Annotated in this window: 55 protein-coding genes, 1 tRNA gene and 1 pseudogene (1 of these 57 cut by a window edge); 29 read left to right on the top strand and 28 right to left on the bottom strand. The window is 61.0% G+C overall.

What is annotated here, in order from left to right; translation table 11 throughout:
* On the top strand, positions 1-783 hold the final stretch of the coding sequence (locus UIB01_RS13645) for a metallophosphoesterase family protein (protein WP_051605084.1). Its footprint begins 1,164 nt before the window's first position; the window shows 783 of its 1,947 coding nt (coding positions 1,165-1,947); its start codon lies beyond the left edge, outside the window; the stop codon is at positions 781-783.
* Between the two features lie 18 nt (positions 784-801).
* On the opposite strand, the gene UIB01_RS13640 is transcribed toward UIB01_RS13645, so the two are convergent.
* Positions 802-1,449: a cation efflux transmembrane domain-containing protein gene (locus tag UIB01_RS13640; RefSeq protein ID WP_038661450.1), complete on the bottom strand. Its 648-nt coding sequence runs from the start codon at positions 1,447-1,449 to the stop codon at positions 802-804.
* 62 nt (positions 1,450-1,511) lie between these two features.
* Here UIB01_RS13640 and UIB01_RS13635 point away from each other — a divergent pair, with 62 nt between their 5' ends.
* The 4 genes from UIB01_RS13635 (at position 1,512) to UIB01_RS13630 (ending at position 2,847) form a co-directional block, all read left to right on the top strand.
* A complete protein-coding gene (locus UIB01_RS13635; protein ID WP_014819972.1) occupies positions 1,512-1,913 on the top strand; it encodes a MerR family transcriptional regulator in 402 nt (133 codons plus the stop codon).
* 131 nt (positions 1,914-2,044) lie between these two features.
* Complete coding sequence (locus UIB01_RS23250) at positions 2,045-2,194, top strand: hypothetical protein (RefSeq protein ID WP_180983585.1); 150 nt, start codon at positions 2,045-2,047, stop codon at positions 2,192-2,194.
* A gap of 134 nt (positions 2,195-2,328) precedes the next feature.
* On the top strand, positions 2,329-2,457 hold the full coding sequence (locus UIB01_RS23530) for a hypothetical protein (RefSeq protein ID WP_023445530.1): 129 nt from the start codon (positions 2,329-2,331) through the stop codon (positions 2,455-2,457).
* Between the two features lie 141 nt (positions 2,458-2,598).
* Positions 2,599-2,847 (top strand): FmdB family zinc ribbon protein, encoded by a 249-nt coding sequence (locus tag UIB01_RS13630; protein ID WP_023445531.1) that lies wholly within the window; start codon positions 2,599-2,601, stop codon positions 2,845-2,847.
* A gap of 79 nt (positions 2,848-2,926) precedes the next feature.
* Here the strand turns inward: UIB01_RS13630 and UIB01_RS13625 are convergent, their stop codons facing one another.
* From UIB01_RS13625 to UIB01_RS13615, 3 genes and pseudogenes are all read right to left on the bottom strand, one after another.
* Positions 2,927-3,349 (bottom strand): DUF2141 domain-containing protein, encoded by a 423-nt coding sequence (locus UIB01_RS13625; protein ID WP_038661445.1) that lies wholly within the window; start codon positions 3,347-3,349, stop codon positions 2,927-2,929.
* Between the two features lie 126 nt (positions 3,350-3,475).
* On the bottom strand, positions 3,476-3,943 hold the full coding sequence (locus UIB01_RS13620; protein ID WP_003281467.1) for an RNA methyltransferase: 468 nt from the start codon (positions 3,941-3,943) through the stop codon (positions 3,476-3,478).
* 72 nt (positions 3,944-4,015) lie between these two features.
* A pseudogene (locus UIB01_RS13615) lies at positions 4,016-5,074 on the bottom strand (SDR family oxidoreductase).
* Between the two features lie 88 nt (positions 5,075-5,162).
* Here UIB01_RS13615 and UIB01_RS13610 point away from each other — a divergent pair.
* The gene (locus tag UIB01_RS13610) at positions 5,163-5,546 is read left to right on the top strand and encodes a winged helix-turn-helix transcriptional regulator (RefSeq protein WP_038661442.1); all 384 of its coding nucleotides are present in this window, start codon (positions 5,163-5,165) and stop codon (positions 5,544-5,546) included.
* Here the strand turns inward: UIB01_RS13610 and UIB01_RS13605 are convergent.
* On the bottom strand, positions 5,543-6,433 hold the full coding sequence (locus tag UIB01_RS13605; RefSeq protein WP_038661440.1) for a LysR family transcriptional regulator: 891 nt from the start codon (positions 6,431-6,433) through the stop codon (positions 5,543-5,545). The genes UIB01_RS13610 and UIB01_RS13605 overlap by 4 nt on opposite strands.
* Positions 6,434-6,517: 84 nt before the next feature.
* On the opposite strand from UIB01_RS13605, the gene UIB01_RS13600 reads away from it, so the two are divergent.
* Positions 6,518-7,300 (top strand): NAD(P)H-dependent oxidoreductase, encoded by a 783-nt coding sequence (locus UIB01_RS13600; RefSeq protein ID WP_038661438.1) that lies wholly within the window; start codon positions 6,518-6,520, stop codon positions 7,298-7,300.
* A 38-nt stretch (positions 7,301-7,338) separates the two neighbouring features.
* On the opposite strand, the gene UIB01_RS13595 is transcribed toward UIB01_RS13600, so the two are convergent.
* Together UIB01_RS13595 and UIB01_RS13590 are read right to left on the bottom strand one after the other, a co-directional pair.
* Positions 7,339-8,649, bottom strand: coding sequence for a methyl-accepting chemotaxis protein (locus tag UIB01_RS13595; protein WP_038665769.1), 1,311 nt, complete (start codon positions 8,647-8,649; stop codon positions 7,339-7,341).
* Between the two features lie 371 nt (positions 8,650-9,020).
* The gene (locus UIB01_RS13590; RefSeq protein ID WP_038661435.1) at positions 9,021-10,124 is read right to left on the bottom strand and encodes a DUF2855 family protein; all 1,104 of its coding nucleotides are present in this window, start codon (positions 10,122-10,124) and stop codon (positions 9,021-9,023) included.
* Positions 10,125-10,396: 272 nt separating this feature from the next.
* On the opposite strand from UIB01_RS13590, the gene istA reads away from it, so the two are divergent.
* The 5 genes from istA to UIB01_RS13565 all read left to right on the top strand — a co-directional run bounded on the left by istA (position 10,397) and on the right by UIB01_RS13565 (position 14,960).
* Positions 10,397-12,082 (top strand): IS21 family transposase, encoded by a 1,686-nt coding sequence (gene istA / locus UIB01_RS13585; protein WP_038661432.1) that lies wholly within the window; start codon positions 10,397-10,399, stop codon positions 12,080-12,082.
* Complete coding sequence (istB, locus tag UIB01_RS13580; RefSeq protein WP_038661430.1) at positions 11,970-12,719, top strand: IS21-like element IS1474 family helper ATPase IstB; 750 nt, start codon at positions 11,970-11,972, stop codon at positions 12,717-12,719. The genes istA and istB overlap by 113 nt, the downstream gene beginning before the upstream one ends.
* Before the next feature lie 128 nt (positions 12,720-12,847).
* Positions 12,848-13,480 (top strand): TetR/AcrR family transcriptional regulator, encoded by a 633-nt coding sequence (locus UIB01_RS13575; protein ID WP_038661425.1) that lies wholly within the window; start codon positions 12,848-12,850, stop codon positions 13,478-13,480.
* A 129-nt stretch (positions 13,481-13,609) separates the two neighbouring features.
* A complete protein-coding gene (locus UIB01_RS13570; protein WP_038661422.1) occupies positions 13,610-14,056 on the top strand; it encodes an SRPBCC family protein in 447 nt (148 codons plus the stop codon).
* A gap of 160 nt (positions 14,057-14,216) precedes the next feature.
* Positions 14,217-14,960, top strand: a complete 744-nt coding sequence (locus tag UIB01_RS13565; RefSeq protein ID WP_038661419.1) for a class I SAM-dependent DNA methyltransferase — start codon at positions 14,217-14,219, stop codon at positions 14,958-14,960.
* Positions 14,961-14,994: 34 nt separating this feature from the next.
* On the opposite strand, the gene UIB01_RS13560 is transcribed toward UIB01_RS13565, so the two are convergent.
* From UIB01_RS13560 to UIB01_RS13550, 3 genes are all read right to left on the bottom strand, one after another.
* Entirely contained in the window at positions 14,995-15,690 is a 696-nt protein-coding gene (locus UIB01_RS13560) for a GNAT family N-acetyltransferase (RefSeq protein ID WP_038661416.1), read from the bottom strand.
* Between the two features lie 108 nt (positions 15,691-15,798).
* Positions 15,799-16,149, bottom strand: a complete 351-nt coding sequence (locus UIB01_RS13555; protein ID WP_038661413.1) for a TfoX/Sxy family protein — start codon at positions 16,147-16,149, stop codon at positions 15,799-15,801.
* 81 nt (positions 16,150-16,230) lie between these two features.
* Complete coding sequence (locus UIB01_RS13550; protein ID WP_038661410.1) at positions 16,231-16,956, bottom strand: FMN-dependent NADH-azoreductase; 726 nt, start codon at positions 16,954-16,956, stop codon at positions 16,231-16,233.
* Positions 16,957-17,073: 117 nt separating this feature from the next.
* On the opposite strand from UIB01_RS13550, the gene gcvA reads away from it, so the two are divergent.
* Positions 17,074-17,973: a transcriptional regulator GcvA gene (gene gcvA, locus UIB01_RS13545; protein WP_038661407.1), complete on the top strand. Its 900-nt coding sequence runs from the start codon at positions 17,074-17,076 to the stop codon at positions 17,971-17,973.
* A 666-nt stretch (positions 17,974-18,639) separates the two neighbouring features.
* Here the strand turns inward: gcvA and UIB01_RS13540 are convergent.
* On the bottom strand, positions 18,640-19,329 hold the full coding sequence (locus UIB01_RS13540) for an SEL1-like repeat protein (RefSeq protein WP_051605083.1): 690 nt from the start codon (positions 19,327-19,329) through the stop codon (positions 18,640-18,642).
* 108 nt (positions 19,330-19,437) lie between these two features.
* Positions 19,438-19,962, bottom strand: coding sequence for a hypothetical protein (locus UIB01_RS13535; RefSeq protein WP_038661405.1), 525 nt, complete (start codon positions 19,960-19,962; stop codon positions 19,438-19,440).
* 65 nt (positions 19,963-20,027) lie between these two features.
* Between UIB01_RS13535 and UIB01_RS13530 the strand changes: the two genes are divergently transcribed.
* Entirely contained in the window at positions 20,028-21,056 is a 1,029-nt protein-coding gene (locus UIB01_RS13530; protein ID WP_038661402.1) for an IS30 family transposase, read from the top strand.
* 175 nt (positions 21,057-21,231) lie between these two features.
* Here UIB01_RS13530 and UIB01_RS22825 read toward each other — a convergent pair whose 3' ends face one another.
* The 7 genes from UIB01_RS22825 to UIB01_RS13495 form a co-directional block, all read right to left on the bottom strand.
* Positions 21,232-22,014 (bottom strand): DUF2971 domain-containing protein, encoded by a 783-nt coding sequence (locus UIB01_RS22825; protein WP_146031058.1) that lies wholly within the window; start codon positions 22,012-22,014, stop codon positions 21,232-21,234.
* 113 nt (positions 22,015-22,127) lie between these two features.
* Entirely contained in the window at positions 22,128-23,375 is a 1,248-nt protein-coding gene (locus UIB01_RS13525) for a ribonucleotide-diphosphate reductase subunit beta (protein ID WP_038661397.1), read from the bottom strand.
* A gap of 932 nt (positions 23,376-24,307) precedes the next feature.
* Positions 24,308-24,721 carry a hypothetical protein gene (locus UIB01_RS13515; RefSeq protein ID WP_038661391.1) on the bottom strand — a complete coding sequence of 138 codons (414 nt, stop codon included), beginning with the start codon at positions 24,719-24,721 and terminating at the stop codon, positions 24,308-24,310.
* Positions 24,721-26,853: a hypothetical protein gene (locus UIB01_RS13510; protein WP_038661387.1), complete on the bottom strand. Its 2,133-nt coding sequence runs from the start codon at positions 26,851-26,853 to the stop codon at positions 24,721-24,723. The genes UIB01_RS13515 and UIB01_RS13510 overlap by 1 nt, the downstream gene beginning before the upstream one ends.
* Positions 26,854-28,311, bottom strand: coding sequence for a site-specific integrase (locus UIB01_RS13505; RefSeq protein ID WP_051605082.1), 1,458 nt, complete (start codon positions 28,309-28,311; stop codon positions 26,854-26,856).
* Positions 28,308-29,501, bottom strand: coding sequence for a tyrosine-type recombinase/integrase (locus UIB01_RS13500; RefSeq protein WP_051605081.1), 1,194 nt, complete (start codon positions 29,499-29,501; stop codon positions 28,308-28,310). The genes UIB01_RS13505 and UIB01_RS13500 overlap by 4 nt, the downstream gene beginning before the upstream one ends.
* 192 nt (positions 29,502-29,693) lie before the next feature.
* A complete protein-coding gene (locus tag UIB01_RS13495; protein WP_038661382.1) occupies positions 29,694-32,576 on the bottom strand; it encodes a ribonucleoside-diphosphate reductase subunit alpha in 2,883 nt (960 codons plus the stop codon).
* Between the two features lie 709 nt (positions 32,577-33,285).
* On the opposite strand from UIB01_RS13495, the gene UIB01_RS13490 reads away from it, so the two are divergent.
* Complete coding sequence (locus UIB01_RS13490; RefSeq protein WP_038661379.1) at positions 33,286-34,002, top strand: winged helix-turn-helix domain-containing protein; 717 nt, start codon at positions 33,286-33,288, stop codon at positions 34,000-34,002.
* Positions 34,003-34,013: 11 nt separating this feature from the next.
* Complete coding sequence (locus UIB01_RS13485) at positions 34,014-35,615, top strand: ATP-binding protein (protein ID WP_038661377.1); 1,602 nt, start codon at positions 34,014-34,016, stop codon at positions 35,613-35,615.
* Between the two features lie 60 nt (positions 35,616-35,675).
* On the opposite strand, the gene UIB01_RS13480 is transcribed toward UIB01_RS13485, so the two are convergent.
* The 3 genes from UIB01_RS13480 to UIB01_RS13470 form a co-directional block, all read right to left on the bottom strand.
* Entirely contained in the window at positions 35,676-38,120 is a 2,445-nt protein-coding gene (locus tag UIB01_RS13480) for an acyl-CoA dehydrogenase (RefSeq protein WP_038661374.1), read from the bottom strand.
* Positions 38,121-38,229: 109 nt separating this feature from the next.
* Entirely contained in the window at positions 38,230-39,372 is a 1,143-nt protein-coding gene (locus UIB01_RS13475; RefSeq protein ID WP_038661371.1) for a mechanosensitive ion channel family protein, read from the bottom strand.
* A gap of 127 nt (positions 39,373-39,499) precedes the next feature.
* The gene (locus UIB01_RS13470) at positions 39,500-39,856 is read right to left on the bottom strand and encodes a rhodanese-like domain-containing protein (RefSeq protein ID WP_038661368.1); all 357 of its coding nucleotides are present in this window, start codon (positions 39,854-39,856) and stop codon (positions 39,500-39,502) included.
* A 354-nt stretch (positions 39,857-40,210) separates the two neighbouring features.
* On the opposite strand from UIB01_RS13470, the gene UIB01_RS13465 reads away from it, so the two are divergent.
* Positions 40,211-40,720, top strand: coding sequence for a hypothetical protein (locus UIB01_RS13465; RefSeq protein ID WP_038661365.1), 510 nt, complete (start codon positions 40,211-40,213; stop codon positions 40,718-40,720).
* Here UIB01_RS13465 and UIB01_RS13460 read toward each other — a convergent pair.
* Positions 40,717-41,163 (bottom strand): DUF1810 domain-containing protein, encoded by a 447-nt coding sequence (locus UIB01_RS13460; RefSeq protein WP_038661362.1) that lies wholly within the window; start codon positions 41,161-41,163, stop codon positions 40,717-40,719. The two genes, UIB01_RS13465 and UIB01_RS13460, sit on opposite strands and share 4 nt — an antisense overlap.
* A gap of 164 nt (positions 41,164-41,327) precedes the next feature.
* A tRNA-Ser gene (locus UIB01_RS13455) sits at positions 41,328-41,417 on the bottom strand.
* A gap of 203 nt (positions 41,418-41,620) precedes the next feature.
* Between UIB01_RS13455 and UIB01_RS13450 the strand changes: the two genes are divergently transcribed.
* The 8 genes from UIB01_RS13450 (at position 41,621) to queF (ending at position 49,152) form a co-directional block, all read left to right on the top strand.
* Complete coding sequence (locus tag UIB01_RS13450) at positions 41,621-42,910, top strand: HD-GYP domain-containing protein (RefSeq protein WP_038661359.1); 1,290 nt, start codon at positions 41,621-41,623, stop codon at positions 42,908-42,910.
* Between the two features lie 128 nt (positions 42,911-43,038).
* Positions 43,039-43,728, top strand: a complete 690-nt coding sequence (locus UIB01_RS13445; RefSeq protein ID WP_038661357.1) for a crotonase/enoyl-CoA hydratase family protein — start codon at positions 43,039-43,041, stop codon at positions 43,726-43,728.
* A 139-nt stretch (positions 43,729-43,867) separates the two neighbouring features.
* Entirely contained in the window at positions 43,868-45,088 is a 1,221-nt protein-coding gene (locus tag UIB01_RS13440) for an aspartate aminotransferase family protein (RefSeq protein ID WP_038661354.1), read from the top strand.
* A gap of 57 nt (positions 45,089-45,145) precedes the next feature.
* On the top strand, positions 45,146-45,427 hold the full coding sequence (locus UIB01_RS13435) for a hypothetical protein (protein ID WP_003282913.1): 282 nt from the start codon (positions 45,146-45,148) through the stop codon (positions 45,425-45,427).
* Between the two features lie 12 nt (positions 45,428-45,439).
* Positions 45,440-46,438: a succinylglutamate desuccinylase gene (locus tag UIB01_RS13430; RefSeq protein ID WP_038661351.1), complete on the top strand. Its 999-nt coding sequence runs from the start codon at positions 45,440-45,442 to the stop codon at positions 46,436-46,438.
* An 86-nt stretch (positions 46,439-46,524) separates the two neighbouring features.
* Positions 46,525-47,454, top strand: a complete 930-nt coding sequence (locus tag UIB01_RS13425; RefSeq protein ID WP_038661348.1) for an ABC transporter ATP-binding protein — start codon at positions 46,525-46,527, stop codon at positions 47,452-47,454.
* Positions 47,451-48,230, top strand: a complete 780-nt coding sequence (locus UIB01_RS13420) for an ABC transporter permease (RefSeq protein WP_038661344.1) — start codon at positions 47,451-47,453, stop codon at positions 48,228-48,230. Before UIB01_RS13425 ends, UIB01_RS13420 begins: the two co-directional genes overlap by 4 nt.
* A 91-nt stretch (positions 48,231-48,321) precedes the next feature.
* Positions 48,322-49,152 (top strand): NADPH-dependent 7-cyano-7-deazaguanine reductase QueF, encoded by an 831-nt coding sequence (gene queF, locus UIB01_RS13415; protein ID WP_038661341.1) that lies wholly within the window; start codon positions 48,322-48,324, stop codon positions 49,150-49,152.
* A gap of 39 nt (positions 49,153-49,191) precedes the next feature.
* Here queF and UIB01_RS13410 read toward each other — a convergent pair whose 3' ends face one another.
* Positions 49,192-49,458, bottom strand: a complete 267-nt coding sequence (locus UIB01_RS13410) for a DUF4404 family protein (RefSeq protein ID WP_038661338.1) — start codon at positions 49,456-49,458, stop codon at positions 49,192-49,194.
* 225 nt (positions 49,459-49,683) lie between these two features.
* On the opposite strand from UIB01_RS13410, the gene UIB01_RS13405 reads away from it, so the two are divergent.
* The gene (locus UIB01_RS13405; RefSeq protein WP_038661335.1) at positions 49,684-50,385 is read left to right on the top strand and encodes an MlaA family lipoprotein; all 702 of its coding nucleotides are present in this window, start codon (positions 49,684-49,686) and stop codon (positions 50,383-50,385) included.
* Positions 50,386-50,424: 39 nt separating this feature from the next.
* Here the strand turns inward: UIB01_RS13405 and UIB01_RS13400 are convergent, their stop codons facing one another.
* Entirely contained in the window at positions 50,425-50,724 is a 300-nt protein-coding gene (locus tag UIB01_RS13400; protein WP_038661332.1) for a PilZ domain-containing protein, read from the bottom strand.
* A gap of 194 nt (positions 50,725-50,918) precedes the next feature.
* On the opposite strand from UIB01_RS13400, the gene rssB reads away from it, so the two are divergent.
* Positions 50,919-52,103 carry a two-component system response regulator RssB gene (gene rssB / locus UIB01_RS13395; protein ID WP_014820050.1) on the top strand — a complete coding sequence of 395 codons (1,185 nt, stop codon included), beginning with the start codon at positions 50,919-50,921 and terminating at the stop codon, positions 52,101-52,103.
* Positions 52,100-52,582: an anti-sigma factor antagonist RssC gene (gene rssC, locus UIB01_RS13390; RefSeq protein ID WP_038661325.1), complete on the top strand. Its 483-nt coding sequence runs from the start codon at positions 52,100-52,102 to the stop codon at positions 52,580-52,582. Before rssB ends, rssC begins: the two co-directional genes overlap by 4 nt.
* On the opposite strand, the gene tal is transcribed toward rssC, so the two are convergent.
* Both tal and dusA read right to left on the bottom strand, forming a co-directional pair.
* A complete protein-coding gene (tal, locus tag UIB01_RS13385; RefSeq protein WP_038661324.1) occupies positions 52,583-53,509 on the bottom strand; it encodes a transaldolase in 927 nt (308 codons plus the stop codon).
* Between the two features lie 132 nt (positions 53,510-53,641).
* Positions 53,642-54,637: a tRNA dihydrouridine(20/20a) synthase DusA gene (gene dusA, locus UIB01_RS13380; RefSeq protein ID WP_256380611.1), complete on the bottom strand. Its 996-nt coding sequence runs from the start codon at positions 54,635-54,637 to the stop codon at positions 53,642-53,644.
* A 344-nt stretch (positions 54,638-54,981) separates the two neighbouring features.
* Here dusA and UIB01_RS13375 point away from each other — a divergent pair, with 344 nt between their 5' ends.
* Positions 54,982-55,935 (top strand): AraC family transcriptional regulator, encoded by a 954-nt coding sequence (locus UIB01_RS13375; RefSeq protein ID WP_038661320.1) that lies wholly within the window; start codon positions 54,982-54,984, stop codon positions 55,933-55,935.
* Positions 55,936-56,042 lie beyond the last annotated feature (107 nt).

The raw sequence follows: 56,042 nt of genomic DNA, 5'->3' as shown, positions 1-56,042 counted from the left end.
GACGGCTGGCTGGATTGCGCGGCGCAGGATCAGCTGATCGATACGCTGTTCAGGCTCGGCGGTTGGGGCTACGAGCTGCCTACCGATCCGCCGCTGGTGGTGCTGGACACACGCACCCGGCGCTGGCGCACCGAGCGCAACCTCAGTCGACCGTCCGGCCTGATGGACTGGGAGGCGCTGAGCGAATTCCAGCAGAACATTCTCGACAAACCGTCGGTGCTGATCGTCTCGCCGGCACCGATGTTCGGCGTCAAGCTGATCGAGGCGGTACAACGGGTGTTCAGCTGGGCTGGCCAGCCGCTGCTGGTGGATGCGGAGAACTGGATGGCCCATCGCGGCGCCGCCCACGTGATGATGAATATCTTTCGCCATACGCGAACGCCGGGTAACTACGTGGTGCTGTCCGGCGACGTGCATTACTCCTTTGTCTACGAGGTGCACATTCGCGGGCGCGATACGGCGCCCCAGCTATGGCAGATCACCAGCAGCGGCGTGAAGAACGAGTTTCCGCGGCGCCTGCTGGACTGGTTCGACCGCCTCAATCGCTGGTTCTACGCGCCCTGGTCGCCACTGAACTGGCTGACCAAGCGCCGTCGGCTGGAAGTCGTGCCGCGCGTGCCGGACCGCAGTAACGCCGGCGAACGGCTATGGAACGGCTCGGGTATCGGCCTGCTGGTGCTCGACGAGCAGGGCAGGCCGCGTGAGATCTATCAGTTGAATGCCGATGGCACGGCGCCGGTGGCGTTTCTCACCGAGCGCGCTCGCAATCGCGGCCAAGCCTAGTCGCGCGTGGCCGCGGTATCACGCGCGTCGCTCCACATCGCTGACCGCCACCCGTTCGGATCGCAGCTCTTGCAAGGCATGGCGGGTGATCTGCACCGCCGCGCTGATGGAGAGCAACGCCATGATCGTCGCCACGATCAGGTCGGGCCATCCAGCGCCGGTGCCGAACACGCCGAGCGCTGCCAGCATGACGGCGACGTTGCCGAGCGCATCGTTGCGGCTGCATAGCCAGACGCTGCGCATGTTGCTGTCGCCTTCGCGGTAGGCATAGAGCATGGCGGCCACCGCGATATTGGCCAGCAGCGCGATCACACCGACGACTCCCATGGTCGAGGCATGTGGAACGCTGCCTTCGACGAAATTGCCGATGGCGACCACCAGAATGAATATGCCGAACAGGCCCATCGTCAGCGCCTTGGCCAGCGACGCCCGCGCCCGCATCACCACGCCCAGGCCCAGCACGAACAGGCTGACGCCGTAGTTGGCCGCATCGCCGAAGAAATCCAGCGAGTCGGCAAGCAGCGATACCGACCCCGAGCGCACACCCGCGCCGATCTCGACACCGAACATCGCCAGATTGATCAGCAGCGCAATCCAAAGAATGCGCCGATAGCGTCCGCGTGCCGCCGTGGTGGCGCAGCCGCCGCTGCAACAATTTCCCGCCATGACATCGCCTCCAGTTGTCGATGGCGCTACGCTAAACCCTGTAGCGACTACAGGGTCAAGCGATGCCACTCACCATCGGCAAACTCAGCAAGGCCACGGCAGTGAACGTGGAGACCATCCGCTATTACGAGCGTATCGGGCTGCTGGCGGCACCGTCGCGCACCGAATCCGGCTATCGCACGTTCAGCGAGCAGGACGCCGCGCGGCTGCGTTTCATCAAGCGTGGGCGGGAGCTGGGGTTTTCCCTCGACGAGATCCGCACCATGGTCGAGCTGGCCGACCAGCCGGAGCATGCCTGCACCGATGTCGATCGCCTGGTGCAGACGCATCTGGTCGAAGTGCGCCAGCGTATCGCCGACCTGCAGCGGCTCGAAGCGGAGCTGCAGCGCCTGGCGGGCTGCAGCGAATCGTCGGTCCGCGAGTGCCGCATCATCGAAACCCTGACCGGGGTGCGTCGGCCCTAGGTCCGCGGTGTTGCGCGACTCGGGGCGTACGGACCGCACATCGAGATGTACGGCGCTGACGAAACGCCCGGTCTACCCCGGGGTTCCAAGGCAGAGTCACCAACGCCCATTGTTGCCAGAGGACAGCTGCCATGATCGATCCAGACGACCCACGCAAGGATGGCCTGACCCCGCCGGATTACGACGAGTACGGCGATGTGCCGGATTCGGGCGAGAGCGATGCCGATTCAGGTACTGATTCGAAAGACCAACCGGAAGCCGATCAGAGCCCGCTCGGCTAGACGCCGGCCAGGCGTGACCTCGCGTGAATGTTCATCCACTGGACAATTCGACCCGCCCGGCCTAAAAAGGCGCGCTGCGCCGAGAGGCGTGAGCGCCAAGCGGCAGCAGCGTGTTTTCCAGAGCCAGGTGAATCGTGAGAAAGAAAAAGCCCGTAGACCCCGTCCGCCAAGCCCAGAAGAACCGCGCCCATCGCATCGGCTGGCTGATTGCCCTGGCTGGCATCGTGGTGGGTTTCGCGCTGGTGATGATGAAATCGGCATAGCCAATACGTGCCGGCGGTTTCCGTAGCCGCTCACGACGCTGCTGAAAAGCACAGTGCTCTTACAATACGCCCCGTGTGCAGCACACAGTCCGCGGCTGTCCGCACGGGCTGCCGGCACCGAATCATCACGAGAGGAATACCATGCCGACCTACGACTACCGTTGCGAAGCCAACGGTCAGGTTTATGAAGTTCGCCATGCCATGGCGCTACGGCCGAAAACCTGGGGCGAACTGCGCGCAGCCGGCGCGCTGGCCGAAGATTCGAACATTCCGGACGACGCGCCGGTGACCAAACTGATGACGGCTGCCGGGGTGGTCAACAGCCGCGTATTGAAGAATCCGGAAGCGCCGGCCTGTGCCCGCGGCGGCTGTGCCGGCAACTGCCGCTGAGTTCAGCCGCGGACGTGGATGGCGTCGATAGGGTGGAAGACGGCGAAGCCTTTTCCACGCGGTTTCCCGGGTTGTTTCGTTAGTAGCGCATCTCCAGCGTGACCCGGGTGGGTTCGCCTGCGCTGACCTCGAATGCGCTGTCCTCGAAGGACGGCGGGCCCATCACCTTGGGATTGTTCGACAGCCCATAGCCTTCCGTTGGGATCATGCCGAAGCGGCGGTCCATCTCGCCGTTGTCGTTCTCGTCATGGTAGGCCAGCACCGCGTAGCGCCCGGGCGGTACGTCCTTGAACACCAGGGTCACGGCGCCTTGCTCGGCGTCGGCCTTCTGCGCGGCGAACGCCTGGTTGTCCTTGCGGAAGGTCTTCGGGCTGGAATAAACCGCCACGGCTACCTTGCCGTTGTCGTGCTGAACGCCGTTGAGTGTGACATGCAGTTCCTCGGCGTAGGCCGAGGGGACCAAGAGGGCGAGGGCAACGCCCAGGATCGGAAGTGCTTTCATGCTGTGCTCTTGAAGTCGAGGATGCGGAAGTCGCCGGATTCAATGTCGCCAGCGACGCTTGAGTCGAGCGTCGCCATCTTCAGCGAACAAGCGAAGCGTTGTCCACGCGGCGCATCCATCGTTCGATCAGAACTGCGGCCCTGAGCGGGTGTTGTTGCCCTTGGCCAGGCGGTCGTAGAGCACCACGTTCACCGTCGCGGCGAGGTTCATGCAGCCATTGGTGGGGATGTACACCACATCCTCGCACCAGTCGCGGATTTCCTTGCTCAGCGAGCCGTCCTCTGCACCGAAGATGTACAGCGCACGGTCCGGGTGGGTGTACTCCGGCAGCGAGCGGGCACCTTCGACCAGCTCCACGGCAACCGGCACGCAGCCGAGCGGGAGGATCTTGCGCAGGTCGTCGATGTTGATCAGCGGAATGTCCTGGTGGACCTTCTTGGTATCGGTGACGAAGTCCTTGGCGCGGTCGTAGCGGGTGCCGGTGTAGAACACCGAAGCGGCGCCATAGCAGCCTGCGGCACGCATGATCGCCCCCACGTTGGACGGCGATTTCGGGTTGCTCAGGCCAATGCAGGCATAGCGTTTGTTGCTCACGGAAGTGGACTCGCGCGGAAAACGCGCGAGTATACGGGAGTGTCCAGTCCGATGACGGCTCGGATCGCCGGCTCAGGGAATCAGCTTGCTCGCCCGCAGCCTGGCGAACACCTCGAAGAACGCCTCGTCGCTGGCCTGATAATCCAGAAAACCGAGCTTGCGACTCTTCGACATGTCCGTCACCACCTCGATCGGGCGGCCGAGATCGGCATCGGTGTGCCACGGCGAGACGAGCTTGCCGATGTCCGCCTCGGCGAGACCGAACTGCTTGGTCATGTCGTTTCAGATGTCCGCGTCGCCCGCCATCTGCTGCTCCAGCGGGGCCGGGCCATCGAGCGGCGCAGCGTCGATGCCGAACCACTCGGCAATGCGCGACCACATCCATTTCCAGCGGAACACATCACCATTGACGACATTGAAGGCCTGGTTGGCGGCTGCCGGCGTGCTGGCGGCCCAGCGCAGGTGCCGGGCGAGCTGGCCGGCGTCGGTCATGTCGGTCAGGCTGTGCCATTGCACGTCCGAGCCCGGAAAGCGGAAGGGCCGCCCCGTGTGGCGGCAGATGGAGGCATACACGGCCAGCGTGGTGGCCATGTTCATGGCGTTGCCGACCGCGACGCCGGTGACGGTGTGCGGGCGATGCACGCTCCAGCTGAAGCCATCGCGCTCCGCCGCGGCGAACAGCTCATCTTCCTGGGCGTAGTAAAAGTTCTCGACATCGAGCCGCCCCTGCTCCTCGCGGAACGGCGTCTGCGGTAACGCACCCTTGCCGTAGGCTTCGAACGGACCGAGGTAGTGCTTGAGGCCGGTGACCAGCGCCACATGGCGAACCGCGCCAGCCGGCCGGACGGCTTCGAGCAGGTTGCGTACCATCTGCGCGTTGACGCGGATATTCTCCGCCTCGCTGGCCTGGCGCGCCCAGGTGGTGAGGAAGATATGCGTGGGTGAAACGCCAGTCAGCGCCGCGGCGAGGGCCTTCGGGTCCAGCAGAACCGCGCTGATCGGCGTGACGCCCGCGTCGGTATTCGGCCGGCGAGCCAACCCGGCGACCTTCCAGCCTTCATCGGCCAGCAGGCGCGACAGCGCGCTGCCGACAATGCCGCTCGCGCCGACCACCAGTGCTTGATTTGTCATGTGCAGACCCCCACAAAGCGAAACAGGCCTGCACCTTACCCACTCGAAAATGCCGATCCAAGTCGGCACCAAATGGTGACCATCCCCCATGCAACCGGGCTCTGACGAAGAACAATGGCGCGAAGACTGCGCGCCGAGACGCGTGCTCGAACTCTTCTCCACCAAGTGGACCAGCATGATTCTGCACACGCTGCATGCCCGGCATGGAGGCACAGCCCGTAGCGGCGCGTTGCATCGCAGCCTGCCTGGCATCTCCAAGAAAATGCTGATCCAGACGCTTCGCGAACTGGAGCAAAGCGGCCTGATCGAACGCCGCACTCTCGATTCGGTTCCGCCGGCGGTGAGCTATGCGCTTTCGCCGCTGGGGCAACTGATGGTCGAGCCCATCGAACTGATCTATGACTGGGCAAGGCAGCACTCCGCCGCGCTGGATCAGTTGCAGCCACGAAGCACGTCGCGCAGGCGGGGCTAGATCGCGTTGACGATCTGCTCGCGCAGCCATTGATGGGCAGGGTCGCGATGGGCGCGTTCATGCCAGAGCATGGCCATTTCGTAGCCGGGAATTTCCAGCGGCGCTTCGACGACCTGCAGTGCGACACCCTGAACCAGCCGTTCGGGCAGCATGGCCACCAGGTTGGTGCTTTCCAGCACCGAGCGCAGGAACAGGAAGTGCGGCACCGACAGCACCACGCGCCGCTGCAGGTCATGCGCGGCCAGCGCGTCATCGGTGGCACCGTGAAACCCGCCGCCGTCCGGCGAGACGATCACCTGATCCAGCATGCAGAACTGCTTGAGCGTCGGCCGCCGCCGCAGGCGCGGATGCCCGGCACGGCCGGCCAACACGTAACGTTCGGTGAACAGCACGCGGCGGCGCAGGTTGGATGGCGATCCGTCGACGGTGTGCAAGGCGAGGTCGATATCACCCTGTTCCGCCTGGCGGGCGATGCGCGAAGGCTGCATCTCGACCACTGCGATGCGTGTGCCCGGTGCGGCGGACCGCAGGCCGGCCAGAGCGGGTAGCACGATGGCGGACTCGCCATAGTCGCTGGCTGCGATGCGCCAGACGTTCTGTGCGGCGCCAGGGTCGAACGGGCTGGCTGGCGCGACGGCTTGCTCCAGCGCCTCCAGCGCCAGGCGCAAGGGCTCGCGCAGTTCTTCTGCGCGTGCAGTCGGGCGCATGCCTCGTGGGCCAGGTATCAGCAGAGGGTCGTCGAACATGTCCCGCAGCTTGGCCAGGTGCACGCTCACCGAGGGCTGGGAAAAATTCAGGCGCTCTGCGGCGCGGGTGACATTGTGCTCGGCGAGCAACACGTCCAGGGTCACCAGCAGATTCAGATCGAGGCGTCTGAGATTATTCATGGCAATACCTGGGATATGGCTTATTCATTTCAAACATACCTGGGCAAGCCACATCCTGCATCCGTCCCGCTACGGAGGTTTCCCATGAATGTTCTACTTGTTTATGCCCATCCTGAACCGCGCTCGTTGAATGGCGCGCTGAAGGAATTCGCCGTCCAACGTCTGCAGGCGGCTGGCCATCAGGTCCAGGTTTCCGACCTGTATGCCATGGGTTGGAAGGCCGCGATCGATGCCGGCGACAGCCTGGATCGCGATCCCGAAGCGCGTTTCGATGCGTCCGCGGATTCCCGACGCGCGTTCGCCAGTGGTCGGCAGAGTCCCGATATCGCGGCCGAGCAGGACAAGCTGCGCTGGGCAGATGCGCTGATCCTGCAATTCCCGCTCTGGTGGTTCTCGATGCCGGCGATCCTCAAGGGCTGGGTCGACCGGGTATATGCCTACGGTTTCGCTTATGGCGTCGGTGAGCACTCGGATGCGCGCTGGGGTGATCGCTACGGCGAGGGTTCGATGGTGGGCAAACGGGCGATGCTGATCGTGACGACCGGCGGCTGGGATTCACACTACAGCCCGCGGGGGATCAACGGGCCCATCGAAGACCTGCTGTTCCCCATTCATCACGGCATCCTGCATTATCCGGGCTTCGATGTGCTGCCACCGTTCCTGGTGCACCGCACCAGCCGTATCGATCCGGCCCGATTCGACACGCTCCGCAACGAGCTGGGCAAGCGTCTGGACGACTTCTGGCGCACGGAGCCCATCGCCTATCGCAAACAGAACGGCGGCGACTACGACATCCCGGCGTTAACGCTCAGGGCTGACGTAGCGCCGGGGCAGGTCGGCTTTGCCGCGCATGTCGAACAGCCGTAACAGCTTCAGGGCAGGGGACGTGTCCTGTCGTTACGTCGTCAGAGCTCCTTGGCGAACCGCTCGACGGCGCTGACCACCTGCTTGGCGGCGTCCTGAATCTCGACGATCACCGCACCGGCCTGGTTGGCCAGCCCCAGGCCCTGCTCCGCCTGTTCGCGGCTGGCGAACATGTTGCGCACGGCCTCGTCGGCCAGCGCCTGGTTCTGTTGCACCACATTGACGATCTCGTCGGTAGCGGTGCTCGTGCGCGCGGCCAGTTGCCGGACCTCGTCGGCAACTACCGCGAAACCGCGGCCCTGCTCGCCAGCCCTGGCGGCCTCGATGGCCGCGTTCAAGGCCAGCAGGTTGGTCTGCGCGGCGATGCCGCCAATGGTCTGGACGATGGAGCTGATCAGCAGCGACTGCTTGCCGAGCGCCTCGATGCCATCGGTGGCGGACTGCACCTGGTCGGTGATCTTCTGCATCGTCACCAGGGTGTCCTTCACCACGCTGGCGCCGCGCTCGGCACTGACGTCGGTCTGCAGCGAAATGTCGTAGGCAACGCCCGCGGCTTGCCGCACTTCAGCCTCCCGCATGACCTGATCGGTCACCACGTTGGCGAACTTGACCACCTTGTAGAGGTTGCCTTCGGTGTCGTGCACCGGGTTGTAAGTCGCTTCCAGCCAAACCTCGCGGCCATGGCGGTCGACACGCTTGAAGCGGTCGGCGACGTACTCGCCGCGGTTGAGCTTCTGCCAGAACGCCTTGTAATCCGCCGAAGCGGCATCTTCCGGCGCGCAGAACAGGCTGTGATGTTTGCCCTTCAGCTCCCCGAGCGAATAGCCCATGGTCTGGAGAAACTGCTCGTTGGCGGTGACCACCGTTCCGTCCAGATTGAACTGGATGACCGCGGTCGAGCGCAGCAGGGCGGTGATGAATGCCTCGTTCTCCTTCGCCCGGTACACGGCCTCGCTGATGTCGCTGCCGAACCCCTGAATATGCGAAAGCTTCCCGTCGGCCGTTGCGATCGGATACCAATGGATCTTCAACCAGGCGAGGCTGCCGTCGGCGCGCAGGTACCGATAGTCGTCGCTGACCGGCTCGAGCTTGGCCACCGCGGCGCGAAAGTTGTGAAAGCAGGGCAGGTTCTTCACATAAGGCGGAACGATCTCGGCCAAGGGGCGGCCTTGGAGATGCCCGTGTGAGTAACCCAAGGTACTGGCGAACCGATCATTGAACGCACAGATCTTGAAGTCGGCATCCAGCGTGACCGACAGCATGTCACCGTTCATCTTGCCCATGAGCTGGCGCAGGATTGCCAGCTCGGCATCCTTGGCTTCCAAATCCTTTTTCAAGCGGCTGTTAAACATGCAGGGCATCCAATTGATCTCGTTGTGCCTCCCGTATCGGCGAGCAGAGCGTGTGCTTGAGCGACACCTGCGTGCGACAGAAGGCCGAACGATGCATCCGGGATGCCATGGCCGCTAGCGGCTGGTCATTTCGCGATCAGCGCTGATCGCCAACGGCCTTCTTGTCGATCACCGACCATAGGTTGCAGATCTTTCCCGCGATGAACTCGTAGACCGATGTAGCCCTGGTAGCAATCAGCGATCTCGTCGCCAGTCTTGATCGTTCCCCGCAAAGAACGTCCGATGATCAGGCTAGCGACTACTCGAAATACACCAGCCGCATCCACCAGCCGCACTAGGCTGTGGTTATCTGTTCGGCACCGATTACCTGGTCAGTCGAGCACCACGGCGTGGCCCTCCAGCGGATTGATGTCGCCTTTGATCAGGGATTCGGCCAGCGCCTGCGCGGCCTCCAGGCCTGTGTGCTCGTGCACCTGCATCCAGGGCTGCTGCGCATCGCTCACCCGAGCGATGAAGGCCCGCTGCGCCTCGTTGAAACGGCGGGTCACCTCGGCGGGGCCCCAGTCGGCGTTGCGTTTCTTGATTTGATAAGGCGCGAAGTAGGGCTGAGGCTGCGGACCGGCCAGCGTCTGGTCCGTCTCTCGGTATTCGTGATTCTGGGCTGACCCGGCGAAGCAGTCGTACACCAGGGCGTCCTTGAAATGGCCATGGATCTGCCGGCGTAGATCGGCGCTGCCGGAGAAGTCGACATAGAGAGTGGGCACGCTCGGGTCCAGCGACGCGAGCTGGTCGTAGCCAACTGCCTGGCGGTAGCAACCCAGGCCTTGTACGAAGTCCGTATTGCCTGGGGAGGTCAGCCCGATCGTTTGCACGGCCGGGTTGTCCTGCAGGCAGAACGCGGTGCCATATGCGGTCTTGCTCGAGGCGCTCGACATCAGGATCTGGCGCGCGCTGAAGAATGCGTTGTCGTCGAGGAAATCCGCCAGCATGAACGAGGTGATGAACAGCGGCCGCAGCAGCATCTGGTAATTTTCGCTCTCCGCGCGATAGGCGGCGTCGCTGCTGATGCGCTGGTACTGGTTGTAGGCCGATGTGAGTTCGAGTCGATGTTCGGCGCCGTCGTAGAAGCCGCGCTCGGAGACGCGCACCGGCTGCATCACGACATGGCTGGCAATCGGCCAGAAGCCGTAGAAGCGTTCGCCCTTCGCCAGGCCATCGACGGTGCTCTCCACGACTTCGGCGAAGCCCCATGCCGGCATGTGGAACCACTCGCTATCGCCGGTGGGGTAGAAGTCCCAATAGCGCAGGTGAGGCGTCTCGCCGAATGCGGCGTAGGTGACATTGTTCGTGGTCAGTGCCAGCCGGCTGATACGCAGCAGGGCTTCGCCGGGTTTCAGCTCCGGCATCGGTCGGGTCTGAATGCGGGTCTGCTGCATGTCTTTCTTGTGGTTCTGCAACTGGCGGATGACGCTCATCGATGGCACCTTGGGTTCGTAAATGGACGGCTTCGACTCTATCCTGCGGATTTCGGAGCATCGTGACCGGCCGTTTCGGTTGATCGTGACCGGTCATTTCGCTAACGCGTGACCGCTGATTTCGCTAACAACGTGACCGATTTTCCACCTGTTCCGAAACAGGCGGTCACGGCTTACCGAAATCGTCGGTCACGGTTTAGCGAAAACCTTCCCCCTGCGTTGCGCATGACCTGACGCGACCGTCACCCTCGCCCGATTTCGGGAGACGAGGGATGGCGGCGCCGCGAGTAGCCATGCGAAACATCAAAGAATGTCTGCGCCTCAAGCTTGAGGCCGGTTTGTCCCACGAGAAGATTGCCCGCGCCTTGCAGCTGTCCAAGGGCGTGGTCAGCAAGTACGTCACGGCGGCGCGCGTGGCCGGGCTGGACTGGCCGGCGCTGGTGGCGATGGATGAGGCCGCGTTGGCAGCCGCCTTGTTTGCGCCGATGCCACCGGGCAAGCCGCGCGGTGAGCGGGTACTGCCCGATGTGCTGAGTATCCATCGCGAGCTGCGGCGCAAGGGCGTGACCTTGCAGCTGCTGTGGGAGGAGTATCTCGCCGCGCATGCGGGGCAGCCGACCTACCGCTACACCCAGTTCGTCGAGCACTACCGGCGTTACGCACAGACGCTCAAGCGTTCGATGCGCCAGCTGCACCGCGCGGGCGAGAAGCTGTTTATCGACTATGCCGGCCCGACGCTGCCGGTGGTCGATCCAGGCACCGGCGAAGTCCGCCGGGCGCACATCTTCGTCGCCGCCCTGGGCGCCTCGAATTACACCTATGCCTGCGCGACGCCGGGCGAAACCCAGGTGGACTGGCTGACTTCGCTGGGGCAGGCGCTTGCCTACTTCGGCGGCGTGCCGGAGATGGTGGTGCCGGACAATCCGCGCGCCCTGGTCGCCCAGCCGGATCGCTACGAGCCCGGCCTGAACCGGGCGACGCTGGAGTGCGCGCGGCATTACCAGACGGTGATGCTGCCAGCCCGGCCACGCAAACCTCAGGACAAGGCCAAGGCCGAGGTGGCGGTGCAGGTGGTCGAGCGCTGGATCATGGCGCGGCTGCGCCACCGGCAGTTCTTCAGCCTGCATGCGCTCAACCAGGCCATCGCCGAACTGCTGGAGGAGCTGAATCGACGCCCGTTCAAGCGCCTCGACGGCTGCCGGCGCGACTGGTTCGAGCGCCTGGATCGCCCAGCCCTACGCCCGCTGCCGGAGCATCCCTACGAGGTCGCCAGCTTCAAGCGCTGCAAGGTCAACATCGACTACCACATCGAGGTCAATGGCAGCTTCTACAGCGTGCCCTCGGCCCTGGCCCGGCAGAGCGTCGAGGTGCGGCTGACGGCGCACACCCTGGAAGTGCTGCATGGCAACCGGCGGGTGGCCAGCCACCTGCTGCTGGGCCGTCGCGGCGCCTACAGCACGCAGCGCGAGCACATGCCCGCCGCGCACCAGGCGCATCGCGAATGGACGCCGCAACGCCTGCTCGACTGGGGCGAGCGGATCGGCCCCTACACGCGCCAACTGATCGATCACCAACTGACCCACAAGCCGCACCCGGAGATGGGCTACCGCGCCTGCCTCGGCCTGCTCTCGCTGGCCCGCCGCTATGGCAATGCCCGCCTGGAAGCCGCCGCCGAACGGGCCGTCCAGCTACGCGCTTTCACCGGGCGCAGCGTGCGCAACCTACTTCAGCAAGGCCTGGATCGACAGCCGCTGCCCAAGCGTGCGGCCGAAGCGAGCCTCCCCGAGCACCACGAAAACGTCCGTGGCGCCGACTACTACCAACCCCCGCAACAGGAGCTGTTCGATGATGCCGCAACACACCCTGAATCAACTGCACCAGCTACGCCTGGACGGCATGGCCCGCGCACTGGAGGAGCAATGGACGCTGCCGGCCAGCTACAGCCTGAGCTTCGATGAACGCCTCGGCCTGTTGCTTGACCGTGAACTGGCCTGGCGTGACAACCAGCGCCTGGTGCGGCTGCGCAAGAAAGCCAAGCTCAAGTACAGCAATGCCTGCCTAGAGGATCTCGATCGGCGTCCCGGCCGCGCCCTGGACGAGCGCCTGATCGCCGCTCTGGCCAACGGTGACTGGATCCGCCAGCAGCACAACCTGCTGTTGACCGGCCCGACCGGTGCCGGCAAGACCTGGCTGGCCTGTGCCTTGGGCAACCAAGCCTGCCGCCAGGGCTACAGCACCCTGTATCTGCGCACCCCGCGCCTGCTGGAGCAACTGCGCATCGCCCACGGCGACGGCAGCTTCGGCCGCACCCTGCAACAGCTGGCAAAGGTCGACGTCCTGGTTCTGGACGACTGGGCGCTAGCCCCGCTGGAGGAAGGGGCCCGGCATGACCTGCTGGAGGTGATCGACGACCGCGCCGGCAACCGCTCCACCATCCTGACCAGTCAACTGCCCATCGAACACTGGCACGGCTGGATCAACGACCCGACCTTGGCCGATGCCATCCTTGATCGCCTGGTGCACAACGCTTACCGATTGACGATGAAGGGCGAGTCACTGCGCCGGAAAAAAGCCGAGGAAGACACCGCATCGTGACCGATGCGATTACAATCTCAAAACCGCGCAACCGGGACGGAAGCACCGGTCACGTATTAGCGAAACGCTCGGTCACGTTCACCGAAATCCGCACTATCCCTTTCGTTTCACCGCCGGGTTCGGATTTCATGAGCACACGATTGCCGAGCGCCAAGCCGCTCAAACGGCCGACTCAGCAGCGCGCCAAGGCCACCGTTCAGGCGATTTTCGACACCTATGTTCGGATATGGCAGCGCGACGGCTGGTCGCGATTGACGACCCGTGCGGTCGCACTGGAAGCCGGCGTGGCCATCGGCACGCTGTACGACTACTTCCCCAACAAGCACGCGCTGCACTCGGGCTACGTGCGCTATTGCGTCGAGCAGCTGCTGGAGGCCATCGACGCGCAAGCGGTAGCGCCAACCGCGCTCGCCTGGCCCGAGCGCATCCGCCGACTGGTACGCGCCCTTGCCGGCGTCGAGCCACAGCTTCCCTGGTTCCACCCGGATATGCTCGAACTGGAAGCGCTGGTAGCCGAGCCCAAACATCAACGTCGGGCCTACGAGGATCTGTTGAGCGCCTGGCATCGAGTCATCGATGCGGCGACTGACCTTCCGGTGCGCCCCTCGCCAGCAACCTTGGAAGCGCTGCATCTTTCGGTATGGGGCGGTCGCCGCTACGCGATGCTGGTGCAGCTTGAAGCGGATCGGATGGCTGACTGGGCCAACTGCATGGAGCACCTGTGCCTGCATACGCTCATGGGCGCGAACGAGCCGGCTTGACCTCGATCGTCCCTGTCGGACGCTTGCGACGGTGGGTAGGCGGAAAATTCAAGCGTTGTGTCGAATTCGTTCTCCTTCGTTCGACTATCAAGGTCATCAAGGCACATTCGCACCCAGAGGAGAACAGCCATGCCCAGCACCATCCGCCTTCACCGCGTCCTGCGAGCGACACCTGAGCGCATCTATCGCGCCTTTCTGGACCCAGACGCCAAGGCCAAATGGCTGCCGCCGAACGGCTTTACCGGCAAGGTGCATGAGATCGACGCGCGGGTAGGCGGCCGCTACAGAATGTCCTTCACGAATTTCTCCACGGGCACGAGGCACAGCTTCGCCGGGCGATTTCTGGAGCTGCTGGAAAACCAGCGCATCCGTTACGAAGACACATTCGACGATCCGGGCTTGCCGGGCACGATTGAGGTAACGGTGACACTCACCCAGGTTTCCTGCGGCACCGAACTGAGCATCACCCAGGCAGGCGTCCCGGACGCGATCCCAGCCGAAGCCTGCTACCTCGGCTGGCAGGAGTCGCTGACGCTTCTGGCGAAGCTGGTCGAAGTGGAGATTCCGGACGAGTGATCGAGCGCGACCGGGACCATGGTGGCAGAGCAGGGCGGCTGGACGGGCCACGCAACCTGTCACCGTCCAGCGAAGTCCAGCACTGCGCCCGGCCACTACACGGAGGTGTGGTTGAGATATGATGCGCGCCCGCTGACGCCCCCTCACACATCAGGTCATCATGCCCGGCGATGCTCTCTATACCGACTTGTCGGGTTATTACGATCTCATGTGTGCGGACATCGACTACAGGGCGCAAAGCCACTGTGTCCAGCGATTGCAGCAGCTGTTCGGCAACGGCGGGACGCGGCATCTGGACCTCGCCTGCGGCACTGGCCCGCACGTCCGACATTTCATCGATGCCGGCTATACCAGCGGTGGGCTCGACATCAACCAGCCGATGCTGGACCGAGCAGCCGCGCGCTGTCCGGGGGCGCAGTTCTCGCTGCAGGACATGTGTGGTTTTGCGGTCGAGCAACCGGCCGATCTGATCACCTGCTTTCTTTACTCCATCCATTACAGCGCCGCGCTGGCCAGGCTCGAAGCCTGTATTGCCAGCGTGCATGCCGCGCTGGCCCCGGGCGGGCTGTTCTGCTTCAACGCCGTGGACAAGCGCCGGATCGACAACGCCTCATTCGTCTCGCACACGGCCAGGCATGCGGACGGCCTGTTCACCTTCAGCTCCGGTTGGCACTACCCGGGTGAAGGGGAGCAGCAACTGCTGAGGCTGCGCATCGAAAAAACCGTCGCGGATCAAAGCCAGGTCTGGCACGACGAACACGCGATGGTGGCGGTGAGCTTTGCCGAACTGAGCGAGCTGCTGGCGCCGTACTTCGACGTGCATGTACTCGAGCATGATTACGAGAAGATCGTGCCCTGGGGCGAGGCATCCGGGAACGCGATATTTGTCTGCGTGAAGCGCTGATCCGCGAGGTTGCGTCCGGGAGCGTTCTGGGCAGTCAGTGCAGGCGTCTGGCTGACGCGTAGTTCTCCATCAGCTGGTCGGCCTGACGCGCCAGTTGATCGAGCAGGCGGTCGCGCTGCTTCTCCGCCTCGCTCATCGCCTTGCGGCCGTTCTGCTGCACCAGATAGCTGTAGATCTGCCGGACTTCCTTGGACTGGAAGATCGGTTCCAGATCCTGCACCGCCACCGCACCGTTCGTGGCCTCGTTACGGGTATTCATCACTACCTGCGGGCCACGCGCCGCCAGCGGCTGAAAGCCCAGTGCGCTGAAATACGGCACCTTGCCTGCAACGCACGCCACCTCGGCATGGGGATAACGCGTCACCATCGCCTCGACCATCGCCCGGCCGATGCCTTGGCGGCGATGGTCGGCATCAACTGCCAGATAGACCAGCGCGCAGGCATCGGGATCATCCACAAAAGGCAGGTACAGCGCGAAGCCGAGCAGGATCGCCGGGTCGTCAGCATCCAGGGCCATGATCAGCTCCGGCTTGCCCGCCTGCGCCCCGTCCATGCTGTCCAGATAGCGATGCACCTCGAAGCCCACCACGTACTGATAGAGCTGATACAGCGGGTTGCTGGGCTGCAGCGAGACGGGGCTGATATCGCCGAGATAATCCACCACCATCTGCAGCACCTGGCTTTTCAGCGATTCCGGCGGCGGGGTGTCGAGGTGGGTGAGGGTGAACATGGCGGCGCTCCGGGGCGGTACGGAAAATGGCGGCATTGTACCGGGCGGCGTGCGACTGGCCAGGTGAAGCAGCATGGCGATCGGTGCGAAGAGAGATCCTGCCTGCCGCTATGTCGCGGCTGCGTCTGGCTTTCTCTTCCTCGGTTTGCGTGGCGCAGGCGCTGGCATGAGGCGAGCCGTTTCGATCACCAGGTGGCGGAGTTCGTCGGCATCGTCCAGCAGCTCGTCCGCCACCGGATAGTTCTTCGCGCCGGGGTAGGGCGGCGCTTGCGGCAAGTCCGGGGCGAGCGTCTCGGCGGCCGCCGAAGGCTTGATGAACAGGCTGTTGTCGCAGACGAACGCGACGACCTTTTCATCCAGATAAAGGGCGTACTCGCCGAACATCTTCCTGTACGTCAGCCTGCTTCCCAGGCCGATCTGCTCCGCCACGTACAGCACGAAATCTTTGTCGCTCGCCATGTCTGCTCCGCGGTCTCAACTGGGTACCACGCCCATGGAGCGTAGCGTGGAAAGCGAGGCCGTTTCCACGCGTTGCCTGCCTTACACCTGATCGAACTCCACCTGCCTTGCCCGCGCATGGAGCGGGTGCGCGTCGAATGCCGTCTGCAGCTCCTTCACCAACGCATCCACCTGGCGCTGAGCTTCGGCCACCGAATTGGCCAGCAGCTCGCCGCCGATTTCCTGGCCTTCGATGGCGATCTGATGAATGCGGGTGATCCCGATGAAATTGAGTGCCGTCACCAGGTTTGGCTCCAGATGGTTCATATGAGCCATCGCCTCACCCGGGTTGAAGCCGACGCCTCCCCTGGCCGTGAGAATCACCGCGTGCCGGGGCCGCTCTGCCAGCAGCGGAACATAAGGATCGAGCGCGTTGCTGTCGTCGAACCCGACCGTGCGGTTCAGGCGCACCACCTGATCGATCCAGGCCTTGAGCGCCGCCGGCATGCCGAAGTTGTACAGCGGTGTGCCGATGATCAGTACATCGGCGGCAACCACCTCGTCGACCAGCTGGTCACTTTCTGCCAATGCTTCCAGCATCCACGGCTCACGGCGTTCCTCCGAAGCGAAGGCCGAAGCGATCCAGTCATGGCTGACGAAGGAGGGTGGGTTCTGGCCGACGTCTCGGTAGGTCACACTGTCCTGCGGACGATGGGACAGCCACTGGCTGACGAAGCGCTGGCTGAGGTTACGGCTGTGGGAACCGTGCTCGTCCTTGCCGGCAAGACCGGGGCGGGCGCTGGCATCGAGGTGCAGAATGTGCGTCATGGCGATTCTCCTCTGTGATTGAACTCATCTGTCGTTCGCGGTAAATCCAGCCTAGGGCTAGGCTGTACGAGCGACAAACGACCATTTCTTCCAACTACAGATGAGAGAAACTCAGCCATGGCGCACCGCCGGTTACCTTCGCTTTCTGCGCTGCGGGCCTTCGAAGCCGCCGCCCGCCACGAGAGCGCCAAGCAGGCTGCCGAGGAGCTGTCCGTCACGGCCACGGCGATCAGCCACCAGATTCGCTCGCTGGAGGAGTCACTCGGCGTGGCGCTGTTTCTGCGCAAACCGCGAAAGCTGGAACTGACCGACCAGGGGCGCGAGCTGCAACAGGCGCTGGAAGCCGCATTCGACAGCATCAGCGGGGCGGTCGAACGCCTCAGCGCAAAGCCCTGCCGTCAGGCGATCACCCTCAGCACCACACCGGCCATCGCGGTGCGCTGGCTGGTGCCCTGGGTTTGCCTGCTGCGCGATTCCCATCCGGATATCGACCTGCGCTTCCACACCTCCCACGAACCGGTCGCGCTGGATGGCGTCACGGCGGATATCGCCATTCGCTACGGCGACGGCCGCTGGCCCGGGCTGGTGGCGGAGAAGCTGTTCGACAACACCTTCGTCCCGGTCTGCAGCCCGCAGCTCGGCTTGCGTGATGCAGCCGAGCTGCCCAAACACTCATTGATCCACTTCCGCGCGCAGGCTGCCTTATCCGCCCCGATTCACTGGGCGTCGTGGCAAAAGCTCGCCAACGTGCCGGGGCTGGACGTCAGCGCCGGGCTGGTCTTCTCCGACGAGACCCACGCCATCTCCGCCGCCATCGGCGCGCAGGGCGTGGCGCTGATGAGCCGTCAGCTGATCGAGGATGAACTGAGGGAAGGGCGGCTGGTGCAGCCGTTCGGGCCGGAGATGGAGGGCAAGCCGTTTCACCTCGTGTATCCGGAGAGCCGTCGGGATGACCCGACGGTTCGGGCGGTGAGGGAGTGGGTGATGAAGGTGCCGGGTGGGTTGTGTGAGTTGTAGCTTCGCTGGGTGTTTTTTGGATTCGTGCCGCCGCTATTTTTTGGGGTGGTTGAAGCATTGGTTCCGCCCTGCTGGGCGGGTCACTTTTGTCAGTCGCGACAAAAGTAACCAAAAACGCTTGCCCCGCCATCCGGCCCTGCGCTTCGCTCCGGGTTCGTTCGCTCCATCGCCATTCCATGGGCGCGCCGCGAAGGGCCATCCCTGGCCCATCGCGGCTCTCGCGGCATCCATGCCGCTCAACCCCTTCCACGGCGATTCCACTCACCCTCCTGAAGGGGCGGTTGGTGTCGCCTGCCGGTCTGTACAGAAGAAATAAATAATCCAAGGACTCTCGGGCGACTCGGCCTCCGTTCCCCGTCCGGAGGCCGAGTGGAGGTGTTGCATAGGGGGGCGAGCCGCATGGATGCGGCGAGAGGGCTTGGCGCCCCGCATAAAGGGCCAAGGATGGCCCTTGTAAGCCGGCCCCCGGAGCACCGCCGGAGCGAGGGAAGTCTGGCCGGAGGCCAGACCCGGATGCCGGGGTGGCCTTCTCTTTGGTTACTTTCTCTTGGCCAGACAAGAGAAAGTGACTCGCCGTGCAAGGCGAAACCTGTCGGCGGGACCAAGGAAAGCGTGGCGATCAGATCTGACCAAGAAGCCGGCATCCGAAACTAATTTGCTCTTTAACTACCTTGCCAAACGTCGTTCAGCGTAGTTGCATTCGTTAAGCGCGAAAGCTTTCTCGTATAACCGCCGCTTCTCTTCGCGACTTTCGCCTTTGCTGGTTCGGGTTGCTTGAAGAATGTAGATTTCTGCTAGGAAATCATTCATCGAACCCCACTGATATTGCATGCCCGACGGTGGAACTTTCATACACTCAAGGCGGACAGTGGGCTGCGGGTAAGCGTTCTCATAGTGGTTGATCTGAGACACGGCATTCTCCAGCAGTGCTTCGTACTCCGGGTTTGGCTCATAGCCGATACAGCTGGCGGCCAAGCGCACAGCAGCCGGTGCAAAAGCTTGCTTGGCGCTCCGGTTATACAGTTCACACGCTGCTTTCGCGCGATCTGGTAGAGCTTCGTATATCAAGGCGAGGCGGTATTGTGCTTTGGCGGAACCAAGCTGGCTGGCTTTTTCAAGCTTCTGTACTGCCGGGAGAATTGTTTGTCCATAGCGATCAGACATGAACGGAAGGTTGGCTTGTTGATCGCTAGCCAAGGATGCTTCGATCTCGCGTATGATCGGCTCCGCTTGTGCAAGTATTTCTACGGCCTGCTTATAGAGATTTTCTGTATCTTTCTGAGTTGGTGTGTCTGCGCTAGCGTGTGCTGTTATTGCCGTTATGAGAACTAAAGAAATCAGGTGCAGTCTTGTCATTAGTACTGTTCCGGAAGCTGGTTTTGGTAACGGGAGGCTGACGCTTAGCAGTGCTCATCCCGAAGAGCAAAGATCGTCATTGGAAAATAAACTGGTCACTTTCCCTACTTAGGGGTAGACCTGCACCTTGGTATCGCGATCGAGTACATAAGATGTGACCCTGATTTCCATTTGCTCCCGCTGGGGTGGGCCTTTGATGCTGGTCGCCGCAGACCAAGTGGCTAGATAACGCTTGCCGGCCTCCAGCTCGATACCATTCGCTCCGAGACCACACATGCCGCCACCGGTACCGAGTTTATTCATCGATACCCAGCACCACTCCAACGTGTGCTTTCCAGGCGGTAGTCGAAGGGCTTGGTAGCCTGAGAAATTCATTAAGGAGTGCCGGCCTGCATTCGGTAAAGCCTTGCCGTCAACCTGAACCGCCAGCAGTAGTCGATGGAAGGGGACGCCTAGGTCGCGGTACTGCATTGTGTCGAAGTAGATAACAGGAGCATCGGCAGTACCGTTCGACAAGTCCAAGATCAAGATGGAGGGATCGTCGATATTCCCGCTATAAGTTTTGTATTGGTGGTTAGAGCATCCGGACGCCAGTGTAAGTAGAATCGCAGTCCCTATGTAGAGAAGTCGCATTTTTATACTCGGCGGCGGCAAAAACTGAGTGCAACACCTGACCTTTCCGGTACGGTGCTGCCCCCATGTCTTATACCGAACTCAGCGTTGAAGAGCGCGCCACCATTCAAATCGGTCATGCCCAAGGTTTCAGCCTGCGTGGGATTGCCTGCTTGATCAACCGATCCCCTTCGACCATCAGCCGGGAGCTGCGCCGCAATCGAGATGCCTGTGGTGGCTACTCGGCCCGTGTAGCCCAACAGCAGATGCAAGCCCGCCGCCAGGTGTGTCGACCGATGCGAAAGCTGTTGCCGGGTAGCGAGCGCTTTGAGCTGGTGGTTCATATGCTGCGTGAGCGTTTGTCTCCCGAGCAGATTGCCGGCAAGCTGCGCAGCATGAACATTCCCAGCCTCAGAGAGGCCTACGTCTGTCGTGAGACGATCTATAACGCGATCTATGCCCTGCCGGTCGGTGAACTGCGCAAGGAGCTGATCATCTGCCTGCGCCAAAGCAAGACGACGCGCAGGCCGCGCTCTGGCGGTGTGGATCGGCGCGGTCAGATCCCTGAGATGGTCAGTATTCATGTACGTCCGCCGGAGATCGAAGACCGGCTGATGCCAGGGCATTGGGAAGGCGACCTGATCAAGGGCAAGGCCAACGCCTCGTCTGTAGGTACGCTGGTGGAGCGCACCAGTGGCTACCTGATGCTGGTGAAGATGAACGACGCGACGGCGACCTCGGCGATGGAAGGCTTCAGTGCAGCGCTCAATGGCATGCCGCTGGCGATGCGCAAGAGCATGACCTACGACCAGGGCCGAGAAATGGCGCGGCATGCTGAAATCACTCAGCAGACCGGGGTGGCCATTTACTTCTGCGACCCGCACAGCCCTTGGCAGCGCGGCAGCAACGAAAACATCAATGGCTTGATCCGCCAGTACCTGCCCAAAGGCACAGACCTGTCGGTACACAGCCAGGAAGAACTGGATGCCATCGCACTGCAACTGAACATGCGCCCACGTAAGCGCTTCGACTTCAAATGCCCAATTGAAGTTATGGGCAAAGTGATGCAGGAAGCCATGGCTATGCGGCATGATGCGCCTGCTTCAATTCAATAACCGTGTTGCACTCAGCCCCTGCAACCGCCCTCCTATGATTATTCCATTAATTGGTAATGCGGGGGGCAGAAAATAAATCTGGCCCATTTCCAGTTTTACTTCCAGGCTGCCTCGCTATTTTTCACGGGGCGGTGCCTAAGCTATCTCGCTGTCCCCTTTTTTGTCTGGATATTCGTCATCTGAGTCTTTTTTTGTTTATCCAGAAATAGTTGTTATCAAGCTCGGCTTGAAACACTTTAGCGTGTGGGACGAGGGTGGAAGCTGCTTGGATTAATGATTCTTTATTTTTCGGTGTTATCCGGGCTCCAAGAAATATGCTTCGGATTGCGCTTTTGTCGAAGCTGTAGGTGCCAGGTCCTCCGTTTTGCTCAATCGTTTCTGCTATCTCGTCTAGTCGATCTGGGTTGGTTTTGAACGTTTCATGATAAAAATTCAATTCGTCGGGTTCTATTGTTCTTTTTAGAATTCTCCATTCTTTTTCGTATTGCCAGTGCTGTGATTTTGTAAGTAGTACTCGGTCAATTAACTTTTCTGGATCCGAGTTGAACTCTGCTTTTGGTCTTTCCCCGTTGTAGGTGACTTTTTGGGTGCGGTTGAATGGCGAAGCCTCTGTGTCGAAGCCGATGCATATTCCAGTGTGGTTATTGGCGTAGTGCGACCACATAAGTATGTTTAGCGGGTCTTCTGTTAAACAGAGAATGCCGATTTTTTCTCGCCATTCGGCGGATACGGCCTCAGGGGGGCTGAGGCGAAATATTCGCTCCACTGCTTCTTTTTCCTTCAGGCTGAGGGATTTCAGGAGCGGTGATGTGGATATATTTACTTTTGCGGATAGCTCGAAGGGGTCGTTGAATTTCGATGGTGCGGAAAAATATATTCTTCCGTTAAATGTTTCTATAGCTCTGGAGAGTTGGGTTTCTGTCGCTGTTGAGTAGTATTTGTATAGTGTCTGTTTCAAGGCGTAACCCTAGCCCAATAAAAAAGCCCCGCACAAGGCGGGGCTGTCCTGACTCGCTGCCCCAAAATCCATTTCAGGTAAAGCGCTCTATCTATCGGCTATCGCTGCTCGAATCAATCCCAGCTCAAAGCTCCACCAGTCTGATACTCAATCACCCGCGTCTCGAAGAAGTTCTTCTCCTTCTTGAGGTCCATGATCTCGCTCATCCACGGGAACGGGTTGGTAGTGCCCGGATACTCTTCCTTCAGACCAATCTGCGTCAGGCGGCGGTTGGCGATGAACTTGAGGTAGTCCTCCATCATCGCGGCGTTCATGCCGAGGACGCCACGGGGCATGGTGTCGCGGGCGTATTCGATTTCCAGTTGGGTGCCCTGGAGGATCATCTGGGTCGCTTCGTCCTTCATCTCGGCGTCCCACAGGTGCGGGTTCTCGATCTTGATCTGGTTGATCATGTCGATGCCGAAGTTCAGGTGCATGGACTCGTCGCGTAGGATGTACTGGAACTGCTCGGCGGTGCCGGTCATCTTGTTGCGGCGGCCCATGGAGAGGATCTGGGTGAAGCCGCAGTAGAAGAAGATGCCTTCGAGTACGCAGTAGTAGGCGATGAGGTTGCGCAGGAACTGCTTGTCGGTCTCCGGGGTGCCGGTCTGGAAGGTCGGGTCGGAGATGGAGCGGGTGTACTTGAGGCCCCAGCTGGCCTTTTTCGCGACGCTCGGGATCTCGTGGTACATGTTGAAGATCTCGCCTTCATCCATGCCCAGCGATTCGATGCAGTACTGGTAGGCGTGGGTGTGGATCGCCTCTTCGAAGGCCTGGCGCAGGATGTACTGGCGGCACTCGGGGTTGGTGATCAGGCGGTAGGTGGCCAGCACGAGGTTGTTGGCGACCAGGCTGTCGGCGGTGGAGAAGAAGCCGAGGTTGCGCTTGACGATGCGGCGCTCGTCTTCGCTGAGGCCGTCCTTGCTCTTCCACAGAGCAATGTCGGCGTTCATGTTCACTTCCTGCGGCATCCAGTGGTTGGCGCAACCATCCAGATACTTCTGCCAGGCCCAGTCGTACTTGAAGGGTACGAGCTGGTTGAGGTCGGCGCGGGCGTTGATCATGCGCTTCTCGTCGACGCGCACGCGGGCCGATTCGCCTTCCAGTTCGTTTAGGCCTTCCTGGATGTCCAGGTCGTCCAGCGCGCGCTTGGCGCGGGCGATGGCGTCGGAGTCGTCAGCGGCAACGGCGCGGGCTTCCTCTACCGAGCCGGCGGCGTCGTTGTCCAGCTTGGCTGCGGTCTGGCTTGTCGGCTGCGCGGCAGCGGTGGCCGGCGCGGCGGTGGTGGTGTCTTCTTCGTTGAATTCGTCCCAGCTCAGCATGTGCGATAGCTCCTGATCGGGGACCGGGGCTTGGCCGGTCGGATGTGTTTGGGGTGGCTTTTGGTTTGCACGCAAAAGCGCGGAATTTGTGGGTCGCTGTTGACCCTGGTTGGGCCGTATCGGTGGATGCGAAAAGCGGCATCCACCCTGCGAATCAGCACCACTCGGTGCGAGGGCGGAGCTGAGCGAGTGGCTGCTACGCGGCTGCCGAGCCGGAACCCCTGAGCGTACAGCTGTACGTGATGGGGTCCGGCTCGGCAGGCAGCGCGGCGATCGCCGTCCAGATGCGTCCGCCTCCTTTGTTACTGGCAAAAGCTTTATAGGTAAGACCGTATACTTCACTTTCGAGCCCTACTCATGAGGCTTTCAGCAATTTACTCGGTACTGCAATTTCTAAAACCGTATACTTCAGTGGGTTTTACCCCACAAATTGGTAGCCGAAGTATACGCCAGTTAGGACGAGTTTTGACCCTAAAAATTTGCTTGGTCAAGACAATTTTCTGCTGAGCGGCTAGGGCGATTTGCTTCGCAGGGTGTGGGGGTGCCCGATACCCGTTTGAGGTAAGCTCGTCCTAGGCCACTAACGACGCGAACCGATGATGACTACCCACCACTTCCAGCTGTTTTACTCGGTACGCCCCCTGGATCTGAGTCAATCTGCCGCAGAGATGGCGGCCATAGTTAACTCGCAACTCTCTGAGGTGTCCGTTGATGGCTGGGATAAGCCTGTCCAGCTAGCCCGCTCCATTACGGGGGCTCTCAAGCTTTCTGGTGGAGACACTGCTAGTTGTCGCGACGAGGCTCAGGCACGCATTAGAAGTGTGTTCAGCGGCGTTCTGACGGGGGCTGGGGCATCTTTCGATGTAGCGGTGCATGTTGAGGCGTTGGTCGAGCGGCTAGGCCCAACCTTTACCTTTGACGTATAACTGCACCTATCGAATTTCTTTGGGCTTCGCGTATGGCAGGGGCTGATCGAGGTCAGCCAGGGTGAGGCCTTTCCGCGTAGCGTTATGACTCCAACGGACGAACTGCTCTAGCAAGGCTGTGTTCTCGCGGGTTAGGCGATCTGCTCGGGCTTCCAGCATGCGGATGCGCTCAGCGGCCTTTTCTAGCTCGATAGCGCTGCGAGGCGTGGTAACCCCATCGCCATCCCTTGCAAGCTCCTTAGCGTGATCCCAGGCCGCTTTAATCCGTGGATGCCGGAGCATGGCGGCTTTGGTGTACTTGTGGCCCACCTCGACCTCTAGCATCGCTAAATAGCGATCCCAGGTCAGCTTGCCAGCCCACCCATCCAGCAGGCGAACTGCCTTCTCTATGCCGCTATCGGCCAGCTTTGGCGCGCCCATTACAGTAACCCCAGTTCCATCAGCAACTCTTCATCCTCATCTGCTGAATCGTCAAAAGACTGCTTATCGACAGCCTGAGTGTCGACGTTTATGAGTCTGACGGCTTGAGCCAAGCCTGCCTTTGACTGCGAGTTCTCACTTGGCGGCAGAGTCAGCAGGGTTCCGTCTGGTATTGCGGGGTCGTTCATCATGTCGAGCACAAGGCGCCACCGCTCCAGTTTTGGCTGGTTTAGCTTCAACCACCTGGTAGCCCCAGGCTGACCCTCTTCAACGGCCTTCTCCGCGTCTGCAACGGCCTTAGCGTGCAGCTTGTGCTGAAACTCCGCCTCGTCATGGTGACGCTTATCACCCTTCACGAACGTGTGCTCGGTGCAGTTCACGCAGTCCTTGTCTTTGGGGCAAGGCGTAAGCGCATGGTCATGGCGACAAATACCGTAACGAGTGCGGTGTGTTGCCCCTAGCTCAAGGCGTAGGGCCTCATCCCGTGTCAGGCCGTGCTGGATGGAGATCGACTCCACCTTGTCCTTCAGATGGCCTTCGACGCGTACAGGTCGCGCCTGCTCGCCCAGCTTCAAATACGCCTCGATCAAGGCTTCCTGAGGCAGATGGTCGTACCACTCGTTCTGGCTGACGTTCTTACGTCCAGACCAGAATGCGATCAGTGCCTCGCTCAAGTGCTTGCTTTGAGCGAGCGTGTTCAGCAGGTGCCGGAAGTCGTGGGTGGTAATGGCGATGGGGCTATCATCTGGGTTTGTCTTAGCGTTTCGGCTGAAGACTGTTAACCCATTTGGGTTGGCGCCCAACTGGTTATTAATCTGATTGATCGAGATGGGCGACGGTACGTAGAGGAGCGAGTCGGCGCTTGGCACAAGGCTGTTGTCAGGGAGGACAAACAGAGCCTCGTGCCACTTGATGTTGGTGTGGCCATCGAGGATCGGGAAAATGGCCGGCAACCGCCCTAGGACGTACTTTTCCAGAGACTCGAACTCGTACAAACCCACCCAGTGGGCCTTCTGTGCTTCTGGCCCTCTTCTGGCCTTGTCGGTTGTGCGCTCACCTGTTTTCACGAACCCATAGCGCTCAGCGTGGCTAGGATTTATCGGATTCTCTTTCCCCAGGATGGTGACGATTTCATGCAGCGTTACGGGCTGTCCGCGCAGGTGCTCCGTGCCTGGCGGCAGGAACAGCCTGCCAGGGTTGTTTGCGTACCATTCAGCGGCCATGCGGGCAGGCGCACCAAGCTCGACAAGGTAGTTGATCGTCTCTTCTACAACGACCTCAAACTCATCCGATGCTGAGAACTTGGTGACTACCCCGGCACCTTTTGCAGGCGCCCATGCTATGCCCAATATCGAGCCTTCTTTTGTGTCTGCTGTGCGTAGGCAGTTTACTGGGAGGCTCAATATTTCTGAGGCCCGACTTGGGGCATACATCGCCAATGTCACGAAGCAAGTTGTAATCCTATCTGGCGTATGAGTGCTCTTATGATGGATATCTGCGAGCGCCAATATAGATTCAATCGATGGAAGCCTCCCTACAGCTTCCTCGGCTTGCTTTTTAGCTACCCTGTCATTTCTTACTGGTGCGTTGTAGGAAATTGGGCTTTTCCACTCAATAAGAACAGGGGTTAGTCGAGCTGGATTAATATTCTCAGTGACAATCCTTTCAAGAACTCGCGCTGTGGCCCACGGGTCTGCAAAACGTGCCTTAAGCAGATCTGCTGCGGCGTCCATGATGAATGGCGTTACCTGGGTTACGCATGGGTCAAGTTTGGCATCAATGAGGGCTTGTTCAATTGATTGAAGCGCATACAGGTGACGCTTGAATTCAGACAGTCTCAGGCGTCTCATGGTGTCACTGAATACAGACTTTGCGAAATCAAGAAACTGAGACTCAAATGGAACTTGCACGATTGGCTTGTTGCCCGATTTGTCGCGAATCGACTTAAAATGCGCAACCTTTTTTGTTGTGCCTTGAGCTCTGCCGATATTGAAAGTCGTGATATCCCAGCTGTTACTTTCCCAAGTTACGTCAGGGAACGGCATGTTTCTTTTTGCGTGTTCAATATACGCTGCAAGATTCTCTTTAGCGCTAAGCTCATTTCTGCCAACAAAGTGTACTATTTCGCCCATTTAAATGACTTCTTCCGATGCTGTTCTGAGGACGATAATTTGCTGAATGGCAGACATTGCGCTGTGGTTTATTTGCCGGATTCTTGGCTCTTGCTCAAGCTCTTGGTCAGCAACGAGCTCAGCCATTAAATCCTCCCACGGAGCATCCAATAGCGGCTCGAAATGAGAGCATCCTGCAAGGCATGCGATAGGCGCGTTCTGGTGGCACTTTGCATGAGTTCCGCACGCACCTACAGGTTGACCCATAAGCCTCATAAAATCAGCGATCACGGCATCAGGATCGCCGGCCCTGGTGGCCTCGTTAAGGCCCCTGAGAACCTTGCCCTGAAACGCGTTGGCAAAGTAGGTCATTTCCTTGCCTACGGCCTCTCTAATGGGCCTTTGAAGCTCTGGCATAGATGCCCGGTAGAACTGAATACATGACGTGCTGCGGTGCGTGAGTAAGCGCGCTACCTCGTAGTCCGAGGCTCCTTGCGCCAGGGCTCTTGTAGCCAACGTGTATCGGAAGCGGTAGGGGGTAATCGGAGTTTTGTCACCAAGCCTCTCGGAGTGGGTATCCAGCCCTCTGATTATGGAGCTCATACGATATCCCAGGGATTGTGATGACGAAGCCTCAAATAGCTGGTCGTCATCACCCTTTGCACTGGCATAAGGACTATCTAAGTAATTGATTAAGCACTCAGCCAGTACGGTTGGCGCACGTCTCGACCAATACTCTGTAGAAGTGCTCATCTCTCCCTTGGCTAGCGGAATGCGGAGGGTAACTTCCATGCCCTCTTTGCTATGCACGAGAACATCGCTTCTTTTCATCCTGTGGACTTGTGATGGCCTCACACCAGTCCCAATAAAGAACCAGCAGAGCGTGTAGTCGTGCAGAGATATTCTGCCCTTGGAAAAGGCACGATGAAGCTGGCTGTGTATGTCGTGAATCTCTTGCTCGGTTAGTGCGCCTCTTTCTGGATCGTTAGTAATGAGTCCGTAGTAGGCTCCGTTACTCTTCTCTTCCCATTTGTGAGTGTGCTTCAAAAAGTCAATTACACTTTCAGAAAGCACTGGGAGTTGCAGTGCAGAAATACGGCGCAGTAGAGGTATGACAAATGGCCTGTAGTCCGCAGAGATTTTGTTGAGCAGGTTTATTTCGCTTATATCAACATGCGAAATTGAATGCATCTCTGGAATTTCTAGCCAAGCCTTAACTGCATACAGGATCGTATTGCAGTAAGATAGGCTGTGCGTGGACATAGTGGACTTTATGCACTTGTATATACCTTCGTGCAGTGCGTTTCCGGCTTGGAGTGCGTCCAGTCGCATTGGCCTTGAGTTACCGTCTCGGTCGGTCAGGGTATAAAGTTCGCCAATGCGTATCTCTATAATGCGACCATCAAGCAATACAACTTCATCTGACTTGCGATCCGAGAAATCTGGCAGTTCAAGCTGCATGTTTTGGCTGGTGATCATTTAGGTTTTTCTTCTTTTTCTCGGAGTTGATTAGCAAGTTCTTCGGCAATCCGGTCTGCCTTGAGGCGAATGTGACGCCTGGCATACCGCTCCGTCATGTTCGAGTTCTTAGACCAGCCATTCATGCGGTTCCTGACCTGCTTTTCCTCTTCGGGCTTCATGCGCTGCTCTGGCGGAAGGGCATCAATCTTCTCGCTAAGCTTGTCATTCCAGGTTCTACGCATGCCATGCGGTGCAACATCCTTGGGGAGGTTCGCTTTTCGACGGACTTCCCGAAAGATAAGGTTTATCGCCCCATTTGAGAGGTGATCACCCTCGGCAGTGGTGAACAAATACCCATGTTTTCTGGCTTTCACGGGTATTTTGGCCCAGTGCTTCATCACAAATGCATGAAACTCATCTGCCGTCTCCTCTGAAATTGGGAGGGTTCTGGCCTTGGTCTTGGAAACCCTAACCTTAACCCTTCGAGTCGCATGGTTGATGTCTTCAACCAGCAGGTGGCGAAGCTCGTTGCGCCTCATGGGAGTTTCTAAGAGGAGCCAGTACATCAGGCTATTCCGATACTGATGAAAGGCGGACTGAAACGGGTTGGTGTCTGATCCCGGTTCGAAAGCCGCATCCAACGTGCGAATTACCTCTGCTGAAAGGCCTTCCAGAGCATCCCCGTCGTCTGCTGATACAGCCCTGGGCTCTTGTGCCCGCAAGCTCGCAATAGCCACGTCTCTGGCCTTGGTAAGTTCCTTGCTCAGCCTGGTAGACGCCTGAGGCTTGACCCGCTCATGGTTGAAATCCAAGAAGCTAGCAACCGCACGAATGCGGTAACCGCCCTCTACCGGCGAGATCATTGTCCGTGGCGCGCTTGAACTTGCCGCAGGCCGTACATGCTCTAAGCGAGTTACCTTGCGGGTTTTGGGGTTGAGTGACTCTTCCACAAGCCGATCTTGAGCCGCTCGATCTAACCGGAGGAAGAAAGCGAGGTCTTCACACTGCTCAGTCGATAGGAACTCTTCAGAGGACAGGGCCTGATGGAGGTCGAGCTTGCGATAAGCGGCCCAGAGGTAGGCCATTCCAATCGAACGGAGCACCTTTTCAATCGTTGTGGCTGCAAAGCCTACATCTCGATATCGAAGGGTTGCATAGACATTGGGAAGGAAAAGCGGGCGACCTTCATCATCGACCAATACCACCATCGGGAGGTCGTCTGAGGCAGTGAAAGATCTGATGGAGAAGTGAGGCAATGTATACGATTCCGACCTATAAGCTAGATAGGGCGGAGAGTATAGGGAGGGGTATACGGTTAGTAAACCCTCCAAACCCATTTGGAATAAGGGCTTGGAGGGGTATGGCTAGTTAGAATCTATACGTTATGAAACATATGAACGCTACTGGCAGGCTTCGCAGTCGGGGTTATCGATACTGCACGCCAGCGGCACCGGAGCCGGCTTCGGCTCGGCGGCCGGAGCGGCGCTGGCGGAGTTCGCCGCCTCGCTGCCACCACTGGACACGGCGTTTAGCTTGCCGGTGTTGATGGTGGACTTCTCGGTGCTGGTCGCGGCCAGGGCACGGAGGTAGTAGGTGGTTTTCAGGCCACGGTACCAGGCCATGCGGTAGGTCACGTCGAGCTTCTTGCCCGAGGCGCCAGCGATGTACAGGTTCAGCGACTGCGCCTGGTCGATCCACTTCTGGCGGCGGCTGGCGGCGTCGACGATCCACTTGGTTTCCACCTCGAAGGCGGTGGCGTACATGTCTTTCAGATCCTGCGGGATGCGCTCGATCTGCTGTACGGAGCCGTCGTAGTACTTGAGGTCGTTGACCATGACCGGGTCCCACAGGCCGCGGGCCTTGAGGTCGTGGACCAGGTACGGGTTGATCACGGTGAACTCGCCGGACAGGTTCGATTTGACGTACAGGTTCTGGTACGTCGGCTCGATGGACTGCGACACGCCAACGATGTTGGAGATGGTCGCGGTCGGCGCGATGGCCATGATGTTGGAGTTGCGGATGCCTTTCTTGACGCGCTCGCGGATCGGCGCCCAGTCCAGGGATTCGGTCAGGTCGACGTCGATGTACTTCTGGCCACGGGCCTCGATGAGAATCTGCTGGGAGTCCAGCGGCAGAATGCCCTGGGACCACAGCGAGCCCTGGAAGCTGGAGTAGGCGCCACGCTCGTCGGCCAGGTCACAGGAGGCCTGGATGGCGAAGTAGCTGATGGCTTCCATGGACTTGTCGGCGAAGTCGATGGCGGCGTCGGAACCGTAGGCGATGTGCTGCAGGTACAGCGCGTCCTGGAAGCCCATGATGCCCAGGCCCACCGGGCGGTGCTTGAAGTTGGCGTTCTGCGCCTGCGGCACGCTGTAGTAGTTGATGTCGATGACGTTATCGAGCATGCGTACAGCGGTGCGCACGGTGCGCTCCAGCTTGGCGGCGTCGAGCTTGCCGTCCTTGATGTGGTTGACCAGGTTGATCGAGCCCAGGTTGCAGACGGCGATCTCGTCCTTGTTGGTGTTCAGGGTGATCTCGGTGCAGAGGTTGGAGCTGTGCACCACGCCGACGTGCTGCTGCGGGCTGCGCAGGTTGCACGGGTCCTTGAAGGTCAGCCACGGGTGGCCGGTCTCGAACAGCATCGAGAGCATCTTGCGCCACAGGTCCTTGGCCGGCAGGGTCTTGAACAGCTTGATCTTGCCGTACTTGGTCAGCTCCTCGTAGTACTCGTAACGCTCCTCGAAGGCGCGGCCGGTGAGGTCGTGTAGATCGGGGACGTCGGACGGGGAGAATAGGGTCCAGGGGCCGTCGTCGAAGACGCGCTTCATGAACAGGTCCGGAATCCAGTTGGCGGTGTTCATGTCGTGGGTACGGCGACGGTCGTCACCGGTGTTCTTGCGCAGCTCGAGGAATTCCTCGATGTCCAGGTGCCAGGTTTCCAGGTAGGCGCAGACCGCGCCCTTGCGCTTGCCGCCCTGGTTGACCGCGACGGCGGTGTCGTTGACCACTTTCAGGAAGGGCACGACGCCCTGGGATTTGCCGTTGGTGCCCTTGATGTAGGCGCCCAGTGCGCGCACCGGGGTCCAGTCGTTGCCCAGGCCGCCGGCGAACTTGGAGAGCAGGGCGTTATCGCGGATGGCGTCGTAGATGCCGCCCAGGTCGTCCGGCACGGTGGTCAGGTAGCAGGAGGACAGCTGCGGACGCAGGGTGCCAGCGTTGAACAGGGTCGGCGTCGAGGCCATGTAGTCGAAGGACGACAACAGGTTGTAGAACTCGATGGCGCGGGCTTCTTTCTGCTCTTCCTCGATGGCCAGGCCCATGGCGACGCGCATGAAGAAGATCTGCGGCAGCTCGAAGCGGACGTTGTCCTTGTGGATGAAGTAGCGGTCGTACAGGGTCTGCAGGCCGAGGTAGGTGAACTGCTGGTCACGCTCGTGGTTGAGCGCGGCGCCCAGCTTGGCCAGGTCGTAGCCCTTCAGCTTGGAATCGAGCAGTTCGAACTCGACGCCTTTCTCGATGTAGGCCGGCAGGGCCTTGGCGTACAACTCGGCCATTTCGTGATGGGTGGCGCTTTCGGCTACGCCGAGGAAGCCCAGGGCTTCGGCACGCAGGGTGTCCATCAGTAGGCGTGCGGTGACCTGGCTGTAGTTCGGCTCGCGCTCGACCAGGGTGCGGGCAGTCATCACCAGGGCGGTGTTGACGTCCTTCTCGGCCACGCCGTCGTAGAGGTTCTTCAGGGTTTCACGCTCGATCAGCGCGCCATCGACTTCGGCCAGGCCTTCGCAGGCTTCGGTGATGATGGTCTGCAGGCGACCCATGTCCAGCGGCTGCTGGCTACCGTCGGCGCGGGTCACGCGGATGCTCGGGTGCGGCTGGGCGATGTCGCTGCTGCCGCTGGCGCTCTTGCGCTTGACGGCCTGGGCTTCGCGATAGATCACGTAGTCGCGGGCGACTTTCTGCTCGCCGGCACGCATCAGGGCCAGTTCGACCTGGTCCTGGATTTCTTCGATATGGATGGTGCCACCGGAGGGCATGCGACGACGGAAGGTAGCGCTGACCTGTTCGGTCAGGCGCGCGACGGTGTCGTGGATGCGCGAGGAGGCGGCGGCGTTACCGCCTTCCACTGCGAGAAAGGCCTTGGTGATGGCGACGGTGATCTTGTCGTCGGTGTAGGGGACGACGGTACCGTTGCGCTTGATCACGCGCAGCTGGCCCGGGGCGGTAGCCGCCAGATCCGATGCATCGGCTGACAGCGGGTTCTCGCGAGTGGATGGGTTCTGCATGGGGGCTCCGGATTCTCTCTTTTAGTCGCGGTTCGGATTCTGTCTGCTCGGGCCTGGTCCGGCCTGGGCGTCGTTATTGCATGAACCATGCCCCGCAATGCGGCGCACAGTGGTATCGCAAGGAATAATCCTGACTCGGCCGCATACGAGCTAAGTCGTTGCCGGAAGGATAGTCAGGCTGGAAAAACTGTCAACACAATATGTTGTGTTTTGTCTTGGCTCCGAGCACAGCTGCTAGTTCCGCGCTTGAAGTCAGGGAGACGACTGTCGAAGGCTTGCATTAATGCTTGACCTGAGGCTGCCGACGGTATTGCAGAGCAATGAGAGCCAAGGCGATAGCCTAGCGCTCGAAAATGTCTCGATTGTGTCAGTTGCGGCGCGTAGGCCCAATATCTAGGGGTTACGGCGCGCAGGGGCGACAAGATAATGCTGGCTCAAGGCCAATGCAAGGCGGCCTACTGGGATAACCTGTGGATAACGTGTGTGCGGTTTGTGGGCGAAAGCGCAGCGTCCGGCCGCAGGCCGCATGGCTGCGGCGCTCGGCCGAATGCCGACGAAATACGCGCCGCCGGGCATATTTTGATGATGGTCAATGACACAACATATTGTGTTTGCTGCTGCCCGCTTTTTGTGCATCGTTCGGGCCCGGGCGTTGGGTACAATGCGCGCTTGTTCGTTTGTGGCCTGATGGTTCGGCAGGGGGCGGGGGATGGAGCAAGAGACGTGGCGGATTCTCATTGTTGAGGACGATCGACGGCTGGCCGAGCTGACGCAGGAATATCTGCAGAGCAGTGGCGGCTTCGAGGTATCGATCGAGTCGGATGGCGCCTGCGCCGCCGAGCGCATCATCGAGGAACGCCCGGATCTGGTGGTGCTCGATCTGATGTTGCCCGGCGAGGATGGCCTGTCCATCTGTCGGCGTGTGCGTGATCGCTACGATGGTCCGATCCTCATGCTCACCGCACGGGCCGACGATCTGGATCAGGTGCTGGGGCTGGAAACCGGCGCCGACGACTACGTCTGCAAACCTGTTCGCCCGCGTCTGTTGCTGGCGCGAATCCGCGCCTTGCTGCGCCGTCAGCCGCAGGACGCGCCGGCCAATGCCAAGCGCCTGCAATTCGGCCCGTTGGTGATCGACAGCGCGTTGCGCGAAGCCTGGCTGCGCGAGCAGCAGATCGAGCTGACCGGCGCCGAGTTCGATCTGCTCTGGCTGCTGACCTCCAATCCCGGACGCATTCTTTCCCGTGAAGAAATCTTCGCCGAGCTGCGTGGCATCGAGTACGACGGCCAGGACCGCTCCATCGATGTGCGCATCTCGCGTATTCGCCCCAAGATCGGTGACGACCCCGATCACCCGCGGCTGATCAAGACGGTACGCGGCAAGGGCTATCTGTTCGTTTCCGAAGCTGCCGTGGCGATGGTGTAGCGCTGCCGCCCATGAACTCGATTTTCCTGCGCATCTATGGCGGCATGCTGGGGGTGCTGGTGCTGGTCGCGCTGCTCGGCGCCGGCGGCTTGCACCTGCTCAACCAGTCCCGCGCGGACGATCACCGCGAGCGCCTAGCCAGTGGCACTTTCCGCCTGATGGCGCACAACATGAGTAGCATGACGCCGATCGAGCGGCGCCAGGCGGCGAACCTCTGGGGGCGGCTGCTGGGTATTCCGCTGCGGGTGCGCACGCTGGATGACGTTCGCCTGGAAAGCCGTCTGGAGGCGCGCTTGCTGCGTGGGCAGGTGCTGGTCGAGCAGATCCGACCGCAGAGCACCACGGTGTTCAGTCTAGTCAGCGCGCGGGATCGGCTGGTGCTTACTGGGGAGGTGGAGCAGCTCAGCGAGCAGCTGGCGCGCGCGACTATCTATCTGCTGATCGACGAGCTGATCCGCTATCCCGAAGCCGAGCAGCCGCAGCGCTTGGCCGAGCTCAAGCAGGCGCGTGGTTTCGGCTTCGATCTGGAATTGCTGACCCGCGACAGTGCCAACCTCGATGACGACCAGCGGCGACGGCTGGACGAGGGCGACACGGTGATGGCGCTCGCTCGCGGCGGTGATGCTGTGCGCGTATTCGCGGCCATCGCCGGCACCGGCTGGATCATGCAGCTCGGCCCGCTGTACCAGATGAATCCCTTTCCACCGCAGCTGCTGATCCTGATCGGCCTGCTTGGCCTGTCGCTGATCGGTCTCACGGTGTATCTGCTGGTGCGCCAGCTGGAGCAGCGTCTGAGCGTGCTGGAAGGCGCCGCGACCCGCATCGCCGCGGGCAATCTGGAAACCCGCGTGCCGGACGTCGGCACCGATTCGGTCGGGCGTCTGGCCGCGGCATTCAATGGCATGGCGCGGCATCTGCAGCGCCTGCTGGCCGTGCAGCGCGAAATGGTCAGCGCCGTGGCCCATGAGCTGCGCACGCCGGTCGCACGTCTGCGTTTCGGCTTGGAGATGACTGCCGAGGCGCCGACCGACGAGGCCCGGCGCAAGTACCTGGAAGGCATGGACGGCGACATCGACGACCTCGATGCGCTGGTCGACGAGATGCTGGTGTACTCGCGGCTGGAACGCGGCTCGCCGACCCTGAACTTCCAGCAGGTCGACCTCGGCGCGCTGGTCGATCAGGTGATCGGTGAGCTGGCGCCGTTACGTCCCGATGTCAGCGTCAGCCGTGGCGAATGCGCAACGGCCGCCGATGGCAGCTGTTGGGCCGAGGCGGAGCCGCAATACCTGCGCCGCGCCCTGAGCAACCTGATCAACAACGCCATGCGCCATGCCAATAGTAGGGTGCAGGTCAGCTTCGCCATCGATGGGCAAACGGTGCGGCTGGATGTGGACGACGACGGCCCCGGCGTGCCGGAGGCGGATTGGGAAAAGGTCTTCACCCCGTTCCTGCGTCTGGATGACAGCCGCACCCGCGCCTCGGGTGGGCACGGGCTGGGTCTGTCCATCGTGCGGCGGATCATCTATTGGCACAGCGGCCGCTCGCAGTTGAGTCACAGCGAGCTGGGTGGGGCGCGCTTCAGCCTGGTGTGGCCGCGGCACCGGCCGGACTGAGCGTCGCAGCGTCGGGTGAACCTCCAAGGCTCACCCTGTGCTGCGGTTGCGTCGGTGCCGTCAGCGGATGCGGCCTTCTTGCAGTTCCAGCTCATCCTTGGCGAAGTCGTCGACGTCGATGACCTTGCGGCGAGCGAGTTCCGCCGTTCGCAACTGCTCGGCTTCGACGGCGTCGATGACACCAGCCGTCAATGCTGCGTCGACCAGGCTCTCGCCGGGGGCGGGTTGTACGCTGCCGGCCTTCACCGCCTTGGCCAGTTTCTTCGCCGTGCCCTGACTGCTGGCAATGGCCTCGAACGCGTGCTTCAGCGAACCAAGGGGCTGCTCTGGATCATGCGGGCGATACATGCCGTCGAGAATGCTTTCCAGGGCTGGATCGCCCTCCGGACGGCCGAGCAGTGCGGCGACTTCGGCGTCCAGTACATCCGACGGCCCTTTGTGGCGTGCGCCGAACGGGAATACCAAGGCATGCAGCAGATGCCCGAGGATGCGGTTGGGGAAGTTGGCCAGCACGTCCTGCAGGGCGGATTCGGCCTTCTCTAGGCAATCCTCCAGCGCCCAGCGCAGCAGCGGTTCCTGCGCGGTCGGGTGGCCGAGGTCATGGAACTGCTTGAGCGCTGCAGAGGCGAGGTAGAGATGGCTGAGCACGTCACCGAGGCGCGCGGAAAGCCGCTCGCGACGCTTGAGTTCGCCGCCGAGGAGCATCATCGATAGGTCCGCCAGCATGGCGAATGCCGCCGCGATGCGGTTGAGTGCGCGGAAGTAGGGCTGCGTGACCTTGTTCCCAGGCACGCGCCCCATCAGGCCGAAGCTCAGGCCGAGCAGCAGGGTGCTGGCGGTATTGCTGACGGCGAAGCCGATGTGCTGCATCAGCAGGTCGTCGAACTTCACGACTGCCGCTTCGCGATCCGGCTCGTGGACCAGCTCCATCTCACGCAGCACGAACGGGTGGCAGCGGATCGCGCCCTGGCCGAAGATCATCAGGTTGCGCGAAAGGATGTTGGCGCCTTCGACGGTGATGGAGATCGGCGCCGACAGCCACAGCCGTCCCAGGTAATTGTTCGGGCCGAGGATGATGCCCTTGCCGCCGTGAATATCCATGGCATCGGTAATGCAGGCGCGGCCGCGCTCGGTAAGGTGGTACTTGAGAATCGCCGACAGCACCGAGGGCTTCTCGCCAAGATCGACAGCATTGGCGGTGAGGATGCGCGCGGCATCCATCAGCCAGGCGTTGCCGCCGATGCGCGCCAGCGGCTCCTGAATGCCTTCGAAGGCGGCCAGCGGCACATTGAACTGCTCGCGGACCTGCGCATAGCGGCCACCCACGTAGCTGCAGACCTTGGCGGCGCTGGTGCCGGTCGCGGGCAGGGAAATGGAACGACCTACCGACAGGCAGTTCATCAACATCATCCAGCCTTTGCCGATCATGTCGCGGCCGCCGATGATCGCTTCCAGCGGCACGAAGACGTCCTTGCCCCAGTTCGGCCCGTTCATGAAGGCTGCGCCGAGTGGCAAGTGCCGGCGACCTATGTCGATGCCGGGGGTGTCGGTGGGAATCAGCGCCAGGCTAATGCCCAGTTCTTCCTCATCGCCGAGCAGGTGATCCGGGTCATAAGTCTTGAAGGCCACACCGAGCAAGGTCGCGACCGGGCCGAGGGTGATGTAGCGCTTCTCCCAGTTCAGGCGCAGGCCGAGCACTTCCTCGCCCTGCCATTGGCCGCGGCAGATGACGCCGCTGTCGTTCATCGCGCCGGCGTCGGAGCCGGCGTAGGGGCCGGTGAGGGCGAAGCAGGGGATATCGGTGCCGTTGGCCAGGCGTGGCAGGTAGTGGTTGCGCTGCTCTTCAGTGCCGTAGTGCATCAGCAGCTCGGCTGGGCCGAGGGAGTTGGGCACCATGACGGTGCTGGCCAGGTCGCCGCTGCGGGTCGCCAGCTTCATCACGATCTGCGAATGGGCATAGGCGGAAAAGCCCTTGCCGCCGTATTCCTTGGGGATGATCAGCGCAAAGAAGCCTTCGGCCTTGATGTAGTCCCACGCGGCGGGCGGCAGGTCCATCCGTTGCGCGATATCCCATTCGCTGACCAGTGCGCAAAGTGTTTCGGTAGGGCCGTCGAGGAAGGCTTGTTCTTCCGCGGTCAGGCGCGCCTTCGGATAGCCGAGCAGGGTGTCCCAGTTGGGCCGGCCGCTGAACAGCTCACCATCCCACCAGACGGTGCCAGCATCGATGGCGTCGCGCTCGGTGGCGGAGATCGGCGGTAGCACCTTCTTGAACCAGTCGAACATCGGCCCGCTGAAATACTTGCGGCGCACATCCGCGACCAGCAGCGGCACAGCGACGGCGATCAGTGTCAGCCAGAGCAGGAATACCACCACGCCGGATGTATCGGCGGCCGTCATGAAGATCAGGTAGGTGGCGACGATCACCAGCGCCGGCACCGGCGACACGCGCAGGTGGGCGAGTACAGCGATGCCGAGCAGCAGGACCAGTAACCAGAGCAGCGTCATGAGTCTTATCCTTTTAGGTTCGAAAAGCTTCCGTCTTCAGCATAGGCGCTTGCGCCGCTGCGGCGAAGGTACGAGGTGTAGCTGCGGGTTGCGGCGACACCTGGATGGGTCAAGCGCGTGGCTGGGCGCCGCGGGATTGGCTTTCGGCGTCCCCTGCGTTCTGGTTGGCGGCGGGTTTTTCCTGCGGCACGCCCGCCACGCTTATTTCCGGCAGGCTGCCGCCGATGAACTCCACGCTGCGGGTCGGGAAGGCGAACTGCACACCCATCTCGCGAATGCCCTCGAGCAGCGCCAGGTTGATCTCCTGTTGAGTGTCCATGTACCGGTTGTAGTCCGAGACCTGCATGATGTAGACGACCTCGAAGGTCAGCTGGCTGTCGTCGAAGCCGAGAAAATGCGCACGGTCGAATTTGGCAGCCTCGATACCTTCGATGATGCGTTTCACCAGCGCCGCAACCTCTTTCACCTTTTCGGTGGGCGTGTTGTAGGTGATGCCGAACTTGAACACGATCCGCCGGGTATTCATGCGCTTGTAGTTGTGCACGATCTGGCGCAGCAGATCCGCGTTGGCAATCACCACCTGCTCACCGCTGAGGGCGCGGATGCGGGTGGTCTTCAAGCCGATGTGCTCGATATTGCCGGCCACCTCGCCGAACACCACGAAGTCGCCAATCTCGAAGGGCTTGTCCACGCCGATGGACAGCGAGGCGAAGATGTCGCTGAGCAGTGTCTGCACCGCCAGCGCAATGGCGATACCGCCGACACCGAGGCTGGCGATCATGGCGGTGATGTCGACGCCCAGGTTGGCCAGGATCGACAGCAGCATCATGGTCCAGACCACGATGCGGATCATGATGCCGATGATGGTGGTGGTAACCGGATTGCGCGCCTTGCCGTCGCGGGTCAGGCTTTCCATCCACAGGCGCACGCCGGTATCCATCCACAAGGCGAACTGGAATGCCAGTGCGATGAACCAGCCGTGGGACATGGTCGATTCCCAGCGTGGCGATAGTTCGACCGTCTTCAGGGCGATGAGCAGCGAGAAGGCCAGAATCAGCAGATTACTGGTGCGTGAAAGCAGTTCGGCGGCGATCCCGATGAACTTGGTTTTCGACCCTGTCGCCAGCTTGCTCAGGCGCCGGGTCACGATGCCAAGAATGGTGCGCAGGACCAGAAAACTGACGATGGTGATGCCCAGCACGATCGCCAGGTTGATCCAGAATGTCTCGTTGAGCAGGGCGTCCCAGTTCATTCATATCCTCCGGCAAGGGTGCGCTTGATGCGGCGAAGACCACGTTTTTCAGTGGTCCATGCTGCGCATTAGTTCCCTTGCTGGCGGCCGGGCGGGGTGATGTGGCGGGTTTATCTGCGATGGCGCATCAGTTGCGCTGCAGGATGGCGGCAAGCTGGTCGTAGCTCCCGGCATTGATGACCTGGCTGTAGCCAAGCTTCTCGAGGACGTCCTGCGCGGCAGACGAGCGCCGGCCGCTGCGGCAGTAGAGGACCACGGGGGTGTCCTTGTCGGGCGCGACGTTGCCGATGCGCTGGGCAAGGTCTGGCGTCTCGATTCGCCTGGCGCCAGGTAGCGCGCCTTCGGCGAATTCTTCGGCCGTTCTGACATCGATCAGGACGGCGTCCGGTCGTTGCATTACCTGTAGGGCCGTGTTTCGGTCGATTTCGCCGGCCGTGGCGCCAACGCTCAGGGCAAGCAGTACGAACAGGGCGGGCGTGCGCATCGGGGTTACCTCATGGCGCGCCTACGGCGCGCTCAGCTGAATATGCGGGTCAGATTGGGCAGGATCAGAATCACTGCCGTGGCGATGACGATCAGGGTCGCCTGCCGGAACTTCTTCTGCTTGAGCATGACATGGCCTTTTATTCTTGTGTGTAGCGGATTGTCGCCTTGCCGAACAGGCTGAGACGGTACGGCGTTTGAGGTTCCCACAAGCCGTGGCGTAGAAACGAGACGTGCCGGACATTCACTCAGCTGCATAAACGCAAGCAAGTTCCACACCAGCAAATTGACCTGACGATGAAGCTGCGGCGTTCTTTCGATTGTCTTCCGTGAGTAACCCAATGGGAGGTGACCGATGAAAAAGCCGAAGCTAACGACAATATTGTTGCTCACCGCCGTTTCGACGGCTGCGCTCGCTCAGCAGCAAGAGATGTCGCTGCAGCAGGAGCGCGAGCAGATGGGCGCTGATTTGGAGGAGAATCGCCAGCAGATCGGGCGAGATATCAACCGTATCCGTGAACCCGGGGCCACGCAGAACGACGCTCAGGGCATCAATCGAGGTGGCGTGCAAAGCGACGCCGACAACCCACGACCCAACGTGCCCGGCACTGCGAACCCGCCGGCAGGTACAGGTTTACCCAGCGCCCAGGACAACGTTCAGCAGCCGAATCGCGATCTGGGGACACCCCCCGCGCCGGGTGCCACGCAGCCGCAAGCGACTCCGGGTGGTGCCAATGGGAACGTCGGTCAGGATGGCGTCACGCCTCCGGGTGGAATCGGAACAGGTAGCGGTAACGGCGCAGGTGGTGCGAGCAGTGGAGGTGCTGCGACTGGCGGTGCGACGGGTGGAGCGGCGGGCCGTTAGGTTCGTTGGGGTGCGCGGCCGTTGCCCAGTCGTTCGACGCTGGCCGCGTCGGGTTGGCCATCGAAAAAGACCTGCAGTGCTTGTTCGAACAGCGTCGGCTCCGGGGCGGTGGCAGCGAACAGCGTCATGGATGAGTGGAACTTCAGGTCGTCCGGGCTTCCAAGAATCTGTCGCGCACTACCGTCACGATGTTCGAGCATCGCTTCGGTACAGGTCTGCAGGCGAGGGCCGAGGATAGGGTGCTGAAGATAGGCAATCGCCTCGTTGCGCCCCGATATGGCGTATTGCTGTGCCATTGCGCTGCGACCGAGGCCCTGCAGCTGCGGAAAGATGAACCATATCCAGTGGGTGCGCTTGCGGCCACCGCGCAGCTCTTTGAGCGCCCGTTCGTAATGGTCGCGCTGGGCATCTACGAAGCGTTGCAGATTGTGAGGGTCGGCCATAGCTTTCGTCCCGGCAGAGGAGGGAAGGGCAAATCTGCTACAGCTTGACCGGGGCGGCAACCGGCGATGGATGCATGGCAGGCTGGCGCAGCGGGTCAGTCGGACCCTGAAACGCAAAAACCCCTGACTTCGCGTGAAGTCAGGGGTTTTGCTTGAATCTAATATGGCGGTGAGGAAGGGATTCGAACCCTTGATACGATTTCTCGTATACACACTTTCCAGGCGTGCTCCTTCAACCGCTCGGACACCTCACCGGATCGACGGAGGTTCATGTCCGTCGAGGCGCGCTAATGTAATCGAACGCACTGCCTTTGGCAAAAACTTTTTTAGCTTATTCATGCGCTTAACAAATTCGTCTCGCTCAGGTGACAGGCTGCACGTTCCGCTAGACTGCTGTTACGTCGCTGGCTGATGCCTGAGTTATTTTGAAAGGAAGCCGAGGGAGTTCACTCGTTCCATGAAACTGACACGCAGGTCAGGCAACCACACCGATACCTTGTTGGTGCCAACCCGTCGCCGGGTTTCCACCGCCAACTTGGAGTTGGGTATGTACGTCTGCGAGCTGGATCGGCCATGGAATGAAACCAGCTTCGCATTCCAGGGTTTTCCGCTGCTGACGCCCGGTGAACTACGCGCCCTCCGCAACTGTTGCGTGTACGTCTATGTCGACGACACCCGGCAAGTCCGCCTGCAGCAAGACGCCGCGGTCGCGACCGCGGCGCCGCGCATGCGCAAACCGCAGGAGCGCCAGTACCATGCGCTCTCGACCGAAGTCGAGGAGGCACGCGCGGCCTATCTGGACGGCTCGCAGCTAATCGACCAAGTGCTTGCCGATGTACAGCATGGCCGGGTGATCGACACCAGAGCGTGCCATGGTGCTGTCAAGCGGAATCTGGCGAGCATGCTGCGCAACGAGAGCGCCATGCTCTGGCTGATTCGGCTGAAGAACAAGGATCTGTATACCAGCCTGCATTGCCTATCCGTTTCGATCATGGCGATGGGGTTTGGCAACCATCTCGGTCTGCAGGACGACAAGCTGCAGCTGCTGGGGATGGCCGGGCTGCTGCATGACGTCGGCAAGATGCGCATCGATCCCGCGATCCTCAACAAGCCCGGCAAACTGACGCCGCAGGAGTTCGAGGTCATCAAGCGGCATCCGGTCTTCGGCCTGGAAGCGCTTCGGGCACAGCCCGGGATTCCAGAGGCGGCGCTGCATGCAGCATACGGCCATCATGAGCGGCTGGATGGCACCGGCTATCCGTTGGGCTCGGGGCCCACGCAGATTTCTTACATGACGCGCATCATCACCATCGTTGACGCGTTCGACGCCATCACCAGCCATCGGGCCTACGATTGTGCGCGGCCGGTGCAGGCGGCCTTCGAAATCCTGCGCAGTGGCGGTGGTAGGCAGTTCGACGAAGACCTGGTGTCTGAGTTCATCCGCTGGCTGGGTGCCTTCCCGGTCGGCACGCTGGTGGAGCTGCACACCGGTGAAGTCGCCGTGGTGGTGGAGAAACACAAGCAGCTCCAGCTACGCCCACGCGTGGTGGTGCTGCGCGATGCAGCGAAACAGCGCTGTGCTCCGCGTTATCTGGACCTGGCCCAGGTCACGGTGGACGAGGAGGGCACGCCATATCGCATTTCCATTGGTTTGCCGGATGGCTCCTTCGGGCTGCATATCGCCGATCCGGAGCTGCAATCTATCCTGCATCCAAAGACATTGGCCGACTTCGAGAAGGAAGCCTGACCGGCCTTTAACCGCGACTCATTGCGCCTTTCAAGGGCTCGGGCGTGACCGCTCGGTCGGTCACCGCGCTTTACCTCAGCCTGAGCGCTGGGTAACGTCTGCCCACTTCAAAAACAAGGAATCTCGTCATGAGTGAGCTGGTCTCCTACCAATTCGAAGACGGCGTCGCCACGCTGACGCTGTGCAATGGCAAGGTCAATGCCCTGTCGCCTGCCGTGTTCGAGGCGCTCAACGCCGCGCTGGATCGCGCTGAGCAGGACCGTGCCGTCGTGATTCTCACCGGGCAGCCGGGCATTCTGTCCGGCGGCTACGACCTCAAGGTCATGACCTCCAGCCCGCAGAACGCCATGGCCCTGGTCGCAACCGGTTCGACCTTCTCACGCCGCATGCTGGCGCACCCGTTCCCGATCATCGTCGCCTGCCCAGGGCATGCGATTGCCAAGGGTGCCTTCCTGCTGCTGTCTTCGGATTACCGCATCGGCGTCGAGGGGCCATTCCATATCGGCCTCAACGAAGTGCAGATCGGCATGACCATGCACCATGCCGGTATCGAGTTGGCGCGCGACCGTCTGCGTAAGTCGGCCTTCCACCGTTCGGTGATCAATGGCGAGATGTTCGATCCGGCTGGCGCCGTGGATGCCGGCTTCCTCGACAAGATGGTGCCGGCCGGCGAGTTGCTGGCAGTCGCCAAAGCCACAGCCGAGCAGCTGAAGAAGATCAATATGGTGGCGCACAAGAACACCAAGCTGAAAGTGCGCAAGGCGCTGCTGGAAACCCTGGATCAGGCGATCGCCTTGGACCAGCAGCACTTCGGCTGATCCTTCGCCAGTTGCGCAAGAGAATTTCTTCTCGAGTGCGCACGAGGGCCGGCCCTGCGTTTACACTGCGCGAGTGACGCCCCGCCGATGGCGGGGCGTTTTCATTTCTCATTCCGTGTCGCCTCGCAGGAGAGCCCCGATGTCCGCCCCGCACACCCCGGTAGAACGCGCCGATTTCGACCAGGTCATTGTTCCCACCTTCGCCCCCGCGGCCTTCGTGCCGGTACGTGGCCTGGGCTCGCGAGTATGGGATCAGAGCGGTCGAGAACTGGTGGACTTCGCCGGCGGCATTGCGGTCAACGCGTTGGGTCACGCGCATCCGGCCATGGTGGCGGCACTGACCGAGCAGGCCGGCAAGCTCTGGCACATCTCCAACATCTATACCAACGAGCCGGCGCTGCGCTTGGCGAAGAAGCTGGTGGCGGCGACCTTCGCCGACCGCGCGTTCTTCTGCAATTCTGGCGCTGAAGCCAACGAGGCGGCGTTCAAGCTGGCCCGTCGTTACGCCCATGATGTCTACGGCCCGCAGAAATTCGAGATCATTTCTGCGCTGAACAGCTTCCACGGCCGCACCCTGTTCACCGTTACGGTAGGCGGGCAGTCGAAGTATTCCGACGGCTTTGGACCGAAGATCGAGGGCATCACTCACGTGCCTTACAACGATCTCGAGGCGCTGAAAGCTGCAATTTCCGACAAGACCTGCGCCGTGGTGCTGGAGCCGATCCAGGGCGAGAGCGGCATCCTGCCGGGCGACCAGGCCTATCTGGAAGGCGCGCGCCAGCTATGCAACGAGCACAACGCGCTGCTGATCTTCGATGAGGTGCAGACCGGCCTTGGTCGTACCGGCGAGCTGTTTGCCTACATGCACTACGGCGTCACGCCCGACATCCTGACCAACGCCAAGAGTCTGGGCGGCGGCTTCCCTATTGGCGCGATGCTGACCACCAACGAGATCGCCGCGCATCTGAGCGTCGGCACGCACGGCACCACCTATGGCGGCAACCCGCTGGCCTGTGCGGTGGCCGAGACGGTGCTGGATATCGTCAACACGCCCGAGGTGCTCGAAGGCGTCAAGGCGCGGCACGAGCGGTTCAAGGCGCGCCTGATGCAGATCGGTGAGCGCTACGGCGTATTCAGCCAGGTCCGCGGCCGCGGCCTGTTGATCGGCTGCGTGCTGAGCGATGCCTGGAAGGGCAAGGCCGGTGCCTTCTGCGCTGCTGCCGAGAAGGAGGCACTCATGGTGCTGCAGGCCGGTCCGGACGTGGTCCGCCTGGCGCCGAGCCTGGTCATCGACGAAGCTGACATAGACGAGGGGCTGGATCGTTTCGAGCGCGCCATCGCGACGCTGACCCGGGCCTGATCATTTCCCATGCGCGGCGCTGCGAGCGTTGCGCGTTCTACGAGTGAGAGCAATTCAATGAGCGATAGCCTGCAACTGGTTCTGGAAGATGTCGACGGAACCCAACTGGAAACTTCCTGCACCCGTTTCGCCGTGATCTGGCAGGGCCGCGAGGTCTGGATTCAGCAGGTCGGCAACGGTCAGCTGATGATCGGCGTGGACGTCGAGGATGGCGACACCGAGTACGCCAATCTGGTGCTGCGCCCGTTGGCCACCAATCTGGTCAGCCTGCAGCTGGAAATGGAGCCGGTCGAGGCCGATGACGACGAGCACGTCCACGGTCCTGACTGCAACCACTGACGGTTCCCCGGCATGCTCGCCCTTGGCAAGCTGCTGGAATTGACCCTCGCCGGGCGCGAGCCCTGCGAGAAGGTCCAGCTCACCCCGCGAGGGGTAAAGCTGCACTGGCTGGCCGACGGTGCACTGCTGGTATCGCCGCCGAGCGGCCAGGATCAAGGCGTTGACCTGCTTCTGTCGGCGGGCATACACGGCAATGAGCTCATTCCCATCCATGTTCTGGATCGCCTGATCCGCGCGCTTGCGCGAGGCGAAGTGCAGCCCCGTGCGCGACTGTTGTTGCTGTTCGCCAATCCGGCAGCAATGCGCAGAATGGTGCGGCAGGTCGAGCACGATCTGAATCGCCTGTTCCTCGGCAAGCATGCGGATGTCTGGGGCAGCGAAGCCATTCGCGCCGCAGAGCTTGAGGCATTGGTCAGCGGCTTCTTCAGCCTGCCAGGCCGCCAGCGCCTTCATTACGATCTGCATTCGGCGATGCGCCCGTCGCGCCTTGCCCAGTTTGCAATCTGCCCCTGGAGCGAGGGGACGCAGGTCGCGCCCCTAGCCTTGACGCGCTTGCAAGGTCTGGCAGTCGAGGGCGTGCTGCTGCAGCGCCAGGCCAGTTCTACCTTCAGCGCGATGACCGCCACGCTCCATGGTGCCGAGGCGTTTACCGTTGAGCTCGCCGAAGGCAAGGATGAATCCCTGCCGGCTGCGGTGCTGCAGTTCGAGCACGGTTTGATCTCGATGGTCGAAGGTCGCGAGTCGTCGACCGCCAGTAATGCGCCGCCGCAGTTACTGCAGATATCTCGCGAGGTCATCAAGCGCAGCCCGCGGTTTCGCTTGTGCGTGCCCGCCGATATTGAGAATTTCGCGCTACTGCCGCTCGGCAGTTTGCTGGCCGAGGATGATGGTATGCGCTGGGTGGTCGACGAGCCGGGTGCGCGCATTCTGTTTCCCATGCCTGAAGTCGCCGAAGGGCAACGCGCGGCGCTGATCGTGGTGCCGCTGGACGAATTCGAACCGAAGCAGTGAAGCATTCGCAGCGCAAATGTGCGGTTGCAATCGGCTAGCGATGCCCATATCTACCTCCATTCCCTTCGCGTTGTGTGCACCTTCTTATGAGTACTGCTCTGTCCATCCGGCAGTTGACCAAGACCTACGGCAACGGCTTCCAGGCCCTCAAGGGCATCGATCTCGATGTCGCCGAAGGCGACTTCTTCGCGCTGCTCGGCCCCAATGGCGCCGGCAAGTCCACCACCATCGGCATTCTTTCCACCCTGGTGAACAAGAGCGGCGGCACGGTCAACGTGTTCGGCCATGACCTGGATCGCGACCCGTCCGGGCTCAAGCGCTGCCTGGGCGTGGTGCCGCAGGAATTCAACTTCAACCAGTTCGAGAAGGCCTTCGATATCCTGGTCACCCAGGCCGGTTACTACGGCATTCCGGCGAAGATCGCCAAGGAGCGCGCGGAGCGCTACCTCAACCAGCTGGGCCTGTGGGATAAGCGTGACGTGTCCTCGCGCATGCTCTCCGGCGGCATGAAGCGTCGTCTGATGATTGCCCGTGCGCTGATCCATCAGCCGCGCCTTTTGATTCTTGACGAGCCAACCGCAGGTGTGGATATCGAGCTGCGCCGCTCGATGTGGTCGTTCCTCACCGAGCTCAACCGCGAGGGGATCACCATCATCCTCACCACGCACTACCTGGAAGAGGCCGAGCAGCTGTGCCGCAACATCGGCATCATCGACCACGGCCAGATCGTCAAGAACACCAGCATGCGCGAGCTGCTCAAGCAGCTGCACGTGGAAACCTTTCTGCTCGATCTTAAGGAGTCGCAACTGGTGGCGCCTGAGCTGGGCAGCTATCCGTCGCGGCTGATCGATCATCACACCCTCGAAGTGCAGGTGGAGAAGAGCCAGGGTGTCACCGAGCTGTTCCGCCTGCTCGGTGCCCAGGGCATCGAGGTGCTGAGCCTGCGCAACAAGACCAACCGACTGGAGGAGCTGTTCGTGTCGCTGGTGGAGAACAACCTGAAGGTGAAGTCATGAGCGGCGAGCTACATCCCAACCTCATCGCGCTGCAGACCATCGTCCAGCGCGAGATCCGTCGTTACACACGCATCTGGCCGCAGACGCTGCTCCCCCCGGCGATCACCATGGTGCTGTACTTTGTCATCTTCGGTAGCTTGATTGGCGCTCGCATCGGCGATATGGGCGGCTTCAGCTACATGGATTACATCGTGCCGGGGCTGATCATGATGTCGGTGATCACCAACTCGTACAGCAACGTCGTGTCGAGCTTTTTCAGCACCAAGTTCCAGCGCTCCATCGAGGAACTGCTGGTCTCACCGGTATCGCCGCATGTGATCGTCATCGGTTTTGCCCTGGGTGGTATCACCCGCGGGCTGGCGGTGGCGGTGATCGTCACGCTGTTGTCGATGTTCTTCACCGATTTGCAGGTGCATCACCTGGGCGTGACGGTGTTGGTGATCACCCTGACGGCGAGTATCTTCGCCCTGGGGGGCTTCATCAACGCGGTGTTTGCGCGCAATTTCGACGATATCTCGATCATCCCGACCTTTGTGCTGACGCCGCTGACCTACCTGGGCGGAGTGTTCTACTCGATCAACCTGCTGTCGCCGTTCTGGCAGACGCTATCGCTGGCCAACCCGGTGCTGCACATGGTCAACGCCTTCCGTTACGGCATTCTCGGGGTCTCCGATATCCGCATCGGCGTGGCGATCAGCTTCATGCTGGTGGCAGTGATCGCGCTCTATCTGGTGTCGGTTGGCCTGCTCAAGAGCGGCCGGGGCATGCGCCAGTAGACGTGCTCCGTTCGGCCGCCGCGCCGATGTCGCTGAAAAGAACGCCGCGAAGCGCTAAACTTCGCGGCGTTTTCGTTCAGGTTCTCTTCCCATGCAGCATCCCGCCGAACATTCCCCTCTGGGCAAATCCAGCGCCTACGTTGCAACCTATAGCCCCCATCTGCTGTTCCCGATCCCGCGTGCGCCGAAGTGGGCCGAACTTGGCCTCACGGCCGAGACGCTGCCGTATCAGGGCGTGGATCTGTGGAATTGCTACGAGCTGTCCTGGCTGCTGCCTTCCGGCAAGCCGGTTGTGGCGATCGGCGAATTCGAGATTCCGGCGGATTCGCCGAACATTATCGAATCGAAGTCGTTCAAGCTCTATCTGAACTCGCTGAACCAGTCGGTGTTCGAGTCGCGAGAAGCGCTGGTCGAAGTGATGAGCCGCGATCTTTCCGCTGTCGCTGGCAAGCCGGTGAAGGTGCGCTTGCGCACCCTGGATGAGGTCACAGCAGAAGGTGTCGCGGTGCTACCGGGTCGTTGCATTGACGATCTGGATGTGACCATCGAGCATTACGACCATCCGCAGCCCGAGCTGTTGACCTGCGATACCGGCCGTGTGGTCGAGGAGTTGCTGCATAGTCACCTGCTCAAGTCCAATTGCCCGGTAACGGGCCAGCCGGACTGGGGCAGCGTAGTCGTCGAGTACCGCGGCGCGGCGCTACAGGCGGAGAGCCTGTTGGCCTATCTCGTAAGTTTCCGTCAGCATGCCGATTTTCACGAGCAGTGCGTGGAGCGCATCTTTCTCGATCTGCAGCGTCTGCTGCAGCCGGAGAAACTGACGGTCTATGCGCGCTATGTGCGTCGCGGCGGGTTGGATATCAATCCGTATCGCAGCACCGAGGCGCTTGTCGTGGACAATCGCCGCCTGGTCCGTCAATGACGCAACGGGTCGCGTCGGCAGCGCGACCCGGAGCCTGCTTCAGATGCCCATGTTGGCCAGGGTCTGCATGATGTTGCGCAGCGTCATGGCCATGTTCGGATGGCTGACTTCGAAACGTTCTACCGCCAGGTTGACGCCGTCTACCAGGGAGTCGTTGTAGTCGCTGGTGCCCTGAGCCGCCAGGCGAGCCTCGATATCCTGGGCGATCGCGTGGAGCGAAGCCCGTTCCTCGTCGGTCAGCGGCGTGTCCTGGGCCAGTTGATTACGCAGTTCTTCGAGCTGCGACTGCAGATCATGTTCCGGCATTTTGCTTCCCTCTCATGGGTTTACGAGCGACGTGGTAATAACCTCGATAGCCGAAGGTTAAACCAGCGGCTGGAGCTTGTCTGTGCCTTTGCGGGAAGGAGCGAGGACGAGTTCTGTAGCACGCAGGCCGCGTGTCCGCCTGACTGCCGAAAATCAGGCGATCACTCTATACTGCGCGGTCTGCGTCGGTGCGCCGCATGCACCAATACCAAGGGAGAAAAAGCAATGCCCAAGATCGCTACGGCCTGGATCGCCGTGCTCAAGGCCGGTTTCGTCGCTACGGTCGCCATGCTTGGCGCGGCGCCTGCGCTGGCGGCTGAGGAAGATCCGTGGGAAGGCGTCAACCGGGCGGTATTCCGTTTCAATGACACCGTCGATACCTACACCCTCAAACCGCTGGCCAAGGGCTACCAGAAGGTGACCCCAGAGTTCGTCGAAGACGGCATCGGTAACGTGTTCAGCAACCTTGGTGACGTGATCGTGCTGACCAATGATCTGTTGCAGGGCAAGGTCCGCGACGCCGGCATCGATACCAGCCGTATCCTGTTCAACACCACCTTTGGTGTGTTCGGCTTCTTCGATGTTGCGACCCGCATGGGGCTGCACAAGAACGATGAAGACTTTGGCCAGACCCTCGGCGCCTGGGGGCTGGGGAGTGGCCCGTACGTCGTGCTGCCGCTGCTGGGGCCGAGTACCGTGCGTGATGCCGTCGGCCGCGTGCCGGATTCGTTTCTTGAGCCCTATCCGCATATGGAGCACGTGCCGACCCGTAACGTGACGCGCGGAATCGATCTGGTGGATACCCGCGCCGGTCTGCTGTCTGCCGAGAAAATGATTCGGGGTGACCGCTACATCTTCGTGCGCAACGCCTATCTGCAGAATCGCGAGTTCCGGGTCAAGGATGGCGAAGTCGAAGACGACTTCTAAAACATGGCCGCGCTTGCTGCGGCCATTTGTCGAGCAGGGTCAGGACATCGAAAGGATGGCCAACCCCAGGCTCTGCCGACCGTCTTCGAGCTGGCTGACGCGCACCACTTCGGTCTGCGCGTCGAGCCCCTTGAGCTCGCTATGTTCGGACGGGATCAGTACGCGAACCTTGTCGCCCATGCGTAGCTGAGCATTCGTCAATACCTGCATGCCCGTGCTGGAGAGGTCGATACAAGTGGCGCTCAGTTTTGTATCGCCATGTTCCAGTGCTACGGCAGTTTCGATCTGCATCCGAATGAAGTCGCGTTTTTCGCTGTAATCGCGGTCTTTCTGGCTCATGGTTTCAACCTTTTATATATGGCTCGCGGCATTCTTATAGCTCCCCTCAATTCGACCTGTAAAGGCGCCGGCCGGTCGGCTTGAAACGCCGATCGTATGGGAGTACCGTCTGCGCCTTGAATCGAACCCAAGCCCGGCGTCATGCGGGGCCAATGTTTTCGCCAATCATCCTGGCGACCCCGCCTGGTAGGAACATGCATAAACCAAGCGCGACGCTGCTGATCATAGATGACGACGATGTGGTTCGAGCCAGTCTGGCTGCCTATCTGGATGACAGTGGTTTTCGTGTCCTGCAGGCCGGCAATGGCCCGCAGGGCATGGAGCTCTTCGAGTCGGAGCAGCCCGATCTGGTGATCTGCGATCTGCGCATGCCGCAGATGGATGGCCTCGAGCTGATCCGGCAGATCAGCGAGCGCCAGCTCGACCTCCCGGTGATCGTGGTTTCCGGTGCCGGCGTGATGAGCGATGCGGTAGAGGCGTTGCGCCTGGGCGCCGCCGATTACCTGATCAAGCCACTCGAAGACCTGGCGATGCTCGAGCATTCGGTACGCCGGGCGCTGGACCGTTCTCGTTTGCGGCTGGAAAATCGCCGCTATCGTGAACAGCTCGAGACGGCCAATCGTGATCTGCAAGCCAGCCTGCACCTGTTGCAGGAAGACCAGGACGCCGGTCGCCAAGTGCAGATGAACATGCTGCCGGTGACGCCCTGGAGCGTCGATGGCTTCGACTTCGCCCACCAGATCATCCCATCGCTGTACCTGTCCGGTGACTTCGTCGACTATTTCCGCGTGGATGAGCGGCGTATCGGTTTCTACCTGGCCGATGTTTCCGGCCATGGTGCCTCCTCGGCGTTCGTGACCGTGCTGCTCAAGTTCATGACGACCCGACTGCTGTACGAGTCGCGCCGTGGCGGCACGCTGCGCGAGTTCAAACCGTCGGAAGTGCTAGATCACATCAACCGCGGGCTGATCAATTGCAAGCTGGGCAAGCACGTGACCATGCTGGGCGGCGTTATCGATCAGGAGCATGACGTGCTGCACTACAGCATTGGCGGTCATCTGCCTATGCCGGTGCTGTACACGGGAGAGGGCGCGCACTATCTCGAAGGGCGCGGGTTGCCGGTCGGGTTGTTCGTCGAGGCGACCTATCAGAATTTCGAGCTGAAGCTGCCCGAGACCTTCAGCTTGACCTTGCTCTCCGACGGCATTCTGGACCTTTTGCCCGGCGACACACTCAAAGAAAAAGAGTCCGCGCTGCCCGGTCTGATTACCGATGCCGGTGGCACGCTGGATGGATTACGTCGAGTCTTCGGGTTGGCCGAGCTGGCTGACATGCCCGACGATATCGCCTTGCTGGTGTTGAGCAGGAACCTTGCATGAGTACTGGTAGAATCCAGTTCGCCGAAATGGATGGCACCTTTGTTCTGAAGTTCATTGGTGAGATCCGTCTGACGCTTTGCTCGGCGCTGGATGCAACGATTGAGAAGATCTTCTCGTCGCGCAATTTTTCGTCCATCGTCATCGATCTGACCGAGAGCCGCAGTATCGACAGCACCACGCTAGGTCTGCTGGCCAAGCTGTCGATCCTGTCGCGGCAGAAGGTCGGCATGTTGCCGACTCTGGTCACGACGCACCCGGACATTACCCGCCTGCTGCAATCAATGGGTTTCGATCAGGTATTCAATATCGTTGATACACCGTTGCCTTGCCCCGAGTGTCTGGCTGATTTGCCATCGCAGGACCAGTCAGAGGAGATCGTGAAGGCCAAGGTGCTCGAGGCTCATCGCATCCTGATGAGCCTGAACGAGTCCAACCGCGAGGCCTTCCATGACCTCGTCACCGCATTGGAGCGGTCCTGATCAGGCCAGCTTGGCCAGCAGGGCTTCGAGTTTCTCCTGATCCCGCGCGAACTGACGGATGCCTTCGGCGAGCTTTTCGGTCGCCATCGCGTCCTCGTTCAGGCCCCAGCGGAAACTCTTCTCATCCAGGCTGATACGCGCCTCTGATTCGCGACCGGGCTCCAGTTTGCGTTCCAGCGTGCCGCTGGCTGCGGCCAGGTCGCCGAGCAGTTCCGGGCTGATGGTCAGCCGGTCGCAACCAGCAAGTGCCTCGATTTGTCCGACATTGCGGAAGCTCGCGCCCATAACCACTGTCTTGTACCCGTGTGCCTTGTAGTAGTCGTAGATGCGGCTGACCGATTGCACGCCCGGATCTTCCGCGCCCTGGTAATCACGACCTTCGTGCTTCTTGTACCAGTCATAGATGCGGCCAACGAACGGCGAGATCAGGAAGACGCCGGCCTCTGCGCACGCCACGGCCTGGGTGAAGGAGAAAAGCAGGGTCAGGTTGGTCTGGATGCCGGCTTTCTCCAGTTGTTCCGCTGCCCGGATACCTTCCCAGGTCGAGGCGATTTTGATCAGCACGCGCTCGCGGCTGATGCCGGCCTGCTCGTAAAGACCGATCAGGCGCTCGCCGCGCTGAACCATGGCCTGGCTGTCGAACGACAGCCGCGCGTCGACCTCGGTGGAGATGCGTCCGGGGATCAGTTCCAGAATCTGCTTGCCTACCGCGACGGCGAACAGGTCGCACGCCAGGCCGATGTCGCCTTGGCACTGCTTCATCGCGTTCGCCAGGTCATCGGCATAACGCGGCATGGCCGCTGCCTTGAGCAGCAGTGAAGGATTGGTCGTAGCATCGACCGGTTTCAGGCGAGCGATGGCGTCGATGTCGCCTGTATCGGCGACGACGGTGGTGAACTGCTTGAGTTGTTCCAGCTTGGAAGTCATGTAAGAGGGGCTCCGTCCTGTGAGTGGCATGACCTTACCCGAGCCAGTCAGCCCGCTCAACGAGCGGGTGGACCCGGATGCGCCTGGCCTTTGATCGAAATGCCGGGGCTGCGTTCCTTGCGCATGGAACCGTCAACGGCCTTCGAGCAGCGCCACCGCCTGATCGAGCAGCGCCAGAGGATCGCGCGTCTTGTGTATGTCCACTGAAAGCAGCTGGCGAAAGCGCCGCGCGCCGGGAAAACCCTGGCCTAGTCCGAGCACATGGCGGGTGATGTGATGCATCGCGCCACCTTCGCTCAGGTGCTGCTCGATGTAAGGCCGCATGTTGCGCAATGCCTGTGCCCGGCTGATTACCGGCGCTTCGCTACCGAACAGCTCCTGATCGACGCGGGCCAGCAGATAGGGGTTGTGGTAGGCCTCGCGACCCAGCATGACGCCATCGAAGGTTTGCAGGTGCGCGCGACACTCGTCCAGCGTCTTGATACCGCCGTTGAGGATGATCTCGAGGTCCGGGAAGTCCTGTTTCAGCTGTGCGGCGATGTCGTAACGCAATGGCGGCACTTCGCGGTTCTGCTTCGGTGACAGACCTTCGAGGATGGCGATGCGTGCGTGCACGGTGAAACTGCGGCATCCAGCGTCGCGTACCTGACCGACGAAATCGCACAGCTCGGCATAGCTGTCGCGCCCATTGATACCGATGCGATGCTTGACTGTGACCTCAATATCCACTGCATCGCGCATGGCCTTGACACAATCGGCCACCAGTGACGGATGCCCCATCAGGCAGGCGCCGATCATGTTGTTTTGCACCCGATCACTGGGGCAGCCGACGTTGAGGTTCACCTCGTCATAACCCGCGGCTTCGGCGAGCTTCGCGCACTCGGCCAGCTCCGCCGGCACACTGCCGCCGAGCTGCAGTGCCAGTGGGCGCTCAGTCTCGTCATACCGCAGAAACCGCTGCGCATCGCCATGCAGCAGCGCGCCGGTGGTGACCATCTCGGTGTAGAGCAACGCGTGTTGCGAAAGCTGGCGCAGGAAGTACCTACAGTGCCTATCAGTCCAGTCCATCATGGGTGCGACGGAGAACTTTCTACTTGCAACAGACTGATTCGAACGGGGACTTTGCACTATCGGGCCGGATAACTTGTCGAGTCGGTGCAGGCGCACGCGAGCGGTGAACGGGGGCGGGATTATACAGGACGGCGCGCATGGGCCAGTGATCGCTAGTAAGCAGGCATTCAGTCCGGATCAACGGTGACTCCGTTTTGTCGGCGCCCGTTTGCGGGCCACTCAAAAACCGTGCGGTCACCGAACGACGGGGGTGTCGTTCGTTGGTCGAATCTCCTATGCTCGAACGAAGCGATAGTCTTGACGCAGATCAAGCCTGAGCATGCATGGGGCGTGACGGGAATCGCCGCCGGCATCCTTGACGATGGTCCGGCCGACTATAAGAACAATGCGAGTGCCTGGTGATGGAACGACTGCTGAACGAAAAAAGCAGGATCTTCGAGCATGCTGATCCGCATGCCGTTTCGGACTACGTCAATCAGCACGTGGGGGCGCACTGCATCCAGCTGCCGCGCACCGGTAGCCCGCAAGCCAGTCTTAGTCATTGCAAGTTCGGCAAGCTTGACCTGTGCCAGATCAGTTATGGCGGCAGCGTTCATGTCACCTCACCGGCGCTGGAAACCATCTATCACCTGCAGCTGCTACAGCGCGGTCATTGCCTTTGGCGCGGCCGGGGCCAGGAGCACTATTTCACCCCCGGAGAGCTGCTGCTGATCAATCCGGACGACCCGGTCGATCTGACCTATTCGGAAGACTGCGAGAAACTCATCGTCAAACTGCCGGCCTCCTTTCTGGAGAAGGCCTGTAGCGAAAACCAGTGGCAGGCCCCGGCCGAGGGGATCCGCTTCGGAAGCAACCGGTACGCACTCAGCGAACTCGACGGATTTGGCAGCCTGCTTGGGTTGATCTGCCAAGAGGCGGGGTCCGAGCAGAGCATTCCGCAGATTCAGGAACAGTACAGCCGCATAATCGCCAGCAAGCTGCTCTGCAGTTTGGCCAGCAACATCCGCCGCGATCCGTTTGGCGACAGTTGCCCGTCCTTCGGGCGGATTGCCGACTATATAGATGAGCATCTTAAGCGGGACATATCTGTCGAGCAGTTGGCCGATCTGGCCAACATGAGCCTGCGCTCGCTCTATCTGCTGTTCGAGCGCAAGGTCGGCACCACGCCGAAGTCGTACATCCGTCAGCGCAAGCTGGAGCAGATCCATGGCCGGCTGAGTGATCCTTCGGCCAAGGTGCGCAATATCACCGAGATCGCCATGGACTATGGCTTCATGCATCTGGGGCGTTTCTCGGAAAGCTACAAGAGCACCTTCGGCGAGCTGCCCTCGGATACGTTGCGCCGCCATCACTGAGTCCCCTTGAGTCGCTGCCGGTCCGACGGAAGCGGCTCTTTTTTCCTTTCTTGCCACTGCGCATTCGCTGCTCGTCACCCTCGCGTGACGCGCGGGCGGCGTCCTGC

The sequence above is a fragment of the Stutzerimonas decontaminans genome (assembly GCF_000661915.1).
Taxonomy (GTDB): Bacteria; Pseudomonadota; Gammaproteobacteria; order Pseudomonadales; family Pseudomonadaceae; genus Stutzerimonas; species Stutzerimonas decontaminans.
This window is presented reverse-complemented; position numbering and strand designations above follow the sequence as displayed.

Coding starts and splice junctions, on each gene's coding strand:
- UIB01_RS13640 (WP_038661450.1), bottom strand. CDS start 1,449: ATGGCGGGAAATTGTTGCAGCGGCGGCTGCGCCACCACGGCGGCACGC.
- UIB01_RS13635 (WP_014819972.1), top strand. CDS start 1,512: ATGCCACTCACCATCGGCAAACTCAGCAAGGCCACGGCAGTGAACGTG.
- UIB01_RS23250 (WP_180983585.1), top strand. CDS start 2,045: ATGATCGATCCAGACGACCCACGCAAGGATGGCCTGACCCCGCCGGAT.
- UIB01_RS13630 (WP_023445531.1), top strand. CDS start 2,599: ATGCCGACCTACGACTACCGTTGCGAAGCCAACGGTCAGGTTTATGAA.
- UIB01_RS13625 (WP_038661445.1), bottom strand. CDS start 3,349: ATGAAAGCACTTCCGATCCTGGGCGTTGCCCTCGCCCTCTTGGTCCCC.
- UIB01_RS13610 (WP_038661442.1), top strand. CDS start 5,163: ATGCAACCGGGCTCTGACGAAGAACAATGGCGCGAAGACTGCGCGCCG.
- UIB01_RS13605 (WP_038661440.1), bottom strand. CDS start 6,433: ATGAATAATCTCAGACGCCTCGATCTGAATCTGCTGGTGACCCTGGAC.
- UIB01_RS13600 (WP_038661438.1), top strand. CDS start 6,518: ATGAATGTTCTACTTGTTTATGCCCATCCTGAACCGCGCTCGTTGAAT.
- UIB01_RS13595 (WP_038665769.1), bottom strand. CDS start 8,649: ATGTTTAACAGCCGCTTGAAAAAGGATTTGGAAGCCAAGGATGCCGAG.
- UIB01_RS13590 (WP_038661435.1), bottom strand. CDS start 10,124: ATGAGCGTCATCCGCCAGTTGCAGAACCACAAGAAAGACATGCAGCAG.
- istA (WP_038661432.1), top strand. CDS start 10,397: ATGGCGGCGCCGCGAGTAGCCATGCGAAACATCAAAGAATGTCTGCGC.
- istB (WP_038661430.1), top strand. CDS start 11,970: ATGATGCCGCAACACACCCTGAATCAACTGCACCAGCTACGCCTGGAC.
- UIB01_RS13575 (WP_038661425.1), top strand. CDS start 12,848: ATGAGCACACGATTGCCGAGCGCCAAGCCGCTCAAACGGCCGACTCAG.
- UIB01_RS13570 (WP_038661422.1), top strand. CDS start 13,610: ATGCCCAGCACCATCCGCCTTCACCGCGTCCTGCGAGCGACACCTGAG.
- UIB01_RS13565 (WP_038661419.1), top strand. CDS start 14,217: ATGCCCGGCGATGCTCTCTATACCGACTTGTCGGGTTATTACGATCTC.
- UIB01_RS13560 (WP_038661416.1), bottom strand. CDS start 15,690: ATGTTCACCCTCACCCACCTCGACACCCCGCCGCCGGAATCGCTGAAA.
- UIB01_RS13555 (WP_038661413.1), bottom strand. CDS start 16,149: ATGGCGAGCGACAAAGATTTCGTGCTGTACGTGGCGGAGCAGATCGGC.
- UIB01_RS13550 (WP_038661410.1), bottom strand. CDS start 16,956: ATGACGCACATTCTGCACCTCGATGCCAGCGCCCGCCCCGGTCTTGCC.
- gcvA (WP_038661407.1), top strand. CDS start 17,074: ATGGCGCACCGCCGGTTACCTTCGCTTTCTGCGCTGCGGGCCTTCGAA.
- UIB01_RS13540 (WP_051605083.1), bottom strand. CDS start 19,329: ATGACAAGACTGCACCTGATTTCTTTAGTTCTCATAACGGCAATAACA.
- UIB01_RS13535 (WP_038661405.1), bottom strand. CDS start 19,962: ATGCGACTTCTCTACATAGGGACTGCGATTCTACTTACACTGGCGTCC.
- UIB01_RS13530 (WP_038661402.1), top strand. CDS start 20,028: ATGTCTTATACCGAACTCAGCGTTGAAGAGCGCGCCACCATTCAAATC.
- UIB01_RS13525 (WP_038661397.1), bottom strand. CDS start 23,375: ATGCTGAGCTGGGACGAATTCAACGAAGAAGACACCACCACCGCCGCG.
- UIB01_RS13515 (WP_038661391.1), bottom strand. CDS start 24,721: ATGGGCGCGCCAAAGCTGGCCGATAGCGGCATAGAGAAGGCAGTTCGC.
- UIB01_RS13510 (WP_038661387.1), bottom strand. CDS start 26,853: ATGGGCGAAATAGTACACTTTGTTGGCAGAAATGAGCTTAGCGCTAAA.
- UIB01_RS13505 (WP_051605082.1), bottom strand. CDS start 28,311: ATGATCACCAGCCAAAACATGCAGCTTGAACTGCCAGATTTCTCGGAT.
- UIB01_RS13500 (WP_051605081.1), bottom strand. CDS start 29,501: ATGGTGGTATTGGTCGATGATGAAGGTCGCCCGCTTTTCCTTCCCAAT.
- UIB01_RS13495 (WP_038661382.1), bottom strand. CDS start 32,576: ATGCAGAACCCATCCACTCGCGAGAACCCGCTGTCAGCCGATGCATCG.
- UIB01_RS13490 (WP_038661379.1), top strand. CDS start 33,286: ATGGAGCAAGAGACGTGGCGGATTCTCATTGTTGAGGACGATCGACGG.
- UIB01_RS13485 (WP_038661377.1), top strand. CDS start 34,014: ATGAACTCGATTTTCCTGCGCATCTATGGCGGCATGCTGGGGGTGCTG.
- UIB01_RS13480 (WP_038661374.1), bottom strand. CDS start 38,120: ATGACGCTGCTCTGGTTACTGGTCCTGCTGCTCGGCATCGCTGTACTC.
- UIB01_RS13475 (WP_038661371.1), bottom strand. CDS start 39,372: ATGAACTGGGACGCCCTGCTCAACGAGACATTCTGGATCAACCTGGCG.
- UIB01_RS13470 (WP_038661368.1), bottom strand. CDS start 39,856: ATGCGCACGCCCGCCCTGTTCGTACTGCTTGCCCTGAGCGTTGGCGCC.
- UIB01_RS13465 (WP_038661365.1), top strand. CDS start 40,211: ATGAAAAAGCCGAAGCTAACGACAATATTGTTGCTCACCGCCGTTTCG.
- UIB01_RS13460 (WP_038661362.1), bottom strand. CDS start 41,163: ATGGCCGACCCTCACAATCTGCAACGCTTCGTAGATGCCCAGCGCGAC.
- UIB01_RS13450 (WP_038661359.1), top strand. CDS start 41,621: ATGAAACTGACACGCAGGTCAGGCAACCACACCGATACCTTGTTGGTG.
- UIB01_RS13445 (WP_038661357.1), top strand. CDS start 43,039: ATGAGTGAGCTGGTCTCCTACCAATTCGAAGACGGCGTCGCCACGCTG.
- UIB01_RS13440 (WP_038661354.1), top strand. CDS start 43,868: ATGTCCGCCCCGCACACCCCGGTAGAACGCGCCGATTTCGACCAGGTC.
- UIB01_RS13435 (WP_003282913.1), top strand. CDS start 45,146: ATGAGCGATAGCCTGCAACTGGTTCTGGAAGATGTCGACGGAACCCAA.
- UIB01_RS13430 (WP_038661351.1), top strand. CDS start 45,440: ATGCTCGCCCTTGGCAAGCTGCTGGAATTGACCCTCGCCGGGCGCGAG.
- UIB01_RS13425 (WP_038661348.1), top strand. CDS start 46,525: ATGAGTACTGCTCTGTCCATCCGGCAGTTGACCAAGACCTACGGCAAC.
- UIB01_RS13420 (WP_038661344.1), top strand. CDS start 47,451: ATGAGCGGCGAGCTACATCCCAACCTCATCGCGCTGCAGACCATCGTC.
- queF (WP_038661341.1), top strand. CDS start 48,322: ATGCAGCATCCCGCCGAACATTCCCCTCTGGGCAAATCCAGCGCCTAC.
- UIB01_RS13410 (WP_038661338.1), bottom strand. CDS start 49,458: ATGCCGGAACATGATCTGCAGTCGCAGCTCGAAGAACTGCGTAATCAA.
- UIB01_RS13405 (WP_038661335.1), top strand. CDS start 49,684: ATGCCCAAGATCGCTACGGCCTGGATCGCCGTGCTCAAGGCCGGTTTC.
- UIB01_RS13400 (WP_038661332.1), bottom strand. CDS start 50,724: ATGAGCCAGAAAGACCGCGATTACAGCGAAAAACGCGACTTCATTCGG.
- rssB (WP_014820050.1), top strand. CDS start 50,919: ATGCATAAACCAAGCGCGACGCTGCTGATCATAGATGACGACGATGTG.
- rssC (WP_038661325.1), top strand. CDS start 52,100: ATGAGTACTGGTAGAATCCAGTTCGCCGAAATGGATGGCACCTTTGTT.
- tal (WP_038661324.1), bottom strand. CDS start 53,509: ATGACTTCCAAGCTGGAACAACTCAAGCAGTTCACCACCGTCGTCGCC.
- UIB01_RS13375 (WP_038661320.1), top strand. CDS start 54,982: ATGGAACGACTGCTGAACGAAAAAAGCAGGATCTTCGAGCATGCTGAT.